Raw genomic sequence first — 47,548 nt, 5'->3', positions numbered from 1 at the left:
AACCAAATTCCTTCTGTAATTTGTTCTAAATTTGGGAATTTTAAGGCTGGTATTTTAACTGAATCTAGAGTATTTTTTTTGCCGATCATTCCTAACTGATTTTGTAGATAATGATAGCGAGTAATCGGACCAGAAATAAGCTTGGGAAAAAATAATTTATAAGATGTAAATTCTAATAAAGAAGAAGCTGATGGAGCGCCTCGATAAACATCAATTAGATAAGCAAGACATTCAAAACAAAAAAAACTTAAACCTAATGGTGCAATTACATTACTATCAACCCAATTAGCAGTTTCTAAAATATTAGGTATATTGTACAGAATGCCAATACTATTTAATAAAAAAGGTATATATTTGAAACTTAATAAAAGTAAGATATTGCATATTATACCTAACCACAATAATAGCAAGCGACGGCGGTTCCATTGTTTATTAGCAATACGCCAATCTTTTGGTTCCCCAATAGCTTGAGCAAGGTAAAAATTCAAAAGGGTAATTATTAATAGTAATGGAATATATTGAGGTTGAATAGTGGCGTAGAAAAATAAACTAGCAACTAAGAGGACAAACACTCGCCAAGACTGTCGTGGCATTGACCAATAAAGTCCCAACACCATTAATAGGAATAGAGCGTAGTTAAAAGAGATAAAAGTCATATTTTGAAGTCAAAAGTCAAAAGTCAAAAGTCAAAAGTAAGATTTTATAGATTTATAGACTCCTTGTAAAATAAATATTAAGTCGCGAACCAAAATCTTAACTGTCCGCCGTAACCCACCAAACATACCGAACATAAAGAGCTCTATTTAGTAACATTCTTTTTTAACGCTTGGTATTATCAGTTAAGTTATTAGTTATCAAGTTACCAGCTCCTCCGATCGCCTCATTGCTTTAATTTAACTTTTGACTTTTGACTTAATTAAATTCTTACTTTTAACTTTTGACTTTTAACTTCAAAATTTGACTTGGTTAAATTCTTACTTTTGACTTTTGACTTTTGACTTTTGACTTCAAAATCTGACTCCTGACTCAAGAAAAAAAATCCAAAAGTACTTGTCAAAATTATATTTAGTCTGCTAGTATAGTTAAGCAGTGAAAAAAAAAGCCGGGATAGCTCAGTTGGTAGAGCAGAGGACTGAAAATCCTCGTGTCGGCGGTTCAAGTCCGCCTCCTGGCATAAAAACCTATTATTTCTTTATTTGTGGTCTAATTTTTCCAAAGAGCTTTTAAATTTGATCTTTGGCATCCCAATTTGACCAGATTTTTAACCTCTGTAATTACTGGAAAATTGGTATTTACAGCCAATAATAGAGTATTCCAATCTACTAATATAGCACTACGCATTATGGTAAGGATACTTTTAATCTATCAAACGAGCCTCTGGGATTATTTTTGACTTTTGACTTGCGCTATATTTGTCTTCCCTGAAAAAGGTTGATTTAAAGGGATTGACAATAGCTAAGTTTTATGAATATTGAGAAAAAAAGGTTGATTTTAGGTGATTGATATAAGTGTGTTTATCTTGTGCAAGTCAAAAAAAATATATAAGTAAAATTTATATTATCAATAAAAAAAAATTATTAAAAGGAAACAAATAAAGTCTACTCTTAAAGACGAGAGGAAACTCTTAGGTAGATTTATCCCATTGGGGTTGGATTAACCATAGAATTCTGGGTGTTTCAACCCCTGGAGATGTCAAATACAAAAGGTCACAAAAAGAAACAAAGGAGAAACTAGCAGATGAAAGGAATTGGAAAGCTAATCATAGCAATGATTCTAGCAATAGCAATAAGTATGGGAGCATTCCCTACAAATAGTGCAGAAGCTAAAGTTGGAGGGTCAGTATCAGTAGATGTAAACACAACGATAGATCAGGTGTTAGATTTGTTAGGTTTTGGTGATGCAGAAGGTCACTATGTAGTTGTGGTAAACAAGACTGGAGGTACGTTGGAACGAGTGGGTGCATATAATGACTCGTCCAACTGGCCAGCTGATGATGTGAAGGCGCGTACGGCAAAAGCGACGAAGATTATAGGACAGGGTTCGTATGGGTCTCATTCATTTGCAGCGAACTATGAGGTAACTGAAACCCGAAAGGACTTCTTTCAGTTAGGAAGTAGCTGGCCACTGTGGGGAGAGAGGAAAATCAACATGTGTGAGAGCGGCCGATCGGGAAATAAGCCAGCGGAGCATTGTTGGGATGATATGTGGTACAGTAACGATGTGACCGTCGGCAGGAATGGTTATAAAGGTCGTGCGTTCTTAAAGACTCTCGACACAGACCATGGAGAAGCGATTGCATGGCTGTATGAGATTAAATAGTTAAAATAGAGGATAGACACACGGATGTTGAGTCAAACAATGGTGAAGGAGCGATCGCCTCTCCTCCTAACTCAACCCTCTGAACCTCACTTCTAACTCAAATTGACCAACGGCGAGTCTCATTGAGGAATAGGACTCGCCTTCGTATTTAAGTTATCAGTACGACCACCGATGTCCAAAAAAATCCTTATTTCACACAGTAATATTTGCAAGTTCGACACTGGATAAGATAATAAGCGAACTTGACTCAATTTACAACCTCAACCGTTCCTGCAACCAACTTTCCAAATCTGCCAAACTATTAAAACTTAAAAATACCTTCACCAAATCCTCCACATCTACTAAAGGCAAACCTTCTATCTGACTATTAATCTCTTGAGAAACCTCTCCAAAACGTTGAGTTATCAAAAGCTTTATTAGAGCTATAGTTTGATTAAGTCGTGCAATTTCTTCTGCATAAGCTATCCTTCCTCTTTCATCTTGCATCGCTATCCCTAGGTTTTCAACTATCTCTAACTCTTCTGGACTCATATTAATAAAGTTGGCAATATTTAAAGCTTGTTCTATTTCTCCAACTTCCCCTAAACTCTCTGGTATCTCATCAAAACTAGCCGCCTCTTTCAGAAAATAAATCCACTTATCTGTCAAACTATTTAACTCTGACAAACTTTTATTAAACTTCGGCAATTCCACAAAAATTAACCGCAATTCTTTTTCCAAGCATTTAAGCTTTTTAGTTTCTTCCTGAAACACAAATTTATTAATATAATCATCTTTACTAATATTATCATCAGTATTTTTAAACAGAATAAAATCTGTAATTGTGACAGCTATTGCCGGATTTAATAAAGGATAATTCTCTCCTTTATCCAACTGATTAGCATAAGCTTTAGACAAATTGTAAGCCACCCGCTTGTTAAAAGCAGTCATTCGTGCCACTTGCATTTCAATAATTACAATTGAACCGTCAACTAAAACTGCTTTAACATCCAAATAAGTTTCTTTTAAACTGATAATTTTACCAGGATTAAAAGGATTGACAATCGTTAAATCCTTAATGGTTTTTTCTCCATCGTAAATTATCGCATTCAGAAAACTGATTAAAATCTCTTTGCTTTGTTCGGAGCCAAAGATTTTTTTAAAAGCATAATCAACTTTAGGATTGATAAATTTCATAGTAGTATTCTCCTTATAAACAATTGATAATGAACAATGAATAATGGATAATTACCTATCCTTGAAAGAAGAGGATTGACAAACAGGAAAATATTTTCTTTTGATTTTCTTGCATTTTTGAAGAGGTATTAGACCAAATTAAGCAATTATCAATTATCAATTATCAGTTATCCATTGATAAACGTTCCTGTAACCAACTTTCCAAATCTGCCAAACTATTAAAACTTAAAAATACCTTCACCAAATCCTCCACATCTGCCAAAGGCAAACTTTCTATCTGACTACTAATTTCTTCAGAAACCTCTCCAAAACGTTGAGTTATTAAAAGTTTGACCAGAGCGATCGCTTGATTAAGCCGTCCTTTTGCTTCTCCTTGTTCTTCTGCATAAATTAGTCGTCCTTTCTCATCTTGTAATGCTATGGCCCGACGCTCGACTATCTCTAATTCTTCTGAAGTCATATTAATTCTCTCAGCAATATTTAAAGCAAGTTCAATTTCTGCAACCTCCCCTAAACTATCTGGAATATCATCAAATTTGGCAGCTTCTTTCAGAAAGTAAATCCACTTATCTGCTAAAGTTTTTAACTCTCCCAAAGTTTTTTTAAACTTCGGCAGTTCCACAAAAATTAACTGTAATTCCCGATCGGGATATTCCCAGTTTTTCTCTCTATGTTTAAACACAAATGGATTAATAACATCTATCTTGTCTTTAAAAAGAATAAAATCTGTAATTGTTACCGCTATAGCTGGACGTAGTAAGGGGTAATCATCTCCTGTTTCCAACTGGTTGCCATAACCTTTAACTAAGTTGTACATTACCCGTTTGCTAAAAGCAGTCATCCGTGCGACTTGCATTTCAATAACTACAATAGAGCCATCAAATAAAACAGCTTTTATATCTAAATAGGTATCTTTCAAACTGATAATTTGACCAGGATTAAAAGGATTGACAATTGTTAAATCCTTAATAGTTTTTTCTCCATCATAAATTATCGCATTCAGAAAACTGATTAAAATCTCTTTGCTTTGCTCGGAACCAAAGATTTTTTTAAAAGCATAATCGACCTTGGGATTGATAAATTTCATAGTAGCTTTTCTCCTTATTATATAAATAACCAGAAACGAAGTTAAAAGTCAAAAGTTAAAAGTTAAAAGTTAAAAGTTAAAAGTAAGATTTTATAGGCTTAAATCTTTGATGCTACAGTAATTTCCGGAAATTATTTCACGTCTAAAACGTTGAGTTATCAAAACCTTGACCAGAAAGATGGGGAGATTGAGAAAGATTTGACAATGGCGCTTTAATGGAACATTTTTTGATACCAAATCCGAGTGGATTTGATATAATATACTTTGATAACTCTATCGCAATCCTATTTTATTCGTGTCAAAAATCTTACTGCTTTTTAGGGAACACTTAACTGGGAACACTTAACTGGTAAGAGTTTCAGTTTTTTTATTTACTTTTTGATTTGTCACGACCTATTTAGGATTGCTATATAATGACTTAAATATTCAATCTCCCCCACTCCATTTTAGATGTGTCGGTCCAACATAAGAGTTTTAGGGAACATCTTAACGAAGTCAAAAGTCAAAAGTCAGAAGTTAACCCACCCCTCGCCCCTCCCCCTCCCAGGAGGGGAAATAGGGGAAGCGTGAGCAACTCTCCAAAAATATTGCGCCTTAAAAGGCGAGGTTGCGCGACCCTGATGATAATGATAAGTTTTGATTCTGATTGGACTGTTTGTTTTAGTTATTATGTAGAATGTTCGGTGAAGAGAAAAATGCTGTGGTTAGTAATTGAACTAAATATTGTTATCTCAATTTTTTGTTTTTACCTCGCTTGGAGAATCTGGAATGTTAGACAAACATTGCTACAAGTAGAACAAACTCTCAATTTGATAGATTTTTGTACCAGTAAGGTACTTGATAAAACACCAGAATTTTTCCTACTTCACCAGCAGAAAATAAATCAACTACGACAACTATATAAACAACTGGATTTACAAGTTCAACAGGTTAAACAAATTATGGCCATGCTGTGGTTGCTCAGAACCATTTGGCATCGTTTCTGTAGAATTTGGCGCTAGTGCCGCTACGCGGAAGTTAAAAGTCATATCAAATCCGGTTAAACAGCCATAGAATGGTTAAGTATGGAGTCCTCAGGAGTCAACCCACCCCTCGCCCCTCCCCCTCCCAGGAGGGGAAGATAGGAGTCAGGAGGAGAAAGAATTACAAAGATGAGGGTAGTTATGACGATTGAAGATTTTTTTTATGTCCAATTAAACGGATTTGATATCAAAAGTTAAAAGCGAGTGCGTAATTCTGAGGTTTCCTCAGAATGCAAGACGCACTCAAGACAGTCAAAAGTATTGATTTGTAATTGTTTTTTGACTTTATTACGGTCTATATTTGCGCCTTCCTGCACTAAATATATTGACACTCTCAGCATCAAATCTTACCATCAAATAAGAGCGATTATAATGGGAGTACTCTTTCAAAAATTTAGATATGATTGATAATAAAGAAGTATTCTAGACAGAGATATATATATTTTTTAAGTATGTCAAACAAAAAATCTGGACTATTTATCAGTGGTCTACTGCTAGGTTCAGCTATAGGTACATTAACAGGGTTATTAATAGCTCCTAGAACGGGCAAAAAAACAAGACAGTTGGTGAAAAAATCTGCATCTGCTTTTGCCCTACTTGTAACAGACTTGTCTACCAGTGTCAAATTTCAAGCAGACCGCTTTTCAGGATCTACTGCTAATTCTTGGGAGGAAACTTTAGAAAGACTAAGAGAGGCGATCGCTGCTGGATTAGAAGCTAGTCAAAAGGAGAGAGAAATATTATCTCAACTAGAAGCCAAAAACTCTGAAGTTTCAGTAGTTATAAACAGGGAAAATTAAAACAAAAAGCTTTTTTTTAATCTTAAAATACTCTACAATAGCACCTATTATTGTTAAGATTATCCAGGAATAGGAAGTTATCATTCCCCTGTTTAGGCGAAATACCTGTGAACAACCCCTTGTTTTGGCTTGGATTGTCCCTTTTCCTGGTTGCATTGAGCCTCACTACTGTTTTAATTGTCACCTTACCTGCGATGTTGGCATTAGCAAGAGCTGCTCGTAGTCTAGAAAAGTTAGCAGACATCCTAGCTCGCGAATTACCACCAACTTTAGAAGCAATTCGTCTCACTGGCATAGAAATTAGTGAGTTAACTGATGATGTTAATGATAGTGTCCAGAGTGCAGGAGAAATTGTTAAGCAAGTCGATCGAAGTATTGGTAATGTCCGTCAACAAACCAAGGAAGTTAAAACTACAACGAAAAGTATTTTTACTGGTATTAAAGTAGCCTGGAAAACATTTAATTTAAAACCAAAAACAAAAGAAAATACGAGGAGACCATTAAAGCATTCTTTATCATCTTCTCATAAAAATGTCGCTCAAAGCCATCTTTACAAAGATATTCCTCCTGCTTCTGCAACTGAGGATTCTACTCTAGATGATAAACCTTAGACAGAGAAAAGTTTTCTCCCCTGTACCCTATAGCAATGTGCGCTGACTTATGTACAAAAAACAAGAACTGTCCAATAGCTAATAGTTTTATATTATCGGTTTTTTTATTCCCCCTGTTGCCTGTTGCCTGTTGCCTGCGCACAGCACTATAGTTAGGTCTTGCTGATTAAATATCAAAGCATTGACTGATATTGGTTTTAGCATTTTTTGGTCTCAAAGAGTATCAGCTTTTCAGCGGAAGAAGTTCATGCATGCTAGTATTTTAGGACGATTATGGCAGAAAAATCACTCTTACAATTTTTCCGACTACCTCCTCTATAATTCCCATTTCTCCTGTCTCCTGTCTCCTGTCTCCTGTCTCCTACCCCTACTAAAATACTTTTTCAGCAAACCCTAGTTAAAAGTTATTAACTGCCAAACTACTTACTATCATTGAGCCAACTCCAGAATCTGTAAAAATTTCCTGTAAAAGTGTATGGGGAACTCTACCATCAAGAATATGGGCAGCTCGAACTCCCTGAGCTAAACTCCGCACACAACAATTTACTTTAGGAATCATTCCACCAGATACAATTCCTTTTTCAATCAATTGTCTAGCTTCCTGGATATCTAACTTAACAATTAAACTATCTGGATTATGATAGTCTTCCAAAATTCCCGCTGTATCTGTAAGGAGAATTAACTTTTCTGCATCCATCGCAGCAGCAATTTCACCCGCAACAGTATCTGCATTAATATTGTAAGCTTGTCCTTTTTCATCTGCAGCTACACTAGATACCACGGGAATATAGCCATTATCAACTAGGGATTCTAGAATATCTATTTTGACGTTACTTACTTCCCCAACAAAACCAATACCTTCTCTTCCTTCGGGACGTGCTTTTATTAAGTTCGCATCCTTGCCACACAGACCCACAGCACGGCCACCAGCTTGATTAATTAAAGAAACAATTTCCTTATTAACCCTTCCCACTAATACCATCTCTACTACTTCCATAGTGGGCGCATCAGTAACTCGCAAACCATCCTTAAACTGCGGTTCAATTCCTAATTTACCCAACCAAGAGTTAATCTCTGGGCCACCACCATGAACCACAATCGGACGTATACCCACACAAGATAGTAGTACAATGTCCCTAATTACTTTATCTTTGAGGTTACTATCTTTCATGGCCGCACCGCCATATTTGACGACGATTTTACGACCTGCAAATTTTTGAATGTAAGGTAGTGCTTCACTTAACACTTTGACTCGGTTTATTTCTGATTGATTTTCAAAATCTGTACTTTTTAGCATAGACAGTTACTCTTTTGAATTTATAATTTGAACAATATCAATATATAGTTTTTTTCAATTTAAAAGTTAACTACTTAGTTATTTTAAGGTTTCCACAATTGACTGAGAGGAAAATAAATAACAGGAGCCCAAAGACTACTAATAACAGCAGAACCCAAAGCAACTTGCTTATAGTAAACCCAAATTTCTCCAAAGGTTTGATTGCCGATTAATCCTAACTGAATTGCCATGAAAGTTTCTGCAATAATTGCCAGAATAAATGTTACTAAAGCTATGAAAATAAAATCTTCTTGAATAAAGCGTTGCTTCTGTAAAAACACTATGATAAATCCTGCAAAAACTAAAGGAATAACATGAGTGGGATAGGGAGCTGTGATGCCATCTTGAATTAATCCTAAAACTAAGCCAGCGACTAAAGCTTCTATAGTTGAACTCTGGCTACTCCAAGCAACTACCCAAATTAATAACCAGTTAGGTCTTATGCCAAAAATCTCCATTCCTGGAATACGGGTGAACAATAATAGTGCACAAACTAGTGCAGAAGCAATAGTGATTAATGATTTTAAAATAGCTTGCTGAGATATATTAGACATCTGAATTAAGAAAATAAATTTAATAATTTGAAAGTTGTTGAGGATAAGTTAATTTTTCAATTTTTAACCAGGAGAAAATTTTTAGGCTCTTGGTAATTTATACTATTTTTTTTTGCTGCAAAAAACACCTATAGAGTTTCTCAAATTACTGAGGTAAAGTTGTTTTTATTCTTTTGATTTTATTTTCCCGAACTATACCAATTTGGAAAAAGAATGTTACGAATAATCAGGGCAGTTAAAAGACTTTAAAAGAGATGCCCCAAGGACTAAAAAGATAAATTACAACCTAATAAATAGTATCAAAGCTATTCATTCTGTACGTCGCCAATCCGACGGCTTCCCTGCCTGACTCGGTCTTCGGTCCTCCTAAGAAATAACTTAGTTATTTGTAGCAAATATTTATCAAATTGGTATTACTCAGACCTACGGACGTTGCATGCAACGTCTCTACCTAAAACAAACGAATTTTTTGCCTCACGCTTCTTGGGAATTACTATATAGAGTTTTTTCCAAGTCAATGATAATTTTCATTTGTCTTAGGTAAAAGATAATTAGGTAAAAAGAGTCTTTGTAACAGAAGAATTGCCATTATTGAAAATTAATAAAAATGGGAAATAAAATAACTGTGAGCAGAATGAGACTGATTTCCTAATAATTTTAGGTCGTGCAAATTATTAATATTTTTGCATGATTTTAATTATGGCAGTCTTAAATGAATTGTCAAAAATTGGAAAGCCTTACCCCTATTCCCTAATTCCCAGATATTTTCTGCACAATTAAAGTATGACTGCTATATATACTGTCTCTGTTGAATAAAAAATTGACCAATCAAAAGCTTTTAATTTTTATTAAATACATCCAATAACCAAATAACTCAAGAAAGACAACTAAAGAAAAATTAAAAAGTCGATCATTGATAGTTGAATTACTTTTCTGTTTCACTTTGTTTATTTTGATAAACAGTCACCCATTCCAAAGTATTAAGTGGTGCTGATAATTTAACCTTAGCTTGTGGAGCAGGAGTATTATTCAAATTAATAGATTCAACTTTTCCGATAGCCAAACCTGCCGGGAATAATTGACTATAAGCAGAAGTAGATACAAAATCACCAACCTTAACATCAGGAAGATCGTTAAAAAATTCTAAGACAACTGTATCATTACCCTGACCCTTCATAAAACCCATCTGACGACTGCGAATAATTCCTGCGCCAACTTTACTGGTAGAGTCACTTACTAATAATACCTGGCTAGTATGGGGTGTAACGCTAGTTATTCTACCTACTATACCACCAGTTCCCATCACAATAAAATCTTTTTGAATACCATCTTTACTACCTCTTCCTAGAGTTACTTTTTGCCACCAATAGTCTGCACTTCTACCCACTACAGGAGCTACTATTCCTTTTGTTTTTTTAGTTTTTGTATAATTAAAAAGTTGCTTGAGAGTATTATTTTGTTTCTCTAATTCTTGTAATTGAATTTCTAGTTCTTCTATACGAGCATTCACTAATACTTCTTGTTGAACAGGACTAGGTTGAAATGGTAAACTCAGCCAATTATAAATTTCAAAAAGTAAAGAACCTTGAGTTTGTCTAACCCAAAAAGCTGCACTTACTGCTAAAATTAATAATGCAGCTTTTCTGATGATTTTTAAGCTTCGACGACGCAATGTTTGCATTGGTAAAACCTGAAAATTTGCTACTACTTTAAACTTTATTACTACTAATTTATATTCAAAACAGAAACTTCTGTATAAGGAGTCAGAAGTCAGAATTCAGAAGTCAGGAAAAATGGGAATTATAGAGGAGGTAGTTGGAAATTGTCCCCTGATTTTTCTGCCCAACTCTTGCCCAAAATGCTAACATTCATGAGCTTCTGAGCAACCGAAAGCCTTGTAGCTTTTTTCACTCCAAAAAGGCACTTGCCTTTATCTGTTAATGCTTTGATAGTTAATCAGCAAGCCCTAACTAGCTAATATTTGATTATTGAAATCGCAATTAACCATGAGTTATTAGTAATTAATCTTCTTACTGAATTTCGAGATTTACTAATTTACTAATTTTAAAAATACAGAGTTTTAGAGAAATTAGGAAAAATGGGTCAGTGATTAAACTTGTATCTCACAGTTCTCAAAAGTTCTGTAAAATTATATATCTATAGGTTATTATCATCAGAACGCTTTTCAATAGGTACTCAAATATAGCAGTACTCACAAAAGTTAGGAATTATAAATCAAGACAAAACTAGGAAATACAAATAATTAACCTTCTACCCCCTATAATTTGGCTACAAAATAACTGAATTTTAGCGCATCTGTCCACTGAAAACCCTTTCCAGTTGTTTAAAATTCTCCAAGACACGACCAGTACCCAAGACTACGCAGGAAAGTGGGTCTGCTGCAATATGAGTGACAATTCCAGTTTCATGGCTAATTAAAGTATCTATCCCATTTAATAAAGCACCACCACCAGCTAGCATAATACCTCTATCTATAATATCTGCTGCTAGTTCAGGAGGAGTACGTTCCAAAGTTCGCTTAACTGCCTCTACAATTATTGATAGAGGTTCTGCCATACTTTCTCTCGTCTCTGCAGATTTGACAGTAACAGTTCTGGGCAAACCTGATAATAAATGTAAACCCTTAACTTCCATCGTTGCCTCATTGTCATCCAAAGTAGGATAAGCTGAACCCAATTTCATCTTGATATCTTCAGCAGTTCGCTCGCCTATTACCAAGCTATGGACTTTTTTCATATACTGAGTAATAGCATCATTCAATTCATCTCCAGCTACACGGACAGATTCACTAAGAACTGTACCTTGTAAACTTAGAACAGCAACTTCTGTAGTCCCCCCACCAATATCCACAATCATATTACCTGTAGGTTCAGCCATAGGTAATCCTGCGCCAATAGCAGCAGCAACTGGTTCATCAATTAATCGTACCTCTCTAGCACCAGCATGAGCTGCAGCTTCCATTACAGCTCTTCTTTCTACACCAGTTACTCCGCTCGGAATGCCAATTACAATTCTTGGAGATACCAAGGTTTTTCCTTCATGAACTTTTCTAATAAAATGCTTTAGCATTAATTCTGCTATATCAAAATCAGCAATGACCCCATCCCGTAAAGGTCTGACCGCAATTACATTAGCTGGAGTTCGCCCCAGCATCCTTTTCGCTTCTTCCCCTACTGCTATAGAAGTTTTTTGCTCCTGGTCAATAGCTACCACAGATGGTTCTTGAAGAACAATACCTTTACCAGATACATATACAAGGGTATTTGCAGTACCCAAGTCAATTCCCATGTCCCGAGACAAAGAAAAGCGATTTATCCAACCCACTGACTTTTGACCCCCAAAATTCAATCTTAGTTTGTGTAATAATTTATCTAGATATATTGCTGAGGTATTCTATTTTGTTTTTACTCCTCAGTCTATCAGGACTATACAAAAATTGATGCAAGCAAATTTAGCTGTCCTTGATTTTATACTGCAACAGGATAGGGACAGAATCTGGAGGAAGTGTTAGATTTAATCAATGGTTGAATAATTAGTCCTCTTGAGATATTCTTGTAGATAATCAGACTAGAATTTAATTAATCATATAATCATATATATAATCATATATATAATAGTTTATGAGTCTAAATATTGTTACTTTGGTTGGTAGGGCAGGTGGAGACCCTAATGTTAAATATTTTGAGTCTGGTAGTGTGGTTTGCAATTTAACTTTGGCAGTAAATCGTCGTTCTAGCAAGAGTGAGCAACCAGACTGGTTCAATTTAGAAATTTGGGATAGAACTGGAGAGATTGCTGCTGACTATGTTCGTAAAGGTAGTTTGATTGGGATAAAAGGTTCTCTAAAGTTTGATTACTGGCAAGACCGTAATACAGGGACAAATCGCTCTAAACCAGTAATTAGAGTATACCAATTAGAATTATTAGGCTCTAAACGTGACGATGCACAAAATTATGATGAATTTTAATTTGATAGGTCAACGAGTCAGGAGTCAGGAGTCAGGAGTTAGGAATTAGGAGTTAGGAGTTAGGAGTCAGGAGCGGGGGAGTAGGGGAGTGGAGGAGAAGTAAACATCAGAATAATTAATACTAACTGGGGTGCTAATTATCAAAAATTCGATCCTGTTTGTGTTAATTACTTAATAATTAAAGTGCTACTTAATTTAAGCATTAATGGATGGTAATTGGTATTAGCAGTAGAGGATAGCCAAAAGACAAGTCGCTCCCCTTGAGCAAACCCCAATTTTAGCAGCGGTCGGTACTGATAATTGATAACTGAAATGACGGTGGGACTTTAAGTTTTCCAGATAAGCAAGGATAGAAATTATTAGACATAGGCGTGAAAATCCAAAATAAAATCAACAGGACTTACGCACAGACTCTACATATAGCGAGAGCAAATACCATTCGTCCCTACAAATGGTGCTTTAAAAGTCAATTTGCGTAAGTCCCGATCAATTATTATCTATAAATTATCAATTATTTCCCCATACTCCCTATTCCCTCTTTTGGAGGAGATGTCAATATGAGTGAGTCTACTCTAGAGCAAATTCTTAAATTAGCTACTCAGAAAGCTGAAGCTGTAGAAATTTATTATTTGTCTACTCAGGAAACACCAATAAAATTTGAAAATAATTGTTTAAAGTCTCTACAAACTAAGGCTCAACAAGGAGTAGCTCTCAGATTAATTTATCAAGGTAAATTAGGTTTTGCTAGTTCTACAGATTTGACAAGAATTGAGGATTTAGTTGAAGGAGCAATTCAAACAGCAAAAGTTAGTGAGACTGCACAATTTAAATTTGCTTCTTCATACAATTTTAATTACCCAAAATTAGAGTTTAATTTACCTCAAGTTAATGAATTAATTACTTCTGGTGAAGAAATTATTGAAAAGATTCATAATTATAACCCCGATATTCTAGTCAATATAGACTTTAATATTCAGAACAAAAATATTAAAATTTTGACTAATACTGATGTTTATGCTCAAAGGTTTAATCAATTAGTTAATGTGAGTATTTCCGGTAACTTAGTTCGGAATGAAGACTTTCTGCAAATATCTACTTCAGATGCAATAAGCGATCGAACCTTAGATATCAATAAACTACTAGAAAAATTAATCCAAAAATATCGATGGGCAGAAAATTCAGCTAAGATTACTACTGGAAATTTTCCCGTATTTTTTACTCCCACAGCAGTAGGAAAGACGATCGCTAGATTATTTAAAACTGTTTTATCTGGACAGCTTGTGGTACAAAAAGCTTCCCCTCTTACCAATAAAGTGGGAGAAACTATGTTCGATCCTCGTTTTACTCTCTTTGAAGACCCAAATATAGTCCTTTATGCTTGTCCCTTTGATGACGAAGGTATCCCAACTACGGTCAAGACTTTTATAGAAGCAGGCACTTTAAAAAGTTTCTATTGGGACCAACAATGGGCTGCTCGTGCTGGACGTAAGTCCACTGGGAATGGTTTCCGAGATGGACTATCTCAACCAACTCCTAGTTTAGTAAATTTGAGTATTAATCCTGGCCAAGCTTCTCCAAGAGAATTGATTAGTAATATAAAAGAAGGTCTAATTATAGACCAGGTATTAGGAGCTAGTAAATCTAATCAATTAGCAGGAGAATTTTCTGTCAATTTAGATTTAGGTTATAAGGTAGAAAAAGGTGAAATAACGGGTAGAGTTAAGAATACAATGGTGGCAGGTAATATTTTTGAAGCATTTCAAAATTTGGTAGATATAGGCAATTTTCCTGAATTAGTTGGCAATAGTTATTATTTGCCATGTATTGTATTTCAAAATTTAGGTGTAGCAACAAGGGAGGCTTAGATATGAAAGTCCTTAAAGTTATTTTGATTAGTTTTTTAGCAGTTTTACTATTGAATGGATGTGTTCAATATGAAGTTGGAATAAATTTTGAGAGCCAAAACCATGGTGAAATTGTGCAACATATTAAATTAGCAGATGAGTTAAAGAATTTCAGTGGGAAGATAGTTTCTGAATGGTTAAGAAGTATAGACACTAGAGTTAATCAATTACGAGGAAAAACTCAAAAAATATCTTCTCAAGAAATTTTAGTTACAATTCCTTTTAATAATGGTGCGGAATTAGAAGAAAAATTTAATCAATTTTTTAAACCTATAGATCCACAAGAATCTAATAATTATGCTGCCGATGTTACAGCAGATTTACCTAAATTTGAATCTCAGATTGAAGTAAGTCAGAATAATTTCTTTTTAGTACTGCGGAATAAATTGAGCATTAATTTAGATTTGCAATTATCTACATCTAATAGCAAAGTTATAGTTAATCCAGATGAGTTATTAGATTTAGAGTTTCAGTTAACTACGCCTTGGGGTTTTAACAACATTCAAGCAACTGAAAATGATGCAATAACTTATCTAAGCGATCGACAAATTGTCTGGAAATTAAATCCAGGAGAATCAAATTCATTAGATGTAGTCTTTTGGATTCCTAGTCCCATAGGAATAGGTACAATCTTAATTGGTTTATTTGTTTATTTAGGTATAGCTTTAAAATATCAAGTACTGCCCGCTTTAGGAATTATTAAAAAATAGATTAATCAATATTGATTTTTATACTATATAATATTGCCTAAAATTTGAGGATTAAAAAATTAAGCTACTGCATCAAAATTATAAAATATATGTAAGCATTTCCTGCGGAATGCGCAAACAACTATTAGCAGTCAGCTAGCTTACTGGGTCGGAACTACATTAACAGCAATTAATAACAAATTAACAGCAATTAATAACAAATAATTACTTCTAAGGTTTGGGAAGGATACTTTGACAGTAACTTTTTATTCTTTCTCAATTTCAAGGGTTGCTTTTACCGAAAAGTCCTGGTATAAAGCCTCCCTTTTAAGGGGATAAAAAAAGATAATATTCCTGATGTCAAGCCTCCTTATTGGAGAGGTACTGATAACTGAAATGACCATCCCCAAAATTAATAGCTGATAGCTAATAGCTGACGGCTGTTTGCTTACAAATATATTGTTGTCAATCTATACTTTATCTGGTATAAATTAAGTATCGGTAGTTGTCAAAATAAATCAAAACAAAAATAATGAGACCGATTAATTTTTTGCTAATTTTTTTAGTTTGTTTAGCTTTGGTTATATTCAGTTTACAGAATACCCAATTAACTACAATCAAACTTATTCAAGGCATTGAATTTGAAGCCCCTTTATCTGTAGAACTTGTAATTGCCACAGGGTTAGGAGCTATTTTGGCATGGCTATTTAACTTGTGGTCAAGAATGCAACGTACCATCACAACTTTGGGAGAAATGCGAGAAATTCGTACCAGAAATAAACGCATTAAAGAATTAGAAAAAGATATGGAACGCTATCAAGAGGAACTGATTCAAAGAGCTAGTTTACCAGCGGCAGAAACTTTATCTGAAACAGGGAAATCTACTGAAGCAGAAACTTCTAAATAAAACCATAATTAGTTAAGGTAGCAGAAATATAGTTTCAGATTGATTGAAATATTTTTCTATATGGATATTTGTATTTGAATCATACTAACCTTCCCATTGTTCAAATTAGTTACTCTAATATAGTCCTGCGCTTACTAGAAAGTGTGAGTTCTTAGGTTAACAAGTTTCCAAGTTAATCTGAGAATTATTTATATAAAATATAGGAAAAAACGATAGACATGACAGTTGGAGTTCCTCAAGTTTCAGAAACAGTTTCAGAAGGAATTGCTTTACTCACAAACTTAGCAGAAAAGGGAGAAATTAATCCTTGGGATGTTCAAGTAATTGACGTAATAGACCGCTACTTAAGTAAACTAACTCCTGAATCAAATATTTCTGCAAGTGATGACTTTACAAATTTGTCTCAGTCAGGCCAAGCATTTTTATACGCATCTATTTTAGTATGGCTAAAAGCAGATCACTTAGCTAATTCAGAATCATCTGAAACAAATTCAGAGATATCTGAAGAAGTCCAAATTCCAGAAGCAGAAACTTTTGAAACACCAAAAATACCACTGAAATTAGAACAACAATTGCGTCGTCGTGCTGTTGCTCCTTCTCAGCGCAAACGTCGAGTCACCCTTCAAGAATTAATCGAGCAGTTACAACTGATCAAATCTACTATAGAAGATAGAAAAGTACGTCCCCGTATTCGCAAAACTAGCTCAAAAGCAAGAGAGCAAGCAGCTAGAGCAATTGCAGAATTAGCCCACCAGGAAAATTTAGTAGATACAGCTAGTGACTTAGAAAAGTTCCTTCTAGAAAAATCATCACAGAGCAGTGAAGGTTGCTTTGAATTCGATCGCCTTTTGGAATTGTGGTCTTCAGTATTACAGTCTAAAGCTGAAAATGAATGTACTAATGTCCAAGTAAACTATGACCGAGTAGGTGTATTTTGGGCATTACTACTCCTTTCTGCTCAGTCTAAAGTTGAATTATCCCAAGAAGAATTTTATCAAGATATTAGAATCCGTACTATTTCATCCACTTCCGAGGGGCGATCGGTTTTAGAGAAGAATATTTAATGCCTTCTTTCCTAAAACTCAAAATTTGGAACTTTAATTTATATCTGAATAAAACTCTTATTTATTAACTTTTCTCTGAAAAAAAAGCGTAGTATAATGATGTACACTTAAAATCTCTATCTTTAAAAGAAGTAAGAAGTAGGAAAGAAGTTGACAGCATATAGTTGTGGTTAGTCCATAACGATATTTAATCTAATTTAAAAAGTTGGAGATTGACCCCCTTGCTCTCCTAAGCTTCTACCTAAGGATCAGGTTACACGGTGTCAAAAATATTACTCAACCTTCTTCTTTTTTCCCTCTTTCTTACTTCCTCCTAGTTAAATTAAAACCATCAAGCTGAAAATTAGAAAACATCCAAGGAAAATTATTTCTCCGGTGTTTATTTATATATCAGCGAGAAAAATGTGTCCATTAGTTCAATGTTTAGCCAAAGATAAATAAAATATTGGTAGATAAAAATTTATCGATCTACCTTTAAATAGGGAAAGTGAAAAATTCTCATTTTGCTCTTCTCTCTGTTAATCTGAGATTTTAACGGAGTGAATTGTGTTAATTGAAAACACAGATATAAGTATTTTTGATATTTCAAAGGTGGAGGAAACTTAAATGAAGGCCATGATTCTGGCAGCCGGTAAAGGAACTCGTGTTCGTCCAATTACTTATCGCATTCCTAAACCAATGATTCCTATTCTGCAAAAACCAGTAATGGAATTTTTGGTAGAGTTGCTTCGTCAACATGGTGTTAACCAAATTATGGTCAATGTTAGCCATTTAGCAAAGGAAATAGAGGATTATTTTCGTGATGGTCAAAAGTTTGGGGTAGATATTGCTTATTCTTTTGAAGGACGAATTGAGGATGGAAACTTGATTGGGGAGGCACTGGGTTCTGCTGGTGGTATGAGGCGAATTCAAGACTTTTATCCTTACTTTGATGATACTTTTATAGTCCTTTGTGGTGATGCTTTGATAGATTTGGATTTGACCGCAGCACTCAAATGGCACAAAGAAAAAGGATCGATGGCTACCGTTATTATGAAATCTATTCCTCGCGAACAGGTTTCTAGTTATGGTGTTGTAGTGACAGATGAAACAGGGCGAATTCAATCTTTTCAGGAGAAGCCAAAAGTTGAAGAAGCTCTTAGTACCGATATTAATACTGGTATTTATATTTTTGAGCCAGAAGTGCTTGATTATATTCCGTCTGGTGTTGAATTTGATATTGGTAGTCAGTTATTTCCCAAGTTGGTGGAGATAGGAGCGCCGTTTTATGGTGTGGCAATGGATTTTGAATGGGTGGATATTGGAAAAGTTCCAGACTACTGGCGAGCAATTAATGATGTACTTATGGGGCAAGTCAAAAATGTTTCTATTCCTGGTAAGGAGGTATTTCCAGGAATTTATACAGGCTTAAATGTAGCGGTTAACTGGGATAAGGTGGATATCCAAGGGCCTGTATATATCGGTGGTATGACCAGAATTGAAGATGGAGCAAAAATTGTTGGGCCGAGCATGATTGGTCCGAATTGCTGGATTTGTAGTGGAGCTACTGTTAATAGCAGTGTAATTTTTGAGTATTCTCGCTTAGGCCCAGGAATTCGTTTGATTGATAAGTTAGTATTTGGTCGCTATTGTGTGGATAAGACTGGAGCATCTATTGATGTTCAAGCTGCTGCTCTTGATTGGCTAATTACTGATACTCGTCATCCTGATCCTCCTCAAGAACATATAGATATTAAGGATTTTTTGCAAGAAAATGGTGGTTAATTTCTAATGAAGAAGGAAGGGTTGATAATTTTTTTGACTGTGTGTTACCTCTTCTATAGATGAGAATTCTAGGAAACAAGAGTTGTTCACTTATTGAGTTTAAACTTTAGAAATTAGCAGAATATAGTTTATATCCACAATAGTATATGAGCAATATTTTCCTGGCTGTACAGCTGCTGTTTGCGGAGTATTGTATCAGTAAAGTCACTACTGGATTATTCAGAAAGAAGTGGCAATTTCTAATAGATTCAAACTGTGAAAACAATAAAAAACCTAATTCTCAGAAGTTTTTAGGGGAGATAATAACAAGCTAAACGGTTTAGCTAATGTTTGTTATTGTCAAGAAAAATAAGTAAGTTGCTTCATTCAACTTTCTAAAGTTTATAACATAAGTTAAGAAGTAAGAAGGAAGAAGGAAGAAGGCCTTTAGTTATCTAGGCGATTAGTTATCTAGGAGAGGACTGAAGTTGAAAAAATCTGGCGTTGTCTGAGTTTTAAGCTTTTGATATGTCTTAACCTTTCTTTCGACTGCTATATTTCAATTGCTGCCCTTTGCACGACTAATTGGGGTTTGCTGAAAAAGTCTTTTGGCAGGGGTAGGTGTTAGGAGGAACGACTCAGGAGTAAGGAGGAACGGGGAATTTAGAGGAGGTAGTCGGATATATTTATCCCTTTATTTTTTTTGCCATAGTTAGCCCAAAATCCTAACTTTTTGCTTGCTCAAGCTTAAAAAATTGCACTTTGTTTCGCTCTAAAAAGGCTAAAACCTTTATCTATAAATGCTTTGAGATTTAATCAGCAATCCCTAATTGGTACAGTAAAAGAGTAAAAGTATTGAGTAAATAATAAGATTTCATTTTGATCTTTGCTTATTGCTTTGAGCATTTTACCTAATCGTTCTACAAAGTTCTATATATTAGTTTCTGAGTAGTATAATTCCTAAAGTTAGTATGGGCAAAAGGTATTTTACTCCTACTATATTAACTCTTATTACTAAATGCTGAATTATATCAATGCTAGGGGATTTGATATTAGTTCGTAGAGTTTAAGTTGAAGGAAGAGGGAAAGAGGTTGATTAACTTTTTTTTGACTTTTGAATTCTGTGAAGTAATTGTCTGAAATTTACTCTTAATATCATGTCCGTTTAATAGCGCTCAGGAAAAACTTTTTTCTTCTCTTCCTTATTCTTCCCTCCTGACTCATTACTCCTTCATCTTTGATTTATAAGTATTTAACCGGACATAATATAACTTCTTCCTTCTTGCTTTTTAATTCCTTTTAGTAGTCTTTCCGATCCAAATCATTCCTTAGATTAGATAAGTGTAACTGCTGAGACTATTCTCATAATTTTGCAGCAGCATTCGCGACTCTTTAATGGTAATTTTCTCTTCTTGTAAAGCTTGCTCAGTTTGACGACGAATACTTTCTACTAAACCATCAGAATTATACTGAACATAATTTAATACTTCTGTCATTGTGTCACCTTTAACAACGTGTTCGATTTTGTAACCTGAAGGGGTTAATTTAATATGCAAAACATTAACATCACCAAATAGGTTATGTAGATTACCCATTATTTCTTGATAAGCACCTCCAAGAAACATTGCTAGATAGTAAGGTTTAAAGATAGAAGCAATTTCTTTTGAGGAATTTTCTAATGTTTGACTTGCGAAATGTTCAGAATATTTCTCACTAACTTGAGTTTGAAGAGGATGTAATTCTAATAATGATTTGACATCTCGTAAATCGATAAATTTCTCAATTTTTCCATCACTATCGCAGGTAAGGTCAGCTAATATAGCTCTTTCTGTAGGTTCTTCATCTAACCTGTGAATAGGCATAATTGGAAATAATTGATTAATCGCCCAACTATCAGGAGCAGATTGAAAAACAGAAAGATTAATGTAATAAATAGATGCCATGATTTTTTCTAGTTCTTCTAAATCATCTGGAATATATTCAGAACCTTTTAATATCTCTTGAATTTTCTGAAAACATCCCCAATACAGTTGTTCTACTTTGGCGCGATCGCTAATACTCAGATATCCAAAATTAAATAGACTTATAGATTCTTCTTTGAATTGAATTGCATCGTGATATGCTTCCTGGTAATTATTTTTGTTAATAGATTGATAAGTTTCGTAGAGGTTTTGTAGAATTAAATGCTCTTCTTTTCCAACAATTTTAGGTTCTTCTTTTGGAACTTGACTAACTCCTAAAACATCAAAAATAAGAACTGATTGATGAGATGCAACAGCTCTGCCACTTTCACTAACTAATATTGGTGGTAATATATTTTTCTCTTCACAAGCTTCTTTAACTTCTGCCACAATATCATTGGCATAGTTCTGCATATCATAGTTTTTGGAAGCATAAAACTTACTTTTTGAGCCATCATAATCAACTGCCAAACCACCGCCGACATCTAAGTATTTCATATTAGCTCCTAGTTGAGCTAATTCAACATAAATTTGACTTGCTTCTCTAATAGCATCTTTAATTACACTAATTGAAGAAATTTGAGAACCGATATGAAAATGTAAGAGCTGCAAAGAATCTAAAATATCTGCATTTTTTAACTGATTAACAACTTGAATTATTTCCGGAATACCAAGACCAAATTTAGCGCGGTCGCCTGTAGTTCCTGCCCAACGACCGATACCTTTAGTGCTGAGTTTTACTCTAACTCCTACTACTGGTTTAATATTTAATTTTCGACTAGCTTCTATTACTAACTGTACTTCTTCTACCTGTTCAATCACAATTATTGGTGTTTTTCCTAATCTTTGAGCTAGCATTGCAGTCTCAATGTATTCTCGGTCTTTATAACCATTACAAATTATTAGTGAATCAGGAGTATTCAAAGTCGCGATCGCAATTAATAATTCAGGTTTTGAACCTGCTTCTAAACCAAATTTATGAGGCTTACCAAATTTAACAATTTCTTCTACTAATTGACGATTTTGATTACATTTTACTGGAAATACACCACGATAAATATTTTTATATTTATAACGAGCGATCGCCTTAGAAAAACAAGCATTTAAGCGCTCAATTCTATCTTCAAGGATATCGGAAAATCTAATAATTAAAGGCAATCCTATATTTCTTTGTTTAATAGATTCAATCAGTTCAAATAGGTCTATTGAACCTCCTAGATCGCCTTTAGGAGAAACTGTAATATGACCAGCAGAATTAATTGAGAAATAGGGATTACCCCATCCTTGAATTCTATATAATTTCTCACTATCTTCAATAGTCCATACTTTTTTTTGTTGAGAGTTTATCCGCTCGATTTCTGTTTTAGAAGTATTAGTTAATGATGTGTTATTTGAAATATCAGAAGTATTTTGATTTATAGTTGACTGTAAATCCATGATGTGTTTTACTTTTAATATACTAAGATTGCAATAATTGTAACTTAATTATCTGAATTTACAGGTAATTAAGCATCAGCGCTAGATATAGTAGCCAAAAACTATAGCACTATACTACAGGTAGTGTTTACTCTCATGCTAACCCATTGGAGACCTATTTAAAAAGAGATGGGGATATAGAGAGTATTTTTCAACAACGATTGACAACCAAAATCGTAAGCTATGGTGGGACAGTAGTGCTAGCTGACCAGTGGTTTCAATCATCCAAAACTTGTCATTATTGTGGTCGTATTAATCAAGAATTAAAGTTAAAAGACCGCACCGGGGAATTGTCCTCACTGTGGAATGAGAATAGACCGCGACTTGAATGCTGCACTGTTGTTATCTCAGTATGGGGAAATTAATCAATTTAATAGGGTAGGCTGTACCCGAATTTACGCTTGTGAACTGGAAGAGGGTGGCCTCCCAGGTTGAAGCAAGAAGCAAACATCTTTGACTGGCATTACCAGGTTTTACCGAGTTTTGCCGGAATTGTGTAGGTATTGTACAGCAGAGCGTCAAATCAGGTTAATCTGTATTGTGTATTCAGAAAATTTTTGAGGAGTATCAGTTTGGAACGCACCTTCATAGCTATTAAACCCGATGGTGTCCAAAGAGGACTTGTTGGCCAAATTATCAGTCGCTTTGAAACAAAAGGTTTTACCCTAGTTGGTCTAAAAATTATGAGTGTAAGTAAGGAACTAGCTGAAAAACACTATGAAGTTCATAAAGAAAGACCATTTTTTCCAAGCTTAATACAATTTATTACATCTGGCCCTGTAGTAGCAATGGTTTGGGAAGGTGAAGGGGTTGTGGCATCTGCGAGAAAAATTATTGGGGCAACTAATCCTTTGAGTGCTGAACCTGGTACAATTCGTGGTGATTATGGAATTAGTGTTGGCCGTAATCTAATACATGGTTCTGATGCGATTGAGACTGCTCAAACTGAAATTAGTCTTTGGTTTAAAGAGGAAGAGTTAGTATCATGGCAGCCAACTTTAACTCCTTGGATTGTTGAATAATATAGAGAAATAGAGAAAATTTTTCTTGTCTTAAATGTCTATGAGTTAGCTCCCTGATTTAGAGAGCTAACTTTTTCAATGCCATATTGAAATCTCAATAAATTTCAGCTTTATTTGCTCAATTTAGCAGGAATATTTGTCTGAAGAAATCCCTATCCTGTATAAATATAGAAATACTTAAAATATCAATTCTTAACTATTCTGAATAAACTATATATTTGGTTGATAATTCTAACTAATATAGCGACCTTAAATAGCCTTTGAATAAACGTTAGTCTGAGAAAATATATCTAAGTAGTCAAGCAAAATTAATTGTATATTTGACTCTCAGGTTCAAGTAGTTCTGTATCGTCATGGCAAATTAGGGCTGAAACACCTACTATACTAATTATCAATACTAATGACCACTTACCGAATATTAATAGTAGTTTAACTAATTTTATATTCTTGAAAATAATTTCTTTTTTGTCAACTTATGTTGACTTATATTAAGAATCTTATGAGATGTTTCAGGCAAGAGCAAACCCCGCAGCTAAATACATCAAATGCGTAGTGTAGAAAGAAGAAAAAAAATTAGTGTTTGTTTACAAGTTGTAAATTTGCCAATTACGGGTAAAATATGGAACATTAACTGCAAACTACAAATACAAACATTAGGAGTTTTGAACTATGCCTCTATCTGACACTCAAGTATTAGTTGCTCTAGTAATTGCTCTCATCCCAGGAATCTTAGCATTCCGACTCTCAACTGAGCTTTACAAATAAAATCTCGGTCAATTATCAAAATCTAAATTTGTCCTAACAGTTGCTTCTCAAGATACAGTAAAATTTTTGCTTTTTAGCAAAACTAAGTATGATAGAGAAGTTGCTATGTTAAAAACTGTTGGGACAAATTTTTTATGGAGATGGAATAGGAATCTTCAAAAAATTTCTTTGCTGTGAAAACCAAAGGTAATTAAAATCAAATTCAAATACGAACCAATTATTTATCTGATTTTTCATACTACAGCCTTTTTATCTGGGATGTGGATACTAAGTGCTATGAAAAAAGTATTGAGGTAGTAGAGGATAGGGAATACTAAAGGAGGGAAAATAGCATTAAAGATTAGTACACACAAGGATATATGGTACTCAACACAGCACTTTTTTTATTATAAAAAAACTCAATCTATATTTACATATCAAATCAAAACACTATAATAGTCCTTTTAGATGAGTTGTGCAATCTTGTTAAATCATTTTTTCAACAATAATATTCTTAATTAGCTTTCACTTGTACTTGTTCACAATAATCGCAGTTTACTTCAATATTTAATTTTATTTTGACATCTTAAATGTAAACTCAATCGATAGATTAATATCTAAATAGAAAAATATTCTAATTGATGAAGCTATCTTGACTAAATTTTATGCAAGCTACTAAACCTGTAACATTTTCACCAGTTTCTCACAACACTCCTACTCAGGTAAAACCTCAAATATTTTCCAAAAGAATCAAGTCTTCTTATCTAGGAATAACAATTGAAACTACAGTCAAATTATTTACTAATATTGTAATTTCTGTTTTTGTAACATCAGCTTTCTTGAAATTGTGGCCTCATTACCAATCTATTCAAGAAAAGCTACAAGTAATTGAATCTGAAATTGAAGCCACAACTGAAAGACTTAATCAAGAGAAAGCAGATTTTACTCGTTATTTCGATCCTAGTCAGGCCAAAAGTATTATGCAAGAGCAAAGCAACCGAGTAGGCCGTCATCAAATACCGATAATTTGGCTAAAAGATAATGGTGTTAAACCAAATTCAGAATCTACTAGCTCTAATGGAAGAAGTAGTTAGTATTAGCTAGGGCAAAACTTAAGTTAACACCCCTAAAGTACGACTGATAATGGGAGCGATGGGGATTTATAACAGTTTTCACATAGACTACAGTGGCCAAAGCATTTTTCTAGGATCTAGGGACGTTGTATGCAACGTCCCTACCTACCCCCTACTACTCCTCCCTTCCCTTGGGCAAAAAGAATTTTGTAGTCCACTTAAATGAAAATTGCTGTAAACCCCACCAAACCCATTGAAATTGCCGTTGACGCGCGTGGGTATTAACCCATCAGGAATCAAGATAATTATCTGACAGTGATGGAAACAAAGTAGCTAATCCTAAAAATCTCAACAAGTTGCACAAAAAATTAAGGTTAGCTCAAAAGTCTCTATCTAGGAAAACCTTTGGGTCAAATCATGATCAAAAAGCCCGGTTTAAAGTAGCTAGGATACACGCAAAAATTAAAGATTCAAGAGGAGACTATACTCATAAGCGTGCCTACTCAGCTAATCAGATAAATATAAAATTATAGCCACTCGAGCTCTTTCAACATTACTCTGATAGTATTTAGAGTTTTGGATTAGGGATACTCTACTTATAATTTGTACAGAACTATCAGCTTTTTGAAATAATGATGAATATTATTTAGAAACACAAATCCTGAATATTTACCTCTACCAAAAATATGGATAAAAAGTCAATTAGGCTGCATTTGCTAATGCAATTTCAGATGTAAGAATTTCTACTGCAGCTTGATATTGTTTGTCAGCTTCTGTGGTAATTTGGTAAGGCCAAATCGGGTCTTCTTCCACCACAACATCAGGCATAATTCCCTGTTTATTGATATCTGTATGGTTTGGTGTTTCATACTTGGCCACCGTCACAGCCAACCCCGAACCATCAGACAAATCAAACAAAGACTGAATTAACCCTTTGCCAAAAGTTTTTTCACCTACTAACAAAGCACGGCCATTATCCTGAAGAGCACCTGCAAGAATTTCACTGGCACTGGCAGTACCCTGATTAGTTAATACAACTAATGGGGAATCAGTTATGGCTAGTCCTTCAGCAGAAAAACTACCAAGAAATCTTTGTCTATTAACCGTGTAAACAATAGTACCATCATCCAACCATAGACGAGCAATTTCTATGCCAGCTTGTAATAGTCCACCTGGATTATTTCGTAAATCAAGCACATAACCAATAACCCCCTGCTGCTCAAAACTTTCTACTGCCTGGCTGACTTCTGTCGCAGCATTAGCATTAAATTGACTCAGACGAATATAACCAATTTTTCCTGTTTCCGGGCCATACTTTAATTCAGCATAGACTGGGTTAATTTCAATAGTATCCCTAATTAGTTTAATTTCTTGAGGTTGGTCGTTGCTTTCTGTCAAAATTGTCAATACTACTGAAGAACCAACAGGACCTCGCATTCTATTTGCAGCTTCATCCAAAGTAAATTCTGAAGTTGATTGGCCATCAATTTTGAGGACGCGATCGCGAGGTTGAATACCAGCAGCTTCAGCAGGAGAGCTCTCCAGGGGAGAGATGACTATTAGTTCTCCTGTTTGAGGGTCCAAAGCAATTTGTAAACCCACTCCGGTTAATTCTCCAGAAGTATTAACCTGCAAATTATTGTATTGTTCTGGTTTGAGAAGTCTGGTGAAGGGGTCTTCCAGACTTGCCAACATTTCTTGAATGGCATTATAAGTATCGTCTCTGTTCTCAAGGGGTTTCTTAATCAATTTTTGACGTACAAACCACCAATTCTGATGATTGAAAGAATCATCAACATAAGCCAAGTTAACTATCCGCCAAGCTTCGCCCAATAAACTCTGTTCCTCTGTCAGTGCTGATGCAGATGATGTCCAAAATCCACCACTCAGAATCACTGGTAATATTAATAGAAATATAATTCGAATAAATCTTTTTTTCATAAATACAAAAGTTATTGCCTCATAGCATTATTGGGTAAAATTTACAGTATAAATCAAAAATACTTAATATCTCAAACTTGATCAAAGCTGACACGTTAAGATATCAGGAGCTTGGTAGCCCTCTTCTTTTAAGACAGGGTCGAAAAGCGACTCGTGCGGATTTATTTTCAGTAAAAAATGATACAATTTAACCAAGCAAGTTAAGAACAACTATCTACGCTTTGAGGCATTCCTAGTAAGGTAAAATTCCTGCAACGAAGAACCGAATGTACAGAGTATGAAACCACTATACGAGCAAGTAACAGCAGGGTGTTGACCGTATCTACTGACATCGTCATGGACTCGGAAAGCGTAAAAAAATTAACAAGTAAGCGCAATTGCTGTATTGGTAAATCAATAATCGTTTTGAGCGTCTAGGGGGATATTTGACTATTCCTTTTAAATCATTCTTAAAGAATCTGCCTCTCTTCGGAGCGCAGAGTGTCAACTTGATGAAATTTATCCATAAGTTATGTTAAATTTTTTAAAGGGAGGGTAGAAAAGAATTAATATTTGTTTCTTAAAGTTAAGGTAGACTTGTCTGTGAATTGCTTTACCAGTTGGTATGATATTTTGTATTGCTGGTTAAAGGTTTGAGGTAAGTATATCTTCCTAACTACCCAGAACCATCGATTAAAAAACAGCAATATTCATCTAGGATTTTTGGCTTCATGTTCACAAAACAGGTAACTGATTCAGCAGCTTATAAGTGGTTCGATGAGCGCTTAGAAGTTCAAGCGCTCGCTGACGATATCTCCAGCAAATATGTCCCACCCCATGTAAATATTTTTTACTGCTTGGGTGGTATTACTTTGGTTTGCTTCCTCATCCAGTTTGCTACTGGGTTTGCTATGACTTTCTACTACAAGCCAACAGTAACAGAAGCACTGGCATCAGTTCAATATATTATGACTGAGGTTAACTTTGGTTGGCTAATTCGTTCTATCCATCGTTGGTCGGCCAGTATGATGGTGCTGATGATGATTCTTCATGTTTTCCGAGTTTATCTCACAGGTGGTTTCAAGAAACCCCGGGAACTTACTTGGGTAACAGGTGTAGTTATGGCTGTAATTACGGTTAGTTTTGGTGTTACAGGTTATTCTCTACCTTGGGACCAAATTGGTTACTGGGCTGTGAAAATTGTTTCTGGGGTACCTGATGCAATTCCATTTGTTGGTCCATTTATTGTAGAATTAATGCGTGGTAGTACAAGTGTTGGTCAAGCAACTTTAACTCGCTTCTACAGTCTTCATACTTTTGTACTACCTTGGTTAATTGCAGTATTTATGTTACTGCATTTCTTGATGATTCGTAAGCAAGGTATCTCTGGACCTTTGTAAGTTAACCTATACGAATCGTGATGATGTAGCTATAGCATAAATCATCAGAAATATTAGGATTAATAGTGGCGGGACAGACCGCCCAATAAAAGTACAACGCCTGCGCTGAGGTTTACTTAGGGTAAAGACGGAGAAATAAAGCTTCTAGAGATGGTCTGACAGAAATGCAACTTAACTTGTTTGATACGAGTTTATGTGCATCTAGTTATAGAGTCTGTGAAGCAAGAATATCCCACTATAATCTTTTATTTAGTGGTGATAGTGTCAAAAATAATCAAATACTAGCTCTCGGTGATTACGGAGAAAAAAAGATTATGTCCACTTTAAAAAAGCCGGATCTGAGCGATCCTCAATTAAGAGCTAAGTTAGCTAAAGGTATGGGTCACAATTATTACGGTGAACCTGCTTGGCCTAACGACTTACTCTATATATTTCCAGTCGTAATTGTTGGTACATTTGCTTTGTGTGTAGGTCTAGCGGTACTAGATCCTGCTATGGTTGGCGAACCAGCAGACCCATTTGCTACACCTCTAGAAATTCTGCCTGAATGGTATTTCTGGCCAGTGTTTCAAATTCTGCGTACTGTACCTAATAAGTTGTTGGGTATTGTAGCAATGGCTTCTATTCCTCTGGGATTAATGTTGGTTCCTTTCATTGAAAGTGTAAATAAGTTTCAAAACCCTTTCCGTCGTCCAGTAGCGACTGCTGTTTTCTTGTTTGGTACAGCAGTAACTCTGTGGTTGGGTATTGGTGCTACTTTACCAATTGAGAAATCCTTGACTTTTGGTCTATTCTAAGAATGAGACTTCTAAAATAAGATTTTACACCCTTTGTTGATTTTCTTGATGAGTACATTTGTAGTTGTGTACTTGTATAAATTTTCAAGGGGTTTTACCTCTCCCCGCGCTTAAAAGCGCGGGGATTCTAAACTGTTGCTACGATTAGGGGATAAAGCCAAATCTGGTAGCTTTTTTAGTTTTGGTTTCCCAGATAGGAAATCTGGAGCGCGAGGGTTAAAACTCGCCTACAGACCTTGACTAGGCTTAGATCTAATTGTGTCTCTACTTTACGTTCACGAAGCGTGCCGAAAGCAAGTATATTCGCTGCACCATTTAAGTCAGCTTTGACCCACAAACCTTTACCAGTGTGGTATATCCCACGTTTAACTCGTTTCCCTGATGGTTTCCAACGGCAGTCGCTACAACGGGGGGAACCCCCGCAATGCGCTGACTCCCCTTCAGGTTTTTCACCGAAAGTAGGTAGAAAATCGCCATCTAGAAAACTAGCCTTGCTGGTATATGACTCTTCAGTTTCAACAAACTTAATCCCGTACTCAAGGCACAGTTGTTTAACTCATTCTTTAAGTTTAGTTGTGGGAATTTGTACGAATGACTGTGTTGTTTTACCTAGCTTAGACTCTACTATTAACTGAAAAGCATTTTATATTTATTTGGCTAAATTTAGGTTTCATAGCTTGATTCACCAACGCACCATTTTTGCAGCTTTATTAACTGCATCTCTCATCTGGCGATTACGTTTTTCTGTGATGTGGGCTAATTGCTCATCCGAATAACCCTGGGGTTTACCCTCTTTGAGAGTGGAAACCGATTTATTATACCACTGGTTAAGGCTTTTAACCTTACGCCCATCAATAATCAAGCTAGTACCAACGTTAGAAACGCAACTTAGGAGCCTGTAAAAATAACTTGAACAAATTACTCCCAAAGCTAAATAATCAAAGTATCACGTTTATTGTTGGGTAATATGTCTGATCACTCTGTAGTCAAAACTATTCAAGACAAGTATGAATTGTTGTGGCCTTACTTAAACGAAAAAAACACGACGTATATGGGCAGCCATTGAAGCTCAAAGCCTGGGTTGGGGAGGTATCACCTTGGTAGCCAAAGCAACTGGACTTTCCCGGACAACAATTCATGCTGGTATGGATAATCTCTGTAAATCAGATGGAACAACAAGATCGGACTACAGCGATCGAATTCGTGAATTTGGTGGTGGCCATAAACTACTAGAAGAAAAAGACCCAACTCTGTGAACAGATTTGGAATTACTGATTGAACCCGCAACTTTAGGAGACCCAGAATCTCCTCTGAAATGGACCTCAAAAAGTGTAGCTAAATTAGCAGCAGGATTGAATCAAGGGGGACACAGAATCAGCCCTAAAAGTGTTGATCATTTACTGGAGTCTCTTGGTTACAGCCTACAATCAAATCGTAAGACTCGCGATCGCTCATCTCACCCAGATCGAGATGCTCAGTTTTTACATATTGCTCAATAAATATTTCCAATCTGAAAATCAACCAGTCATTTCTGTTGATACCAAGAAAAAAGAATTAATTGGGGATTTTCAGAACTCTGGTCATGAATGGTGTGTTAATGGACAACCAGTAGAAGTACGAATGCACGACTTTGCTGACCCAAAATTAAGTAAAGCAATTCCCTATGGAATTTATGACTTAAGTTTTAATACTGGATGGGTCAATGTTGGTATCGACCATGACACAGCCTGCTTTGCAGTGGAGTCGATTCGCCATTGGTGGTACTCAATGGGTGAAGAACTTGATCCAGATAGTCAAAAGATCATGATGGCAGCCGACAGTTGTGGTAGTAATAGTTATCGCTCCCGACTGTGGAAGTTAAAACTACAAGAATTTGCCGACGAGATTAATCGGACTATTCATGTGCCTCATTTTCCTCCCGGTACAAGTAAATGGAACAAAATTGAGCATCGCTTGTGTTGCCAGATCACCCAAAACTGGCGTGGCAGACCTTTAACTAGCTTGCAAGTCGTGATTAATCTTATTAACAATACTACTACCACACAAGTATTGAATGTAGTTGCTCACCTAGACGAAAATTTTTACGAAACAGGAATTAAAGTAAGTCGCGAAGAATTTAATGCCATTAGAATTGAGCCAGACTTTTTTGGTGGTGAATGGAATTATGTGATTAAGCCGAGAACAATAACTTAAATTGTTCAAGTTATTTTTACACGGCTACTTAACCAATTATTAATTCCGGGGTCTACACCCAAGACGTTCTTCGGGTTTAACTTGTGTTGAATTACAATCTCTTTTTGATCAACAAACTCAGCATAAAAACACTGATTGTGTGGTAGTATTCACAAATGTTTGATATCTGAAAACTGTAGACTTAGATGGCATGGGTATCAAAAAACTGTCTAATTTAAATCATCATTTTACAGTTCCAGAGGCATTATCATGTTATCCTCAACAATTCTTAAAGCTTGCTTGGGATAAGTCACCATTGCTAAACCATCTTTTTTACGATAGCTAGGAACCCTTGGTTTAAAATGCAGATTGCCTTTTTTGTATTTTTTGTCTAACTCCTTAAATTACTTAAAAGATTCAGCGACAGACCTAAGTATTTGCTGTGCTGCCTGTGAATGCAAAACTTGATAATGTTTATTTGATTTGTACTCTTTTTCTAGGTCATACTTACCAATTATTTTCTTAGCTTTAAAAAACAATTGACGGCCATAATAAATACCACAATTGGTTAGCTTGTGGGATTGAGAACAAATAAATTCAAGAATTGATTTTAAGTCATCATCGGGCTTGATTAGATTTTGCTGACAGCCATACAAATAAATCACCTGCTTAATTTTATATATATTATGAATTATCTCATTTTTATGTTTTTGTAATGTTAAAATTATGTGGATACTGCGGGATTTGTCTCCCAGTGTCCGTTTTCATCCCCTCTCTAAAGGGTAGGGACTTTCAAAGTTCCGCTAGTTCTTTTGTAAAAGTTTTTTTTGGTTGCACATTATGGAATAAAATTGCCAAAAGTCCGTTGATACTTTGACGAAAAAACCTAATATTAATTGTTATAGCAATTCTCGAATATACAATGCTTTTCATCAAAAATATTAAATAATTCATAAATAGATCCCACTATTTTCAATATGCTTATTTGTTTAAGTCAAATATGTTTGAAAAGTTTGATTTTTCATTTTTAACTCTCAAAATATTTAGGGTTTTTAGCAAAAATATTATTACTGGCATAGGTCGATCGTTGTGGAACGCCTTTTTTTGAGTTGTAATTGTAATATGATCGCCAAAAGTTAGATAAATTATAATTTATAGTTTATATTAATTATCATTAATTATCCCTGGTCAAAAGTTACATATAATTGGCTTTTACGAGGTTGTGCTATAAATAGTATCTAGAGGTGCTTGGAAATAAAAAATATAAATAATAATGTGGAGATTAAGTTGGCTAACAAGATTAATCAAAAAAAAGGAAATACATTTGTTTTTCTGGAAATTTTATCTCGTGAAGGTGGCATTCAATCTTATGTTAGAGATATTTTCCAGGCTTACCAAGACCTAACAAATTCTACAAATGCTTCTGATTCGGTTCTAGATACTGATATATTATTACTGAGAGATGGATTAGAATGTGAAAATCCCTATCAGTCGAAGAATATAAATTTCTATTATTTAAAAACTCAGCCTCTTTGGTTAGGGCGTTTTAGGTTAGCAGCAAAATTATTATGGTGTTTGCTGAAAAAACAACCTCAACAAGTTTTTTGTGGTCATATTAATTTAGCTCCCTTAGTTCAAATTTTGTGTGTACCTCTCGGCATTCCCTACACAGTTTTGACTTATGGTAAGGAAGTGTGGGAACCACTACCAAACAAATATCAACAGGCATTAAAACAAGCAGCTCGTATTTTAACTATTAGTCGTTATAGTCGCGATCGCTGTTGTGAAAATAATCATCTAGACCAAGAAAAGTTTCAATTGTTACCTTGTATGGTGGATGAGAATACTTTTATTCCTCAGCCTAAACCGAAAGATTTGATTGAGCGTTACAACCTGGAAGGGGCAAAGGTGTTAATGACTGTCGCTAGACTTTGGTCAGGAGACCCCTATAAAGGTGTTGATGTTACTATCCGTGCCCTTTCTAAGATACTACAAATATTCCCAGAAGTAAAGTATTTAGTCATTGGAAGAGGAGACGACCAACCTCGGTTAGCCAAGTTAGCTCAAGATTTAGGGGTGGAGAAACAAGTTATATTTGCTGGGTTTGTGCCTACAGAAGATTTGGTCAGACATTATCAAGTAGCTGATGCTTATGTGATGCCTTCTCAGGAAGGATTCGGTATAGTTTATTTAGAAGCAATGGCCTGTGGAATACCAGTATTATCAGGTGATGCAGATGGATCGGCAGACCCTTTACAGGATGGAAAATTAGGATGGCGCGTACCCTATAGAGATCCAGAAGCAGTAGCTAATGCTTGCATTGAGATGTTGAAGGGAGAGGACCGAAGGTCTGATGGTAATTGGTTGCGAGAAGAAAGCGTAAAAGTGTTTGGTAGGGTTGCTTTTACTAAAAGGGTCAAACAACTTTTAGATTTGTGATTAGGATATAAAAAGGATGGATATTTAAGGAGATCATGAAGTGAATCAAGGCAATTCAAAGGTATTTAAATTAACACTGGCCAGTATTGGTAATTGGATAATTGTTTTAGCTGTTGTTTGGCTTTTAGGGTCTGTAGGGTTAGGATGGTTAGTTAATTCTGTTTTGATATTAATTGGTTTTATATTGATTGCACCTATAATTGCATTTATTGGGTTACGTTGGTGGTTGAATCGTAATTTAATTATAGATAAATGTCCTGTTTGTAGTTATGAATTTACTGCTTTAAATCAGACTCAATTTCAATGTCCTAGTTGTGGAGAACCACTTAAGGTTGAAGGGGGTAATTTTAGTAGGTTAACTCCTCCTGGTACTATTGATGTATCTGCGGTGGAGATTAATGCAAAACAAATTGAAGAGTATCGGTCAAAAAATTGATTTATTTGAGATTAATTTGATAGTGGAGCCAAGTTAAACAATTAATAATTAATTATTAACAATTACCTATCCTTTAAGAGAAGAGGATTGAAGCTTAAGTAAAATTTTTTCTTTTTTCTCCTTTAAAGAAGAGGCTTTAAACTTTAATTATTCGGTAGAAAATTTTCTCTGAAAGAAAAACATAAGATCTTGGTTAACTAAAATATACTTACTTTCTTTGAGTTAGTTTTGAAAATTAACATTGAGATTTTTTTTAGCTAAATTTATTTTATTTCTAGAGATAGATTCTAGTTAGTCTTGTCAAAGTAGTGATATTAGTTGGCACATATCCTTAGTTATTAAGAACTAATCTACAAAGACCGCTACTTAATTTAATACAAAATGAGCGAGACAAAATGAAAGAGGCAATACTGACTTAAGATGGTAAGTTAATAGCTTTTTATTCTGGTTTAACTAATGCTAATTTGCTATGACATCAATAAAAATTTAATTTAGATAATGAATATAAGCTTTGATGTATTGTAGGAAAAATTCATTGGAAACGGAGCAGAAAACTGAACCTTATATCATGTCCGGTTGAATATTTATAAATAAATAAATGATTAGGGAGTAGAGAGTAGAGAGTAGAGAGTAGAGAGTAGGGAGCAAAAAGAGATTTGCGATCGCTAGTGAAAGGATAGTTTTTTTGATAACTAATTATCTGGGCATGATATTATTAATTTCCTGATTTACTAATAAATAAATCTGTAATTAAAGGGAGATGATCTGAACCTAAATTTAAACCTGAATTAGCTCTGGTATTAACGTTTACAACTTTAATTTCTGAACTGATTAAACAATGATCTATGGGAATTTGAAAAAATCTAGATAAAATATACAAGAGTACAGAGTTATTAAATCTTGCAGGCCAAGTGGGAATAATACCAAAACCTAAACGACTATTTCTTAATCCAGTTTCTTGTTCTAATTTGTGATAATCAGGAGACCACATAGTTATATTCAAATCTCCTGCAAGAATAACTGGATGATTTAATTGTTGAATATATTTACTAAGTTTTTTTAATATTTGATTGCGTTGTTTAAAGGTGCTTCTATATATCGGAACAGTAGGATGGGTTGCTATTAAATAAATGGTTTGCTGATTAATGTTGAAGTTGGTAATAATAGTAGGTTTGTTGGGAGCAAAAAATTCTATTGAGTAATTATTGAGAGGAAATTTGCTGTAAACTGCAACAAGTCCATAGGGAGGAGTTCCATAGGTAGACTGAGAAACAGAATTAATTGAATTAGGTAAAATATCAGATAATCTTTGTAGATTTTTAAACCACTTATTAGTAGGTTCTAAAAAAATTGCTATATCTGGATTTTCTTGTCTTACCATTTTGGTGACTTGTGAATATTGAGAATTTCTGCCTCCGTAAAGGTTATAAACTAAAATTCGCAGGTTAGGAGTTTCTTGGCTAATACCATTTTTATGAATATACCAAGGTAAAATTGGGGTGAGGTTAATAATTGTGCAAAATATGCCTACTAATAATAATCTCTTTTTGCCTGTTATACCTAAGCAGCACAACAAAATTAAGCTGATTACAAAATATTGAACTTTAAAATGAGAGATTAGCTCGAAAATGATACCTTTTTGCCAATAACCTCCTAGAGAAAACAGAGTAGTAATAATAATTCCTGTGGTTAATAAGTAACTGAAGATTTGTTTCAGTCGATAAAAGCTGGAGGTTTCCATAAAGGTCAAGGCTTTCCAGATAGAGGTAGTCAATCGACTATTAATAATTGATAATTATTCTACTAACTTTAATCCAATCCACCTTTATGCTAGTTGAATAAAAAGTCATGTCTATAGACGAGTTACATCCAATAACATTACAATACCACAATTTTTAAATTCTTACAGCTTGAGATACTTTTTTCCTTTTGGAGCTTTGCAAAATGTTTTTTTGAGAGCTAATTAATTTAATTGATAATTATTTTTTCTATAGTATCTTGGTTGACTAAAAAATCAATTATAAATACAAATTACATATAAAACAATATTACGATACCACAAATTTTAAGTTATTATAGCTCGAGATGTATTTTTTGCTTTTGGAGCTTTGCAAAATGATTTTTTTAGGACTAATTAAACATTAAACAGATTTGATATTAATCATAAGTAGCGAGGGAAAATTAAACACAAAATAGCTGTATTTTTCCCATCTGACGGCTACCCTACTTAACATCTCAAGAGTCAAAATTAACTTGATTGATGAACAGGCACTTATTTAACTAAAATGTCTGACAAAAACATTAAAAGAATCCGCAAAGTTTGAAGATTCTAATTTTAATTCTTAAAATATAGACTGTTAGTTTTCCTATATCAGGATTTGAAAAAAATGGCACGTTTAGCATTACTCAGCACATCAGATAAAACAGGTCTAATTGACTTAGCAAAAACTCTAGTTACAGAATTTGACTATGAAATAATTAGTAGTGGCGGTACTGCTAAAACTCTGAAAGAAGCAGGAATTTCTGTGACAAAAGTATCTGACTATACGGGATTTCCAGAAATTCTTGGAGGTAGAGTTAAAACCTTACATCCTCGGATTCATGGAGGTATATTAGCAAGAAGAGATTTAGAGCAAGATATTGAAGACTTAAATGCTAATAATATTCGACCTATCGATCTAGTTGTAGTTAATTTATACCCGTTTGAACAAACAATTTCTCAGCCGGGAGTTACCTTAGTAGAAGCAATTGAAAAAATTGATATTGGCGGACCAGCAATGTTAAGAGCATCAGCTAAAAATTTTGCTCATCTAACAGTTTTATGTAAGCCTAATCAATATAATTCATACTTGGAAGAACTACGGAAAAATCAGGGTGAAATATCATTAGAATTTCGTCAAAAATGTGCCTTAGCTGGATTTAAACATACAGCAACTTACGACCAGGCGATCGCTACTTATTTACAAGAGCAACAAACAACTTCTGAACAGGAAAAAGAAACATTTTTCCTCTCTGGTAAAAATATTAAATCTCTGCGTTATGGAGAAAATCCTCATCAATCTGCTACTTGGTATCAAAGCGGAATTATTCCTAGTGGGTGGGCGGCAAGTAAAATTCTTCAAGGTAAAGAATTAAGTTATAACAATTTAGTAGATTTAGAGGCAGCGAGACGTATTATTACGGAATTTTCTGATGCTCCGACTGTGGCAATTCTTAAACATACAAATCCTTGTGGAATTGCAATTAGTGAAACTCTTTTGGAGGCTTATGAAAAAGCTTTTGCTGGAGATTCGGTTTCTGCTTTTGGGGGTATTGTTGCTTTGAATAAGTCTATTGATGCTCCTACTGCGACTGCTATGACTAAGACTTTTTTGGAATGTGTAGTTGCTCCGGGATGCGAACCAGAAGCGGAGGAAATTTTTCAGAAAAAATCTAAATTAAGAGTGTTAATTTCACCTGATTTAAAACAGAGTCCGTCGGAAACTATAAAGGTAATTGCTGGTGGTTTTTTAGTACAAGATAGTGATGATGCAGTAGAAAATTCTAGTGATTGGAAAGTTGTTACTGAAAAACAACCGACTCCGGAAGAAATGGAGGAATTAATGTTTGCTTGGAAGGTGGTAAAGCACGTTAAGTCTAATGCTATTGTGGTGACTAAAAATTTGGCAACTGCTGGTATTGGTGCTGGTCAAATGAATCGAGTTGGGGCAGTAAAAATTGCTTTGGAACAAGCAGGAGAAAAGGCTGTTGGAGGAGTATTAGCTAGTGATGCTTTTTTCCCTTTTGATGATTCGGTAAAAACGGCAGCAGCAGCGGGAATAACTGCTATTATTCAGCCAGGAGGTAGTATGCGAGATAAAGATTCTATTGCTGCTGCAAATGAGTTAGGTTTGGTAATGATACTAACTGGAATGCGTCATTTTTTACATTAATAAAATAGGGAATAGGGAATAGGGAATAGGCGGAAATAATTGATAATTTCTGTACAATAAGTACCTGGACAGAAATATTTATCAAAAGAATTGGGTCGCGCAACCCCGCCTTTTAAGGCGAAATATTTTTGGAGCGAAGCTCAAATCCTCCTTACAAAAATAACTTCTGACTTCGTTAAATACTGGGTTATTCGTAAGTAGATAAAGGTTTGAGTTTTAATTTTCTGTAGTTGATTTTGTCTGCCTACTTATCAGAACTTTTGAGATGAGAAAAAGGTAAAATTTTTAGCCTATAAAATCTTAATGCATGACTTTTTACTTCTGTTGTAGGAGAAATAACCGGATTTGGTATAAGTAACCCAGTAAAAATCTGTATGTATAAGTATAAAAGTCGCCATTTCAGTTATCAGTTGTCAGTGAGAATTCATATAATTTTTCTGACTCTTGGTTCTGGAAGTGGCAAGGCAAAATATAGTCTACTTAGGATGAGAAAAAAGTCGGATGTGGTTTGAAGTATTACACAGTATTAACCAACTTAATATCAAATATTACGATTATAGCGCTACACATTAAGGCTAGGACATAAATAAAGCTAAAACCCTTTTGTATTTTCCTGTTGCCTATTTCCTGTTGCCTTGCATGTAGCGCTATAACTTTTTTTGTAGTTAGGGAAGACCTAGATTTGGCATATAGGAAAATTAAATAAAGAGTAAAAGTTTTTCATACTCCCTACTGCCCTACTTTCATACTCCCTACTCTTTAAAACAATTGATTATTTGGCAAAAATTATGACATTTACTCCACCACAAAATTTACCTCAAGAAGTAAAAATTAACCTATTATTAACAGGAGGACATCAATATACTATTTATCTCAAATCTGATGCACCATTACTCCAACTTTTAGCCAAAACACTATTATCTAAACATCAAAAAACAGAAAATTCTACTCTATTTCAAATTCCTATAGGAGAAGGTCATTCTGCTTTATGTTTTCCTAGCGAACATTTAGTCGGAATGGTGACGGAACCACCAATATATTTGCAGCATTTACAGTCACAAGATACTCAATCTAATATCAAAATTTCTACTCCTCCTCCACCACCGAAAATAGACAATTTAGAATCTCGTTATTTACTTATAGAAAATTTTCTCACCCAATCAGAAAATCAACAATTATTTAATTATGTTTTGCAGAGACAATCTGATTTTGTACCAACTACAACATCAACTAAGGCAGAAAATTATCGTCGCTCTTTAGTATTGCACTCGTTCCCAAAATTCAGAGAATTAATAGTCAACAGAATTCAAGAAGTTTTACCTGATGCGTTAAAAAAGTTAAATATCCCAGAATTTTCAATTGCCGAAATTGAAAGTCAGTTAACAGCTCATAACGATAATAATTTCTATAAAATTCACAATGATAATGGTTCTCCTGATACTGCTACTAGAGTTTTTACTTATGTCTATTATTTTTATCAAGAACCTAAAGCATTTACAGGTGGTAATTTAATAATTTACGATAGTCAAATTCAAGGAAAATATTATGTGAAAGCTGACACATTTAAAACTATAGAACCTAAAAATAATAGTATTATATTTTTTCTAAGTCGTTATATGCACGAAGTTTTATCAGTAAGTTGCCCCTCTAAAGCTTTTTCAGATAGTCGATTTACTATTAATGGTTGGATACGGAGAAATAATGAATAATGAATAATGAATAATGAATAATGAATAATTACAGAATATTTCGGGCAAACAAAAAGTAAGCATTTCCTGCGGAATGCTGCACAAAAATCACTTTTCATTCTCCTTGAATACTAATTCGTTCTTCCAAGATAATGACTTAATAGCTGATAGCTGACTGCTGAATGCTTGCATATTGTGTTGTCTGAGTTCTCAGCTTTTGATATATCTGCGCCTTTCGCTTCGACTACTATATAATTCACCAATAAATAATCTATTAGCTGCCTGAAAATTTCTTTGATATTGAGTCTTTAAATAGTAAAAGATTCTAAATTTCAATTAATTATGGTACTTTATTTGTAGCTTTTGATTATCAAACTTGATTCTCATAACATATCTATAAAATTGGTATAACTAATGATGCTCAGTGACAAAAATAATCAAAATCTGATTAAATCAAAATGTGTGAAAATTGATAAATTTTTAACAGAAGTAGAAAATCAAAAAATTCTAGCATCTGTAATTAAACTAGAAGCATATTTTGAAAAAAGTACTACTAGCATAAATGACTCTGACTTTCGCAAATCAAGAGTCTTACATTTAGCGCCTATTTCCAAAGCTAGAATTAGTAATCGAATTAAATTAGTTTTACCTCAAGTTTTATCGAAACTGAGTCATCAAATATTTCCCATAGCTAAAATAGAAGGGCAAGTAACAGCTCATAATCATGGTCATTATTATCAAGCTCATAATGATAATGGAATGCCTGAAGTTGCTAAAAGAGAAATTACCTACATTTACTATTTTTACCAACAACCTAAAAAATTTTCTGGTGGAGAATTAGTGCTATATGATGGAAAAATAGATAATAATTATTATACTCAGGCAAATTCATTCAAAAAAATTGCACCTATAAATAATACTATTATTTTCTTTCCTAGTCGTTACTGGCATGAAGTTTTACCAGTAAATTGTCCTTCTAAAACTTTTGCAGATAGTCGCTTTACTATTAATGGTTGGATCTGGAGAAATTAAACTGTTAAAGATAGGCTATGAACAATTAATAATGAACAATTAATAATTAATAATTAACTCTACTTCAAACAAGAGAATTGACTAAAAATATTTTTTTTCTTTTCTCTTTCTCCTTGTAGGGTCAAAGTCCGTGGCGCTGTTAAAGAGAGACTTGATATAGTATCCGGATAATTAGTTATCCAATGATTAGCGGAAGACGGAGTCAGGAGTCAGGAAAAAGGAAGGATATGAAAATTAATAATTAACAATTAATAATTAATAATGACCTCTACTTCAAACAAGAGAATTGACTAAAAATATTTTTTTACCTCATTAAATAAAAAAATTTGGTAAGCATTCACCTATTAGCTGTCAGCTCTCAGCTCTTATAAGGAGATAATATATAGACTTTAAAGCCAGTTTTTAGGCGTAAAATTTAATTCTCACTCAATTAGTAAAGCTTTTATCTAGAACTAAAAAAAGTAATAAATGATGGCTGATAGATGACGGCTGAATGCTTACAAAATTTGATGATTTCCGAAAAAAAACCTACTATTGCGAGATAATATTTAGATAAATTATGAAATACTTTTTGTCTGTCATTTTGTCCGTCATTTTTGTGACAATAAAATCTCTCTTATAGCAATTCCTATGCTGGTGAGGTACAAAATTCCTTTTTTTTAGGGAGTAGGGAATAGGTAGTAGGGAGTAGGAAGTAGAAAATAAGAAAAACAACTATGCCTCAGTAACTTGAGAAACGTTATATTACCTAAAAATTGTGGTATAAAGCCTCCTATTTTAAGGGGATAAAAAAATAGAATATTCCTAATGTCAAGCTTCCTTATTGCAGTAGGTACTGATAACTGATAACTGATAACTGAAATAACCTTCCTTTATTCTCCGTTTATATCTCAAATGTCAGTTTTGTATATGCTAAAATGCTATTTCTGAAACCAGAGAAATTATAGAATTATGGTAAGTAGATTTTCAGCAACTAAAATGTTTAATCTGTCTAGTAAACCAACTATTTCAATGCAGATGATGTGGGTAGGCTTAATCATTACAGTTTTATTTATATTGATGGCTATTTTATCTCCACCTTTAGAAAATTTAGACTTGCTCCAAGACCCACAAGAATTTCTTAGTAACCCCATTCATCAATCACCATCTTTTGAGCATTGGTTTGGTACAAATCGTCAAGGTTATGATGTATTTTCTCGAACATTATTCGGCGTACAAGTTGCTTGGCAAGTTGTAATTTTAGCCACAGCATTAAGTTTAATTATTGGCGTACCTCTAGGAATGGTAAGCGGTTATCTTGGCGGTAGAATTGATAAAGTTTTAATATTTTTTATGGATACTGTTTATACTTTGCCAGGATTATTACTTTCAATAACTCTAGCTTTCGTTGTTGGAAAAGGAATATTAAATGCAGCGATCGCTCTGAGTATTGCTTATATTCCACAATATTATCGAGTAGTTCGTAACCATACAGTTAGTGTAAAAAATGAACTTTTTATTGAAGCAGCAAAAGCGATGGGTGCTAATACTTGGAGAGTATTAACTCGTTATTTATTTCTTAATGTTATTCAGAGTGTGCCTGTGTTGTTTACTCTTAATGCTGCAGATGCAGTTTTAGTATTAGGAGGATTGGGATTTTTAGGATTAGGATTACCTCCTGAAACTGCTGAATGGGGAAATGATTTAAGGTTAGCTTTAGATGCTTTACCTACAGGTATTTGGTGGACTGCTTTTTTCCCTGGTTGTGCTTTAACTTTAATGGTAATTGGTTTATCTTTATTAGGGGAAGGATTGAATGAATTTGTTAATCCTAAGTTGAGAAATTAATGAAGAAGGAAGAGGGAATAAGGAAGAAAAAAGAAGGTAAAAGGAAGGTTGATTATTGATATTTTGTTGTTTTAGATATTCTATAAGTCAAGAGTAGTAATGGCAGTTGCTATAAAACCTATTATTGGACTGTTTAATCTTAAATATTGCAGTAGCAAATTTTTAACAGATAACTTCTTCTATAGCGTTTTCAAATGAGATTTCAAACAAGAATTGGTTATTTACTAACAGTAAAAAATTCGGCAAACCTTCTTATACCAATTTGATAAAAGTGCGAGGTTTTAGGTGGTAATGGTTCAAAAATTTAGGATTTTTGTCAAGAGTTGGGCAGAAAAATCAAGGGACGATTCTTCCTACTATCTCCTCTATAATTCCCATTTATCCTGAGTTCCCCTCCTGGGAGGGGTTAGGGGTGGGTTGACTCCTACCCTCAGCCATAAGACTTTTTCAGCAAACCCTAATTATTAATTATTAATTGTTGAAAATTACCATCTACCAAAAGCACCCCATACTGCCCCAGAAATCATGCCCCAAATTGACCCAATACCTGCACCAATAATTACTCCTCTAAGTAAAGTAACTTGACGAATAATTCCTAAACTTAAAAAGAAATCATCCCCCATAGTTGTAGACAAAATAGCTCCAATAATTCCCCAAGCGATCGCTGTCAAAAAACAACCCCAAATTGCTCCAACAATTGCACCTCTTATCCCAATTAATTCTAATGCTAAAGGTAAAGGAGGAGCCATAATTAATCCACCTAATATAATTCCAAATATTGCTCCACCAATAGCACCATTACCACCACCAAAAATTACTGTAGCTATTAATAGTTGAGGCAAGTTACTAGAAGTAATATCAATATTTGCTTGACTCCAAAACAATAAGCAAACTGTGGCAATTATACCTATAATTGTGCCAAAAAAAGACCCCCAAATTGCACCTAAAATTGCTCCCGACTTACCCCAAATTCTCGCACCTCCCAAAAACATAGGAGGTTTAAATAAACTCCAAACAAAACCAAAACTTGCTCCCAAAAATGCTCCTGATATATATGCTTTACCAACATTAGCATCCCGATTTAATATTGCTAACATTAATCCTCCTATAACGCTGCCCAGGAAAAAGCCACCAATAATTCCAAATATTATATAATTTTTGCTAGATTCATCCTGTCTTCCCATTAATGATTTCCAAATTAGGCTAATAACTGTACACCACAAGATACCCATTAATAATGCACTTACAATAGTGACTAAATTTTGATTAATTCCTATGGATAAACCAGCCAAAGTAGCACCAAATAAAACACCCCAAACAGTACCACCAATTGTGCCCCAGATTATCTTATGAACTATATTTGTTTGATTGCTAGGTAACTCTCTCATAATTTTTATTCTTGCTACACTATATCAGGTATTAGATGTTAAGTTTTAGGTGGCTCAACTTTTTTTACCTCATACCTACTACCTAAGACTTACAATCTTATTTTCACTTTAACCTACTACTTAAAATCTTCTTCAATAAACTACTAGAAATCCTGAAAAATTATCTTTACTATCAGGAATTAGAGCATAAGAGGATGCACTACGACAATGCCTAGCACCAATATTCCAAGAGTGTGCTCTATGAAATTTTATATTAATTTTTTTGACTTATATTCCCAAACCTTACCATTTGATAGGGAAAAATTATAATCATTATGCCAACAATTAGCGGATTATTTCTAAACATTTCTGTGCATATAGCAGAAGAAGGAAGGAATAGGGAAAAATTTGGCGTTGTCTGAGTTTTAAGCTTTTGATATATCCTAACCTTTGCTTCGACTGCTATATCACATAAACTAAAAGCATTATCTGAAAAACTATCGATTTTTGTTGTTTGACAATATTTGATGACTATAGAGACTTTTTCATCAGTAGAATTTCCACTTTAATTAGGTAAAAAGGTGTAGTTGTATTTGCACGGACAGATATATTCGCATTCAGCTTCACTAAGTAAACTATGGTTTTTAATTAAGTAGGTAGGTGTTAAAATTTATCGTACTTAGGAAGGCAGAAGGCAGAAGGGAAAAGGCTTATAAACTACTTTACTTTTTGTTAAAGACTTAATTTTTTTCATGCCTATCTACTTATTTTCTAAGATATTCTGGCACAAAATTCATTAGCTTTATATCTTCATCTGCTTTCTACTCTTCAAAAATTAATAATTATCTCTCGTTAAAAATGAAGCAATAGTAACTTGATATTGAGGTCTTTCACTCAATAATTTTTTAGTCTATATTTTGGAAAAATTAAGCATAAACATATCACTTGGAATTAATATCATTTATATCAAAAGCTCACTCTAGTAATTTCATTTGATTTGGGTTAAAAAAAACTAACGCTTTTAGGCAACAGGCAAGAAGGTTTGCCGGATTTTTTACTGTTAGTAAATAACTAACTTTTGTTTGACATTTAATTTGAAAATGCTATCTATAAATATGTTTTTATGAAAAATTATTTTAGACATTTTTTCAGTTTTTTCTATCTCTATACTGGTCGCATTAATTAGCTTGAAAACACCCATGTTTATGATTAAAAATAACAGGTTCATCTTTGTGGTGCTTCAGCCATTCCTGATCGTACAAAAAATCGCTATTAAGGCAGTTACCCTAAAGAAGGCTAACTGATTCAATGCCTCTACTATCAAGCTTTAATATTTAATATTAAAAAGTATTATTTGAAGCGTTACTAAGATTGAATTTTTGTAGATTAGTTGATTAGTATAATTTTTATACAAAAACAAGGTGCAACTCAAAATAAGACGTGCTATACCTAAAAATTTATCAAGTTTCGCCCATCGCTCATAGTGTTATTTAATTCATTTATGGACTGGCAAAAAATCAATAGCTCGAGCTGTAGAAGTATCTCTAATTATCATTTTATAGAAGATAGACTTTAATCAGCTACCTTTTATTCAGACAAAGATGATATGATAGTTAAAACTTATTTTTGATGATATTTTATGCACAATCAAGAACCACCCAAAATTATTAAACAACGTCTGCAATATCAGGGTAGAAAATTTAACTTTGACGTTAACCATCTACGTCTACCCAATGGAGTTGAAGGAGACTGGGAATGTATTCGTCATCCGGGTGGAGCTTTATGTATTCCTGTTACTTCAAATGGAAAATTAATCTTAGTAAAACAATATAGATTTGCCATTAAAGATAGGATTTTAGAGTTTCCAGCAGGTACAATAGAAGAAAATGAAAATCCTGCTGATACTATCAAACGAGAAATAGAAGAAGAAACAGGTTATCGCGCTCATAAATGGCAAAAGTTAGGAGAATTTCCTCTCGCTCCTGGATACTCGGATGAATTTATTTATGCTTTTTTAGCAGAAGATTTAGAAAAGTTGGAAAGTCCACCAGCGCAAGATATTGATGAAGATATAGAAACAGTTTTAATGACACTTCAAGAATTAGAACAGGCTATCTTTGATGGAGAAATTGTTGATGCTAAGTCAATCTGTAGTTTATTCTTGGCTAAACCATTTTTATTAGGAAATAAGAAGTAAGAAGTAAGAAGTAAGAAGGAAGAAGGAATAAGGCGTTTAGTTATCTAGGCGATGAGTTATCTATAACAGAAGGAAAAAGCTTGGGTTCTCTGAATGTTAAGTTTTTGATATTTCCTAAGCTTTGCTTTGACTGCTATATTAACCAATAATTTAGTATCAACGCCTGAAAATTGGTATTAAGCTTAAAATGAAATTTTTCCTTTGAACAAAGCAAGCAAATAACAAAAATGAAGACTGTAAAGGAGTAGCGAAGTAGAAAAAATTAATTTGCAAAACCTATTTGATTTGACAAATAGAAATATTTATTAGCTAAACTACAGTTCAAAAATTAACAGTTAACAATTATTGAAGGAGGAAGAAGATATTTAGTTATCTACCAGAATGGAGTGGGAGAGTAATACCATTTCTCAAAAACTTTTCTACATTTTCTTGAGCTGGGGAGTTGGGGAGTTGGGGAGTTGGGGAGTTGGGGAGAAATAAAAATAATAATAATTAATATTAAATTGACTCAAATTAGCAAAAAGTTTATTAGGATAGTTTAATTACTTAATAACTGAAGTGTTACCTAAGTATAGCATTACTTTTGGTAATTGGTATAAGGGAGTCAGGGAGTAGTAAACATAAGAATAATATGCACTTACTGGCTAATCATCGCTCTTAAGGTTATTAAATCCTACTAATTACTTAATCATTGAAGTTTTGCATCAGCATCGCATTCTTTTTGATAAATGGTATTAAACCCATAAATAAAAACGATAATTAACAATTACCGAAAAATTTTGGTCTAAAGACTCCTTATTGCAGGAGGTACTGATAACTGATAACTGATAACTGATAACTGATAACTGATAACTGATAACTGAA

The 47,548-nt window shown here is 34.2% G+C and carries 36 protein-coding genes, 1 tRNA gene and 2 pseudogenes; 26 read left to right on the top strand and 13 right to left on the bottom strand.

The features are described from left to right. Nucleotides 1-656, bottom strand: a 656-nt coding sequence (locus tag D5R40_RS08910) for an MBOAT family O-acyltransferase (RefSeq protein WP_511035256.1), incomplete at its 3' end; no start/stop codon positions are given. A 445-nt stretch (nt 657-1,101) separates the two neighbouring features. On the opposite strand from D5R40_RS08910, the gene D5R40_RS08905 reads away from it, so the two are divergent. Both D5R40_RS08905 and D5R40_RS08900 read left to right on the top strand, forming a co-directional pair. Next, nucleotides 1,102-1,174: transfer RNA gene (locus tag D5R40_RS08905), tRNA-Phe, on the top strand. 563 nt (nt 1,175-1,737) lie between these two features. Continuing rightward, complete coding sequence (locus D5R40_RS08900; protein ID WP_124154521.1) at nt 1,738-2,319, top strand: hypothetical protein; 582 nt, start codon at nt 1,738-1,740, stop codon at nt 2,317-2,319. 252 nt (nt 2,320-2,571) lie between these two features. Here the strand turns inward: D5R40_RS08900 and D5R40_RS08895 are convergent, their stop codons facing one another. Continuing rightward, nucleotides 2,572-3,495 (bottom strand): Rpn family recombination-promoting nuclease/putative transposase, encoded by a 924-nt coding sequence (locus D5R40_RS08895; RefSeq protein ID WP_124154520.1) that lies wholly within the window; start codon nt 3,493-3,495, stop codon nt 2,572-2,574. A 163-nt stretch (nt 3,496-3,658) separates the two neighbouring features. Then, on the bottom strand, nt 3,659-4,582 hold the full coding sequence (locus tag D5R40_RS08890) for an Rpn family recombination-promoting nuclease/putative transposase (protein ID WP_124154519.1): 924 nt from the start codon (nt 4,580-4,582) through the stop codon (nt 3,659-3,661). 452 nt (nt 4,583-5,034) lie between these two features. On the opposite strand from D5R40_RS08890, the gene D5R40_RS08885 reads away from it, so the two are divergent. The 3 genes from D5R40_RS08885 to D5R40_RS08875 all read left to right on the top strand — a co-directional run bounded on the left by D5R40_RS08885 (nt 5,035) and on the right by D5R40_RS08875 (nt 7,015). Then, nucleotides 5,035-5,583, top strand: coding sequence for a hypothetical protein (locus tag D5R40_RS08885; RefSeq protein WP_124154518.1), 549 nt, complete (start codon nt 5,035-5,037; stop codon nt 5,581-5,583). 473 nt (nt 5,584-6,056) lie between these two features. Further along, entirely contained in the window at nt 6,057-6,404 is a 348-nt protein-coding gene (locus tag D5R40_RS08880; protein ID WP_124144991.1) for a YtxH domain-containing protein, read from the top strand. 107 nt (nt 6,405-6,511) lie between these two features. Then, the gene (locus D5R40_RS08875) at nt 6,512-7,015 is read left to right on the top strand and encodes a DUF948 domain-containing protein (protein ID WP_124144992.1); all 504 of its coding nucleotides are present in this window, start codon (nt 6,512-6,514) and stop codon (nt 7,013-7,015) included. 397 nt (nt 7,016-7,412) lie between these two features. On the opposite strand, the gene argB is transcribed toward D5R40_RS08875, so the two are convergent. The 4 genes from argB to D5R40_RS08855 form a co-directional block, all read right to left on the bottom strand. Next, nucleotides 7,413-8,312: an acetylglutamate kinase gene (argB, locus tag D5R40_RS08870; RefSeq protein ID WP_124144993.1), complete on the bottom strand. Its 900-nt coding sequence runs from the start codon at nt 8,310-8,312 to the stop codon at nt 7,413-7,415. 83 nt (nt 8,313-8,395) lie between these two features. Then, complete coding sequence (gene mreD, locus D5R40_RS08865) at nt 8,396-8,905, bottom strand: rod shape-determining protein MreD (RefSeq protein WP_124154517.1); 510 nt, start codon at nt 8,903-8,905, stop codon at nt 8,396-8,398. Nucleotides 8,906-9,830: 925 nt separating this feature from the next. Beyond that, nucleotides 9,831-10,586, bottom strand: a complete 756-nt coding sequence (mreC, locus tag D5R40_RS08860) for a rod shape-determining protein MreC (protein WP_124144995.1) — start codon at nt 10,584-10,586, stop codon at nt 9,831-9,833. A 626-nt stretch (nt 10,587-11,212) separates the two neighbouring features. Beyond that, nucleotides 11,213-12,214, bottom strand: a complete 1,002-nt coding sequence (locus D5R40_RS08855; protein ID WP_124145045.1) for a rod shape-determining protein — start codon at nt 12,212-12,214, stop codon at nt 11,213-11,215. A gap of 332 nt (nt 12,215-12,546) precedes the next feature. Between D5R40_RS08855 and D5R40_RS08850 the strand changes: the two genes are divergently transcribed. The 6 genes from D5R40_RS08850 to D5R40_RS08825 all read left to right on the top strand — a co-directional run bounded on the left by D5R40_RS08850 (nt 12,547) and on the right by D5R40_RS08825 (nt 19,222). Next, nucleotides 12,547-12,894, top strand: a complete 348-nt coding sequence (locus tag D5R40_RS08850) for a single-stranded DNA-binding protein (RefSeq protein WP_124144996.1) — start codon at nt 12,547-12,549, stop codon at nt 12,892-12,894. A 557-nt stretch (nt 12,895-13,451) separates the two neighbouring features. Then, complete coding sequence (locus D5R40_RS08845) at nt 13,452-14,759, top strand: TldD/PmbA family protein (RefSeq protein WP_124144997.1); 1,308 nt, start codon at nt 13,452-13,454, stop codon at nt 14,757-14,759. 2 nt (nt 14,760-14,761) lie between these two features. Next, nucleotides 14,762-15,508, top strand: a complete 747-nt coding sequence (locus D5R40_RS08840; protein WP_124144998.1) for a DUF3153 domain-containing protein — start codon at nt 14,762-14,764, stop codon at nt 15,506-15,508. Between the two features lie 511 nt (nt 15,509-16,019). Then, nucleotides 16,020-16,394, top strand: a complete 375-nt coding sequence (locus tag D5R40_RS08835) for a LapA family protein (RefSeq protein ID WP_124144999.1) — start codon at nt 16,020-16,022, stop codon at nt 16,392-16,394. Between the two features lie 218 nt (nt 16,395-16,612). Then, a complete protein-coding gene (locus D5R40_RS08830; protein WP_124145000.1) occupies nt 16,613-17,458 on the top strand; it encodes a segregation/condensation protein A in 846 nt (281 codons plus the stop codon). A gap of 606 nt (nt 17,459-18,064) precedes the next feature. Then, nucleotides 18,065-19,222, top strand: coding sequence for a nucleotidyltransferase family protein (locus D5R40_RS08825; protein WP_124145001.1), 1,158 nt, complete (start codon nt 18,065-18,067; stop codon nt 19,220-19,222). Between the two features lie 1,307 nt (nt 19,223-20,529). Here D5R40_RS08825 and speA read toward each other — a convergent pair. Further along, nucleotides 20,530-22,599, bottom strand: a complete 2,070-nt coding sequence (gene speA / locus D5R40_RS08820) for a biosynthetic arginine decarboxylase (RefSeq protein WP_124145002.1) — start codon at nt 22,597-22,599, stop codon at nt 20,530-20,532. Between the two features lie 200 nt (nt 22,600-22,799). Between speA and D5R40_RS08815 the strand changes: the two genes are divergently transcribed. The 5 genes and pseudogenes from D5R40_RS08815 to D5R40_RS08795 form a co-directional block, all read left to right on the top strand. Then, complete coding sequence (locus D5R40_RS08815) at nt 22,800-23,003, top strand: zinc ribbon domain-containing protein (protein WP_161564523.1); 204 nt, start codon at nt 22,800-22,802, stop codon at nt 23,001-23,003. Between the two features lie 207 nt (nt 23,004-23,210). Further along, nucleotides 23,211-23,660 (top strand): nucleoside-diphosphate kinase, encoded by a 450-nt coding sequence (gene ndk / locus D5R40_RS08810; RefSeq protein WP_124145004.1) that lies wholly within the window; start codon nt 23,211-23,213, stop codon nt 23,658-23,660. A gap of 669 nt (nt 23,661-24,329) precedes the next feature. After that, nucleotides 24,330-24,425, top strand: a complete 96-nt coding sequence (psaM, locus tag D5R40_RS08805; RefSeq protein WP_071525264.1) for a photosystem I reaction center subunit XII — start codon at nt 24,330-24,332, stop codon at nt 24,423-24,425. Nucleotides 24,426-25,069: 644 nt separating this feature from the next. Next, nucleotides 25,070-25,498 (top strand): slr1601 family putative cell division protein, encoded by a 429-nt coding sequence (locus tag D5R40_RS08800; protein WP_124145005.1) that lies wholly within the window; start codon nt 25,070-25,072, stop codon nt 25,496-25,498. Nucleotides 25,499-25,800: 302 nt separating this feature from the next. After that, a pseudogene (locus D5R40_RS08795) lies at nt 25,801-26,010 on the top strand (transposase); the annotation flags it as partial. 169 nt (nt 26,011-26,179) lie between these two features. Here the strand turns inward: D5R40_RS08795 and ctpA are convergent. Beyond that, entirely contained in the window at nt 26,180-27,418 is a 1,239-nt protein-coding gene (gene ctpA, locus D5R40_RS08790; RefSeq protein ID WP_124145007.1) for a carboxyl-terminal processing protease CtpA, read from the bottom strand. Between the two features lie 710 nt (nt 27,419-28,128). Between ctpA and petB the strand changes: the two genes are divergently transcribed. Continuing rightward, the gene (petB, locus tag D5R40_RS08785; RefSeq protein WP_124145008.1) at nt 28,129-28,797 is read left to right on the top strand and encodes a cytochrome b6; all 669 of its coding nucleotides are present in this window, start codon (nt 28,129-28,131) and stop codon (nt 28,795-28,797) included. Between the two features lie 314 nt (nt 28,798-29,111). Then, entirely contained in the window at nt 29,112-29,594 is a 483-nt protein-coding gene (petD, locus tag D5R40_RS08780) for a cytochrome b6-f complex subunit IV (protein WP_124145046.1), read from the top strand. 682 nt (nt 29,595-30,276) lie between these two features. On the opposite strand, the gene D5R40_RS37605 is transcribed toward petD, so the two are convergent. Next, nucleotides 30,277-30,522: a transposase gene (locus D5R40_RS37605; protein WP_338043182.1), complete on the bottom strand. Its 246-nt coding sequence runs from the start codon at nt 30,520-30,522 to the stop codon at nt 30,277-30,279. A 39-nt stretch (nt 30,523-30,561) separates the two neighbouring features. Between D5R40_RS37605 and D5R40_RS08770 the strand changes: the two are divergent. Continuing rightward, nucleotides 30,562-31,787 (top strand): annotated as a pseudogene (locus tag D5R40_RS08770) (ISAzo13 family transposase). 383 nt (nt 31,788-32,170) lie between these two features. Here the strand turns inward: D5R40_RS08770 and D5R40_RS37010 are convergent. Next, a complete protein-coding gene (locus D5R40_RS37010) occupies nt 32,171-32,422 on the bottom strand; it encodes a hypothetical protein (protein WP_192901121.1) in 252 nt (83 codons plus the stop codon). Nucleotides 32,423-33,053: 631 nt separating this feature from the next. Here D5R40_RS37010 and D5R40_RS08760 point away from each other — a divergent pair. Beyond that, a complete protein-coding gene (locus D5R40_RS08760) occupies nt 33,054-34,205 on the top strand; it encodes a glycosyltransferase family 4 protein (RefSeq protein ID WP_124145009.1) in 1,152 nt (383 codons plus the stop codon). Nucleotides 34,206-34,245: 40 nt separating this feature from the next. Then, the gene (locus tag D5R40_RS08755) at nt 34,246-34,641 is read left to right on the top strand and encodes a hypothetical protein (protein ID WP_124145010.1); all 396 of its coding nucleotides are present in this window, start codon (nt 34,246-34,248) and stop codon (nt 34,639-34,641) included. A gap of 715 nt (nt 34,642-35,356) precedes the next feature. Here D5R40_RS08755 and D5R40_RS08750 read toward each other — a convergent pair. After that, nucleotides 35,357-36,382 carry an endonuclease/exonuclease/phosphatase family protein gene (locus tag D5R40_RS08750; protein ID WP_124145011.1) on the bottom strand — a complete coding sequence of 342 codons (1,026 nt, stop codon included), beginning with the start codon at nt 36,380-36,382 and terminating at the stop codon, nt 35,357-35,359. Between the two features lie 646 nt (nt 36,383-37,028). On the opposite strand from D5R40_RS08750, the gene purH reads away from it, so the two are divergent. The 4 genes from purH (at nt 37,029) to D5R40_RS08730 (ending at nt 43,120) form a co-directional block, all read left to right on the top strand. After that, nucleotides 37,029-38,573 carry a bifunctional phosphoribosylaminoimidazolecarboxamide formyltransferase/IMP cyclohydrolase gene (purH, locus tag D5R40_RS08745; RefSeq protein ID WP_124154516.1) on the top strand — a complete coding sequence of 515 codons (1,545 nt, stop codon included), beginning with the start codon at nt 37,029-37,031 and terminating at the stop codon, nt 38,571-38,573. 788 nt (nt 38,574-39,361) lie between these two features. After that, nucleotides 39,362-40,282, top strand: coding sequence for a 2OG-Fe(II) oxygenase (locus tag D5R40_RS08740; protein WP_124145013.1), 921 nt, complete (start codon nt 39,362-39,364; stop codon nt 40,280-40,282). Nucleotides 40,283-40,675: 393 nt separating this feature from the next. Then, entirely contained in the window at nt 40,676-41,293 is a 618-nt protein-coding gene (locus tag D5R40_RS08735) for a 2OG-Fe(II) oxygenase (protein ID WP_124145014.1), read from the top strand. Between the two features lie 951 nt (nt 41,294-42,244). Then, nucleotides 42,245-43,120: an ABC transporter permease gene (locus D5R40_RS08730; protein ID WP_124154515.1), complete on the top strand. Its 876-nt coding sequence runs from the start codon at nt 42,245-42,247 to the stop codon at nt 43,118-43,120. Nucleotides 43,121-43,605: 485 nt separating this feature from the next. Here D5R40_RS08730 and D5R40_RS08725 read toward each other — a convergent pair whose 3' ends face one another. After that, nucleotides 43,606-44,508 carry a hypothetical protein gene (locus tag D5R40_RS08725; RefSeq protein ID WP_124154514.1) on the bottom strand — a complete coding sequence of 301 codons (903 nt, stop codon included), beginning with the start codon at nt 44,506-44,508 and terminating at the stop codon, nt 43,606-43,608. Between the two features lie 1,618 nt (nt 44,509-46,126). On the opposite strand from D5R40_RS08725, the gene D5R40_RS08720 reads away from it, so the two are divergent. After that, entirely contained in the window at nt 46,127-46,684 is a 558-nt protein-coding gene (locus tag D5R40_RS08720; protein ID WP_124145017.1) for an NUDIX hydrolase, read from the top strand. Nucleotides 46,685-47,548 lie beyond the last annotated feature (864 nt).

This window comes from Okeania hirsuta (genome assembly GCF_003838195.1).
Classification (GTDB): Bacteria; Cyanobacteriota; Cyanobacteriia; order Cyanobacteriales; family Microcoleaceae; genus Okeania; species Okeania hirsuta.
Note: the sequence above shows the minus strand (reverse complement) of the source record. Positions and strands in the feature narration are given on the sequence as shown.

Excerpts from the sequence above, each read along its gene's own strand:
- D5R40_RS08900 (WP_124154521.1), top strand. The coding sequence starts at position 1,738 with ATGAAAGGAATTGGAAAGCTAATCATAGCAATGATTCTAGCAATAGCA.
- D5R40_RS08895 (WP_124154520.1), bottom strand. The coding sequence starts at position 3,495 with ATGAAATTTATCAATCCTAAAGTTGATTATGCTTTTAAAAAAATCTTT.
- D5R40_RS08890 (WP_124154519.1), bottom strand. The coding sequence starts at position 4,582 with ATGAAATTTATCAATCCCAAGGTCGATTATGCTTTTAAAAAAATCTTT.
- D5R40_RS08880 (WP_124144991.1), top strand. The coding sequence starts at position 6,057 with ATGTCAAACAAAAAATCTGGACTATTTATCAGTGGTCTACTGCTAGGT.
- argB (WP_124144993.1), bottom strand. The coding sequence starts at position 8,312 with ATGCTAAAAAGTACAGATTTTGAAAATCAATCAGAAATAAACCGAGTC.
- mreD (WP_124154517.1), bottom strand. The coding sequence starts at position 8,905 with ATGTCTAATATATCTCAGCAAGCTATTTTAAAATCATTAATCACTATT.
- mreC (WP_124144995.1), bottom strand. The coding sequence starts at position 10,586 with ATGCAAACATTGCGTCGTCGAAGCTTAAAAATCATCAGAAAAGCTGCA.
- D5R40_RS08855 (WP_124145045.1), bottom strand. The coding sequence starts at position 12,214 with ATGGGAATTGACTTGGGTACTGCAAATACCCTTGTATATGTATCTGGT.
- D5R40_RS08850 (WP_124144996.1), top strand. The coding sequence starts at position 12,547 with ATGAGTCTAAATATTGTTACTTTGGTTGGTAGGGCAGGTGGAGACCCT.
- D5R40_RS08845 (WP_124144997.1), top strand. The coding sequence starts at position 13,452 with ATGAGTGAGTCTACTCTAGAGCAAATTCTTAAATTAGCTACTCAGAAA.
- D5R40_RS08840 (WP_124144998.1), top strand. The coding sequence starts at position 14,762 with ATGAAAGTCCTTAAAGTTATTTTGATTAGTTTTTTAGCAGTTTTACTA.
- D5R40_RS08835 (WP_124144999.1), top strand. The coding sequence starts at position 16,020 with ATGAGACCGATTAATTTTTTGCTAATTTTTTTAGTTTGTTTAGCTTTG.
- D5R40_RS08830 (WP_124145000.1), top strand. The coding sequence starts at position 16,613 with ATGACAGTTGGAGTTCCTCAAGTTTCAGAAACAGTTTCAGAAGGAATT.
- D5R40_RS08825 (WP_124145001.1), top strand. The coding sequence starts at position 18,065 with ATGAAGGCCATGATTCTGGCAGCCGGTAAAGGAACTCGTGTTCGTCCA.
- speA (WP_124145002.1), bottom strand. The coding sequence starts at position 22,599 with ATGGATTTACAGTCAACTATAAATCAAAATACTTCTGATATTTCAAAT.
- psaM (WP_071525264.1), top strand. The coding sequence starts at position 24,330 with ATGCCTCTATCTGACACTCAAGTATTAGTTGCTCTAGTAATTGCTCTC.
- D5R40_RS08800 (WP_124145005.1), top strand. The coding sequence starts at position 25,070 with ATGCAAGCTACTAAACCTGTAACATTTTCACCAGTTTCTCACAACACT.
- ctpA (WP_124145007.1), bottom strand. The coding sequence starts at position 27,418 with ATGAAAAAAAGATTTATTCGAATTATATTTCTATTAATATTACCAGTG.
- petB (WP_124145008.1), top strand. The coding sequence starts at position 28,129 with ATGTTCACAAAACAGGTAACTGATTCAGCAGCTTATAAGTGGTTCGAT.
- petD (WP_124145046.1), top strand. The coding sequence starts at position 29,112 with ATGTCCACTTTAAAAAAGCCGGATCTGAGCGATCCTCAATTAAGAGCT.
- D5R40_RS08750 (WP_124145011.1), bottom strand. The coding sequence starts at position 36,382 with ATGGAAACCTCCAGCTTTTATCGACTGAAACAAATCTTCAGTTACTTA.
- purH (WP_124154516.1), top strand. The coding sequence starts at position 37,029 with ATGGCACGTTTAGCATTACTCAGCACATCAGATAAAACAGGTCTAATT.
- D5R40_RS08740 (WP_124145013.1), top strand. The coding sequence starts at position 39,362 with ATGACATTTACTCCACCACAAAATTTACCTCAAGAAGTAAAAATTAAC.
- D5R40_RS08735 (WP_124145014.1), top strand. The coding sequence starts at position 40,676 with ATGATGCTCAGTGACAAAAATAATCAAAATCTGATTAAATCAAAATGT.
- D5R40_RS08730 (WP_124154515.1), top strand. The coding sequence starts at position 42,245 with ATGGTAAGTAGATTTTCAGCAACTAAAATGTTTAATCTGTCTAGTAAA.
- D5R40_RS08725 (WP_124154514.1), bottom strand. The coding sequence starts at position 44,508 with ATGAGAGAGTTACCTAGCAATCAAACAAATATAGTTCATAAGATAATC.
- D5R40_RS08720 (WP_124145017.1), top strand. The coding sequence starts at position 46,127 with ATGCACAATCAAGAACCACCCAAAATTATTAAACAACGTCTGCAATAT.